56 protein-coding genes (2 of these 56 only partly in view) are annotated in these 55,241 nt (G+C 67.0%); 32 read left to right on the forward strand and 24 right to left on the reverse strand.

Annotated elements, in window-relative coordinates; genetic code table 11:
- The 8 genes from pyk to E5P3_RS02955 form a co-directional block, all read right to left on the reverse strand.
- Nucleotides 1–683, reverse strand: the beginning of a protein-coding gene (gene pyk / locus E5P3_RS02920) for a pyruvate kinase (protein WP_162584605.1). Its footprint begins 739 nt before the window's first position; 683 of the gene's 1,422 nt are visible here — the first part of the coding sequence; the start codon lies at nucleotides 681–683; its stop codon lies beyond the left edge, outside the window.
- A gap of 1 nt (nucleotide 684) precedes the next feature.
- Nucleotides 685–1,983: a glycerate kinase type-2 family protein gene (locus E5P3_RS02925; RefSeq protein ID WP_162584606.1), complete on the reverse strand. Its 1,299-nt coding sequence runs from the start codon at nucleotides 1,981–1,983 to the stop codon at nucleotides 685–687.
- A complete protein-coding gene (locus E5P3_RS02930; RefSeq protein ID WP_162584607.1) occupies nucleotides 1,983–2,525 on the reverse strand; it encodes an NAD(P)-dependent oxidoreductase in 543 nt (180 codons plus the stop codon). Before E5P3_RS02930 ends, E5P3_RS02925 begins: the two co-directional genes overlap by 1 nt.
- Before the next feature lie 261 nt (nucleotides 2,526–2,786).
- Nucleotides 2,787–4,208: an MFS transporter gene (locus tag E5P3_RS02935; protein WP_162589504.1), complete on the reverse strand. Its 1,422-nt coding sequence runs from the start codon at nucleotides 4,206–4,208 to the stop codon at nucleotides 2,787–2,789.
- 370 nt (nucleotides 4,209–4,578) lie between these two features.
- On the reverse strand, nucleotides 4,579–5,202 hold the full coding sequence (locus tag E5P3_RS02940) for a pyridoxamine 5'-phosphate oxidase family protein (RefSeq protein ID WP_174263031.1): 624 nt from the start codon (nucleotides 5,200–5,202) through the stop codon (nucleotides 4,579–4,581).
- Nucleotides 5,199–6,560 carry an adenylosuccinate synthetase gene (locus tag E5P3_RS02945; RefSeq protein WP_162584608.1) on the reverse strand — a complete coding sequence of 454 codons (1,362 nt, stop codon included), beginning with the start codon at nucleotides 6,558–6,560 and terminating at the stop codon, nucleotides 5,199–5,201. The genes E5P3_RS02940 and E5P3_RS02945 overlap by 4 nt, the downstream gene beginning before the upstream one ends.
- Nucleotide 6,561: 1 nt before the next feature.
- Nucleotides 6,562–7,026, reverse strand: coding sequence for a RidA family protein (locus E5P3_RS02950; protein WP_162584609.1), 465 nt, complete (start codon nucleotides 7,024–7,026; stop codon nucleotides 6,562–6,564).
- Between the two features lie 158 nt (nucleotides 7,027–7,184).
- Nucleotides 7,185–7,964 carry an AraC family transcriptional regulator gene (locus E5P3_RS02955; protein ID WP_162584610.1) on the reverse strand — a complete coding sequence of 260 codons (780 nt, stop codon included), beginning with the start codon at nucleotides 7,962–7,964 and terminating at the stop codon, nucleotides 7,185–7,187.
- Nucleotides 7,965–8,074: 110 nt separating this feature from the next.
- Here E5P3_RS02955 and E5P3_RS02960 point away from each other — a divergent pair, with 110 nt between their 5' ends.
- The 9 genes from E5P3_RS02960 (at nucleotide 8,075) to E5P3_RS03000 (ending at nucleotide 15,617) form a co-directional block, all read left to right on the forward strand.
- Entirely contained in the window at nucleotides 8,075–8,932 is an 858-nt protein-coding gene (locus E5P3_RS02960) for an alpha/beta hydrolase (RefSeq protein WP_162584611.1), read from the forward strand.
- A 324-nt stretch (nucleotides 8,933–9,256) separates the two neighbouring features.
- On the forward strand, nucleotides 9,257–9,946 hold the full coding sequence (locus E5P3_RS02965) for a helix-turn-helix domain-containing protein (protein WP_162584612.1): 690 nt from the start codon (nucleotides 9,257–9,259) through the stop codon (nucleotides 9,944–9,946).
- Nucleotides 9,943–10,512, forward strand: a complete 570-nt coding sequence (locus E5P3_RS02970) for a DUF6036 family nucleotidyltransferase (RefSeq protein WP_162584613.1) — start codon at nucleotides 9,943–9,945, stop codon at nucleotides 10,510–10,512. The genes E5P3_RS02965 and E5P3_RS02970 overlap by 4 nt, the downstream gene beginning before the upstream one ends.
- A gap of 534 nt (nucleotides 10,513–11,046) precedes the next feature.
- Nucleotides 11,047–11,664 (forward strand): DJ-1/PfpI family protein, encoded by a 618-nt coding sequence (locus E5P3_RS02975; RefSeq protein WP_162584614.1) that lies wholly within the window; start codon nucleotides 11,047–11,049, stop codon nucleotides 11,662–11,664.
- A gap of 134 nt (nucleotides 11,665–11,798) precedes the next feature.
- Nucleotides 11,799–13,121 (forward strand): MFS transporter, encoded by a 1,323-nt coding sequence (locus E5P3_RS02980; RefSeq protein ID WP_162584615.1) that lies wholly within the window; start codon nucleotides 11,799–11,801, stop codon nucleotides 13,119–13,121.
- 42 nt (nucleotides 13,122–13,163) lie between these two features.
- On the forward strand, nucleotides 13,164–13,568 hold the full coding sequence (locus tag E5P3_RS02985; RefSeq protein ID WP_162584616.1) for a cupin domain-containing protein: 405 nt from the start codon (nucleotides 13,164–13,166) through the stop codon (nucleotides 13,566–13,568).
- 10 nt (nucleotides 13,569–13,578) lie between these two features.
- The gene (locus E5P3_RS02990) at nucleotides 13,579–13,920 is read left to right on the forward strand and encodes a ferredoxin family protein (protein WP_162584617.1); all 342 of its coding nucleotides are present in this window, start codon (nucleotides 13,579–13,581) and stop codon (nucleotides 13,918–13,920) included.
- 11 nt (nucleotides 13,921–13,931) lie between these two features.
- Entirely contained in the window at nucleotides 13,932–14,582 is a 651-nt protein-coding gene (locus E5P3_RS02995) for a helix-turn-helix domain-containing protein (protein ID WP_162584618.1), read from the forward strand.
- Nucleotides 14,583–14,924: 342 nt separating this feature from the next.
- Nucleotides 14,925–15,617 carry a class I SAM-dependent methyltransferase gene (locus E5P3_RS03000; protein WP_162584619.1) on the forward strand — a complete coding sequence of 231 codons (693 nt, stop codon included), beginning with the start codon at nucleotides 14,925–14,927 and terminating at the stop codon, nucleotides 15,615–15,617.
- 236 nt (nucleotides 15,618–15,853) lie between these two features.
- Here E5P3_RS03000 and E5P3_RS03005 read toward each other — a convergent pair whose 3' ends face one another.
- Both E5P3_RS03005 and E5P3_RS03010 read right to left on the reverse strand, forming a co-directional pair.
- Nucleotides 15,854–16,804 carry an aldose 1-epimerase gene (locus E5P3_RS03005; RefSeq protein WP_162584620.1) on the reverse strand — a complete coding sequence of 317 codons (951 nt, stop codon included), beginning with the start codon at nucleotides 16,802–16,804 and terminating at the stop codon, nucleotides 15,854–15,856.
- Between the two features lie 4 nt (nucleotides 16,805–16,808).
- A complete protein-coding gene (locus E5P3_RS03010; RefSeq protein WP_232072962.1) occupies nucleotides 16,809–17,729 on the reverse strand; it encodes an SMP-30/gluconolactonase/LRE family protein in 921 nt (306 codons plus the stop codon).
- 141 nt (nucleotides 17,730–17,870) lie between these two features.
- Here E5P3_RS03010 and E5P3_RS03015 point away from each other — a divergent pair, with 141 nt between their 5' ends.
- On the forward strand, nucleotides 17,871–18,665 hold the full coding sequence (locus E5P3_RS03015; protein ID WP_162584621.1) for an SDR family NAD(P)-dependent oxidoreductase: 795 nt from the start codon (nucleotides 17,871–17,873) through the stop codon (nucleotides 18,663–18,665).
- A 31-nt stretch (nucleotides 18,666–18,696) separates the two neighbouring features.
- Here the strand turns inward: E5P3_RS03015 and E5P3_RS03020 are convergent, their stop codons facing one another.
- Nucleotides 18,697–19,659: a LysR family transcriptional regulator gene (locus tag E5P3_RS03020; RefSeq protein WP_162584622.1), complete on the reverse strand. Its 963-nt coding sequence runs from the start codon at nucleotides 19,657–19,659 to the stop codon at nucleotides 18,697–18,699.
- A gap of 110 nt (nucleotides 19,660–19,769) precedes the next feature.
- Here E5P3_RS03020 and E5P3_RS03025 point away from each other — a divergent pair, with 110 nt between their 5' ends.
- From E5P3_RS03025 to E5P3_RS03075, 11 genes are all read left to right on the forward strand, one after another.
- The gene (locus tag E5P3_RS03025; RefSeq protein WP_197893932.1) at nucleotides 19,770–21,224 is read left to right on the forward strand and encodes an aldehyde dehydrogenase family protein; all 1,455 of its coding nucleotides are present in this window, start codon (nucleotides 19,770–19,772) and stop codon (nucleotides 21,222–21,224) included.
- Between the two features lie 37 nt (nucleotides 21,225–21,261).
- On the forward strand, nucleotides 21,262–22,227 hold the full coding sequence (locus E5P3_RS03030) for an ABC transporter substrate-binding protein (protein WP_162584623.1): 966 nt from the start codon (nucleotides 21,262–21,264) through the stop codon (nucleotides 22,225–22,227).
- A gap of 58 nt (nucleotides 22,228–22,285) precedes the next feature.
- The gene (gene chvE, locus E5P3_RS03035) at nucleotides 22,286–23,365 is read left to right on the forward strand and encodes a multiple monosaccharide ABC transporter substrate-binding protein (protein WP_162584624.1); all 1,080 of its coding nucleotides are present in this window, start codon (nucleotides 22,286–22,288) and stop codon (nucleotides 23,363–23,365) included.
- Nucleotides 23,366–23,486: 121 nt separating this feature from the next.
- Nucleotides 23,487–25,010, forward strand: a complete 1,524-nt coding sequence (mmsA, locus tag E5P3_RS03040) for a multiple monosaccharide ABC transporter ATP-binding protein (protein WP_162589508.1) — start codon at nucleotides 23,487–23,489, stop codon at nucleotides 25,008–25,010.
- A gap of 28 nt (nucleotides 25,011–25,038) precedes the next feature.
- Nucleotides 25,039–26,217, forward strand: coding sequence for a multiple monosaccharide ABC transporter permease (gene mmsB, locus E5P3_RS03045; protein WP_197894003.1), 1,179 nt, complete (start codon nucleotides 25,039–25,041; stop codon nucleotides 26,215–26,217).
- A gap of 7 nt (nucleotides 26,218–26,224) precedes the next feature.
- The gene (locus tag E5P3_RS03050) at nucleotides 26,225–27,745 is read left to right on the forward strand and encodes a sugar ABC transporter ATP-binding protein (RefSeq protein WP_162584626.1); all 1,521 of its coding nucleotides are present in this window, start codon (nucleotides 26,225–26,227) and stop codon (nucleotides 27,743–27,745) included.
- Nucleotides 27,742–28,794, forward strand: a complete 1,053-nt coding sequence (locus E5P3_RS03055; RefSeq protein WP_162584627.1) for an ABC transporter permease — start codon at nucleotides 27,742–27,744, stop codon at nucleotides 28,792–28,794. Before E5P3_RS03050 ends, E5P3_RS03055 begins: the two co-directional genes overlap by 4 nt.
- On the forward strand, nucleotides 28,791–29,819 hold the full coding sequence (gene yjfF / locus E5P3_RS03060) for a galactofuranose ABC transporter, permease protein YjfF (RefSeq protein ID WP_162584628.1): 1,029 nt from the start codon (nucleotides 28,791–28,793) through the stop codon (nucleotides 29,817–29,819). Before E5P3_RS03055 ends, yjfF begins: the two co-directional genes overlap by 4 nt.
- 35 nt (nucleotides 29,820–29,854) lie before the next feature.
- Nucleotides 29,855–31,603, forward strand: coding sequence for an IlvD/Edd family dehydratase (locus E5P3_RS03065; protein WP_162584629.1), 1,749 nt, complete (start codon nucleotides 29,855–29,857; stop codon nucleotides 31,601–31,603).
- 43 nt (nucleotides 31,604–31,646) lie between these two features.
- On the forward strand, nucleotides 31,647–32,573 hold the full coding sequence (locus E5P3_RS03070; protein WP_162584630.1) for a dihydrodipicolinate synthase family protein: 927 nt from the start codon (nucleotides 31,647–31,649) through the stop codon (nucleotides 32,571–32,573).
- 43 nt (nucleotides 32,574–32,616) lie between these two features.
- A complete protein-coding gene (locus E5P3_RS03075; protein WP_162589509.1) occupies nucleotides 32,617–33,345 on the forward strand; it encodes a glutathione S-transferase in 729 nt (242 codons plus the stop codon).
- A gap of 43 nt (nucleotides 33,346–33,388) precedes the next feature.
- On the opposite strand, the gene rsmI is transcribed toward E5P3_RS03075, so the two are convergent.
- Nucleotides 33,389–34,324, reverse strand: coding sequence for a 16S rRNA (cytidine(1402)-2'-O)-methyltransferase (gene rsmI, locus E5P3_RS03080; protein ID WP_162584631.1), 936 nt, complete (start codon nucleotides 34,322–34,324; stop codon nucleotides 33,389–33,391).
- Nucleotides 34,325–34,347: 23 nt separating this feature from the next.
- Here rsmI and E5P3_RS03085 point away from each other — a divergent pair, with 23 nt between their 5' ends.
- The 3 genes from E5P3_RS03085 (at nucleotide 34,348) to E5P3_RS03095 (ending at nucleotide 36,175) form a co-directional block, all read left to right on the forward strand.
- Nucleotides 34,348–34,713 (forward strand): YraN family protein, encoded by a 366-nt coding sequence (locus tag E5P3_RS03085; protein ID WP_162589510.1) that lies wholly within the window; start codon nucleotides 34,348–34,350, stop codon nucleotides 34,711–34,713.
- Between the two features lie 92 nt (nucleotides 34,714–34,805).
- Entirely contained in the window at nucleotides 34,806–35,435 is a 630-nt protein-coding gene (locus E5P3_RS03090; RefSeq protein ID WP_162584632.1) for an SIS domain-containing protein, read from the forward strand.
- A complete protein-coding gene (locus E5P3_RS03095) occupies nucleotides 35,432–36,175 on the forward strand; it encodes a BON domain-containing protein (protein WP_162584633.1) in 744 nt (247 codons plus the stop codon). The genes E5P3_RS03090 and E5P3_RS03095 overlap by 4 nt, the downstream gene beginning before the upstream one ends.
- A 101-nt stretch (nucleotides 36,176–36,276) precedes the next feature.
- Here the strand turns inward: E5P3_RS03095 and E5P3_RS03100 are convergent, their stop codons facing one another.
- The 3 genes from E5P3_RS03100 to E5P3_RS03110 form a co-directional block, all read right to left on the reverse strand.
- Nucleotides 36,277–37,197 (reverse strand): NAD(P)-dependent oxidoreductase, encoded by a 921-nt coding sequence (locus E5P3_RS03100; RefSeq protein ID WP_162584634.1) that lies wholly within the window; start codon nucleotides 37,195–37,197, stop codon nucleotides 36,277–36,279.
- 35 nt (nucleotides 37,198–37,232) lie between these two features.
- The gene (locus E5P3_RS03105; protein WP_162584635.1) at nucleotides 37,233–38,369 is read right to left on the reverse strand and encodes a PilT/PilU family type 4a pilus ATPase; all 1,137 of its coding nucleotides are present in this window, start codon (nucleotides 38,367–38,369) and stop codon (nucleotides 37,233–37,235) included.
- A 167-nt stretch (nucleotides 38,370–38,536) separates the two neighbouring features.
- Nucleotides 38,537–39,580, reverse strand: coding sequence for a type IV pilus twitching motility protein PilT (locus tag E5P3_RS03110; protein WP_162578250.1), 1,044 nt, complete (start codon nucleotides 39,578–39,580; stop codon nucleotides 38,537–38,539).
- A 38-nt stretch (nucleotides 39,581–39,618) separates the two neighbouring features.
- On the opposite strand from E5P3_RS03110, the gene E5P3_RS03115 reads away from it, so the two are divergent.
- Complete coding sequence (locus tag E5P3_RS03115; RefSeq protein WP_162584636.1) at nucleotides 39,619–40,305, forward strand: YggS family pyridoxal phosphate-dependent enzyme; 687 nt, start codon at nucleotides 39,619–39,621, stop codon at nucleotides 40,303–40,305.
- A gap of 6 nt (nucleotides 40,306–40,311) precedes the next feature.
- Here the strand turns inward: E5P3_RS03115 and E5P3_RS03120 are convergent, their stop codons facing one another.
- Nucleotides 40,312–40,791 carry an Lrp/AsnC ligand binding domain-containing protein gene (locus E5P3_RS03120; protein WP_162584637.1) on the reverse strand — a complete coding sequence of 160 codons (480 nt, stop codon included), beginning with the start codon at nucleotides 40,789–40,791 and terminating at the stop codon, nucleotides 40,312–40,314.
- Nucleotides 40,792–40,885: 94 nt separating this feature from the next.
- Between E5P3_RS03120 and E5P3_RS03125 the strand changes: the two genes are divergently transcribed.
- From E5P3_RS03125 to E5P3_RS03135, 3 genes are all read left to right on the forward strand, one after another.
- A complete protein-coding gene (locus E5P3_RS03125) occupies nucleotides 40,886–43,849 on the forward strand; it encodes an L-glutamate gamma-semialdehyde dehydrogenase (RefSeq protein ID WP_162584638.1) in 2,964 nt (987 codons plus the stop codon).
- A gap of 84 nt (nucleotides 43,850–43,933) precedes the next feature.
- Nucleotides 43,934–45,205, forward strand: a complete 1,272-nt coding sequence (locus E5P3_RS03130; protein WP_162584639.1) for a Glu/Leu/Phe/Val family dehydrogenase — start codon at nucleotides 43,934–43,936, stop codon at nucleotides 45,203–45,205.
- A 138-nt stretch (nucleotides 45,206–45,343) separates the two neighbouring features.
- Nucleotides 45,344–45,967, forward strand: a complete 624-nt coding sequence (locus tag E5P3_RS03135; RefSeq protein WP_162584640.1) for a DUF2242 domain-containing protein — start codon at nucleotides 45,344–45,346, stop codon at nucleotides 45,965–45,967.
- 6 nt (nucleotides 45,968–45,973) lie between these two features.
- Here E5P3_RS03135 and E5P3_RS03140 read toward each other — a convergent pair whose 3' ends face one another.
- Entirely contained in the window at nucleotides 45,974–46,201 is a 228-nt protein-coding gene (locus E5P3_RS03140) for a hypothetical protein (protein WP_162584641.1), read from the reverse strand.
- 205 nt (nucleotides 46,202–46,406) lie between these two features.
- On the opposite strand from E5P3_RS03140, the gene E5P3_RS03145 reads away from it, so the two are divergent.
- Together E5P3_RS03145 and E5P3_RS03150 are read left to right on the forward strand one after the other, a co-directional pair.
- Nucleotides 46,407–46,784, forward strand: a complete 378-nt coding sequence (locus E5P3_RS03145; RefSeq protein WP_162584642.1) for a VOC family protein — start codon at nucleotides 46,407–46,409, stop codon at nucleotides 46,782–46,784.
- A gap of 143 nt (nucleotides 46,785–46,927) precedes the next feature.
- Entirely contained in the window at nucleotides 46,928–47,125 is a 198-nt protein-coding gene (locus tag E5P3_RS03150; RefSeq protein ID WP_162584643.1) for a hypothetical protein, read from the forward strand.
- A gap of 9 nt (nucleotides 47,126–47,134) precedes the next feature.
- On the opposite strand, the gene rocF is transcribed toward E5P3_RS03150, so the two are convergent.
- The 6 genes from rocF to senA form a co-directional block, all read right to left on the reverse strand.
- On the reverse strand, nucleotides 47,135–48,052 hold the full coding sequence (rocF, locus tag E5P3_RS03155; RefSeq protein ID WP_162584644.1) for an arginase: 918 nt from the start codon (nucleotides 48,050–48,052) through the stop codon (nucleotides 47,135–47,137).
- Nucleotides 48,053–48,076: 24 nt separating this feature from the next.
- Entirely contained in the window at nucleotides 48,077–48,832 is a 756-nt protein-coding gene (phnE, locus tag E5P3_RS03160; protein ID WP_162589511.1) for a phosphonate ABC transporter, permease protein PhnE, read from the reverse strand.
- 131 nt (nucleotides 48,833–48,963) lie between these two features.
- On the reverse strand, nucleotides 48,964–49,800 hold the full coding sequence (locus E5P3_RS03165) for a PhnE/PtxC family ABC transporter permease (protein WP_174263032.1): 837 nt from the start codon (nucleotides 49,798–49,800) through the stop codon (nucleotides 48,964–48,966).
- Nucleotides 49,797–50,627, reverse strand: coding sequence for a phosphonate ABC transporter ATP-binding protein (locus tag E5P3_RS03170; protein ID WP_232072964.1), 831 nt, complete (start codon nucleotides 50,625–50,627; stop codon nucleotides 49,797–49,799). The genes E5P3_RS03165 and E5P3_RS03170 overlap by 4 nt, the downstream gene beginning before the upstream one ends.
- 13 nt (nucleotides 50,628–50,640) lie before the next feature.
- Complete coding sequence (locus tag E5P3_RS03175; RefSeq protein WP_162584645.1) at nucleotides 50,641–51,507, reverse strand: putative selenate ABC transporter substrate-binding protein; 867 nt, start codon at nucleotides 51,505–51,507, stop codon at nucleotides 50,641–50,643.
- A 34-nt stretch (nucleotides 51,508–51,541) separates the two neighbouring features.
- Nucleotides 51,542–52,759: a selenoneine synthase SenA gene (gene senA, locus E5P3_RS03180; RefSeq protein WP_232072965.1), complete on the reverse strand. Its 1,218-nt coding sequence runs from the start codon at nucleotides 52,757–52,759 to the stop codon at nucleotides 51,542–51,544.
- On the opposite strand from senA, the gene senB reads away from it, so the two are divergent.
- Both senB and selD read left to right on the forward strand, forming a co-directional pair.
- On the forward strand, nucleotides 52,752–53,714 hold the full coding sequence (senB, locus tag E5P3_RS03185; protein WP_162584646.1) for a selenoneine biosynthesis selenosugar synthase SenB: 963 nt from the start codon (nucleotides 52,752–52,754) through the stop codon (nucleotides 53,712–53,714). The two genes, senA and senB, sit on opposite strands and share 8 nt — an antisense overlap.
- Nucleotides 53,715–53,744: 30 nt before the next feature.
- Nucleotides 53,745–54,806, forward strand: coding sequence for a selenide, water dikinase SelD (gene selD, locus E5P3_RS03190; protein ID WP_162584647.1), 1,062 nt, complete (start codon nucleotides 53,745–53,747; stop codon nucleotides 54,804–54,806).
- On the opposite strand, the gene E5P3_RS03195 is transcribed toward selD, so the two are convergent.
- Nucleotides 54,796–55,241, reverse strand: partial view of a WS/DGAT/MGAT family O-acyltransferase gene (locus E5P3_RS03195; protein ID WP_162584648.1) — the end only. Its footprint extends 1,153 nt past the window's final position; only the last 446 of its 1,599 coding nucleotides appear in the window; its start codon lies beyond the right edge, outside the window; it ends in the stop codon at nucleotides 54,796–54,798. The genes selD and E5P3_RS03195 overlap by 11 nt on opposite strands.

Raw genomic sequence — 55,241 nt, forward strand, 5'->3', positions numbered from 1 at the left:
TCCAGCCGTTCGATTGCCGAGGGCTTCTCGAGCTTCGATACGATCGCCGCGCGCGTGCCGATCAAGGCGCGTGCCTCCGAGACATCTTCGGGACGCTGGACGAATGACAGAGCGATCCAGTCCGCGCCGAGCTCCAGCGCGAGATCGAGGTCTCTTCGGTCCTTTGCCGTCAACGCGGTCAGCGGCAGCACCACTTCAGGCACGTTGACACCCTTGCGGTCGGACAACATGCCGCCGACCGCCACCCGGGTCTCGGCAAAGTCCTTGCCGCAGCGCTCCACCACCAATCGGCGCCGGCCGTCGTCGAGCAGGAGCTCGGCCCCGGGCACCAGTGCGGCGAAGATTTCCGGATGGGGCAACTCGGCGCGGCACACACTGCCCGGTGCCGGGTCAAGATCCAGGCGAAAAGCTTGCCCCGCGACCAGCAGTACCGGACCGTCCTTGAAGGTGCCCACGCGCAACTTCGGACCTTGCAGATCCGCGAGGATGCCGATCGGCCGGCCGGTCTCCTGCTCCAGTGTGCGCACGAGCGCCATGCGGGCACGGTGGTCGGATCCACTTCCATGGCTGAAGTTGAGTCGGAACACGTCCACGCCCTCCATGAACATCTGGCGCACTGTCTCCCTGTCGGAGCTGGCGGGGCCGAGTGTGGCGACGATCTTGGCATTTCGGGTTCTGCGCATTTCAGGTTTCCTTGGGAACTTCGGCCTCGATCAAGATGGCGCGAAAGTCGTTCACGTTGGTGAGGGTCGGCCCGGTCACTACGGAGTCGCCTAGCGCCTCGAAGAAGCTGTGGCCATCGTTGTCTGCAAGCATGTCTTGAGGGCGCAGCCCGAGTAACCTGGCACGTTCCAGGGTGTCCGGTGCGACATGTGCGCCGGCAATTTCCTCCTGTCCGTCGACACCGTCGGTATCGCCCGCCAATGCGCTGATTTGCGGATGGCCCCCGAGCGAAAGCGCGAGTGACAGGAGGAACTCGACGTTGCGCCCGCCGCGCCCTCTGCCGCGTACCGTCACGGTGCCTTCACCGCCGGAAAGCAGCACGCATGGCAGGTCGAAGGGCTGGCCGTGATTCGCCTGGTGCAGGGCCATGCCTGCCAAGACCTTGCCGAGGTCACGCGCTTCGCCCTCAAGGGCATCGCCCAGGATGTGCGCGGCGACACCCGCTTCGCGGGCCACCGTCGCAGCCGCTTCCAGCGCCATCCGCGGCGTGGCGATCATCTGAAATTCCGCGCGAGCGAGTCGCGGGTCGTCCGGCTTGATCGACTCGCCAGTGCCGCTTTCCAGCACCTCGCGCACACGGAGGGGCAACTCGATACCGTATCTCCGCACGATCGCGAGCGCATCGGCGCACGTCGTGGGATCGGCGATCGTCGGGCCTGAGGCGATGTCGACCGCTCGGTCGCCAGGAGCATCCGAGACAAGCAGTGTGAGGAGACGAGCCGGATAGCAGGCGGCCGCCAATCGCCCACCCTTGATCCCCGAAAGGTGCCGCCGGACGCAATTCATCTCGCCGATGGTCGCGCCGGATCTCAACAGTCCGCGGCCGACAGTCTGCTTGTCTTCCAGCGTGAGCCCCTCGATCGGCAGCGGAAGCAGCGATGAGCCACCGCCCGAGATCAGGCACAGCACGAGATCGTCCTCGGTCAGGCCGCTGACGCGCTCTAGCATCTGCCGCGCGGCGCGCAAGCCCGCTGCGTCGGGCACAGGGTGAGCCGCCTCGATGATTTCCACCTGTCGGCATCGGACGGCATATCCGTAGCGCGTCACAACCAAGCCCGACATCGAGCCGGTCCAGTGGTCCTCCACCGCGCGCGCCATGGCGGCTGAAGCCTTGCCGGCACCGATGACGACCAACCTGCCTCGGGGAGGTGGCGGCAGATGCCTGGGCAGGCACAACGCTGGTTGCGCACTCGCGATGGCTGCGTCGAACATGCGTCGCAGCAGTGCCCGCGATTCTTCCGGTTTGGCGAGCGGGTTCATCAATGACGATCTGATTGGGGATTCTCGTGGTCAGATCGTCGCCGTTGCTGCTCAAACCTGATGTTCTTGCTGATTCGCGCCAAGAGGGGCTTGACCCGCTCGAATGCTGCTTCTGCTCCACCGATAACGATGGAGAGCGTCGCGTTCCCCACGGCGGACTCGCCGTGTGGCACCGATGCCTCGAGGTAGTTGCACCCCAATGCGTTGATCTTCTGCGCGAAGGCGTTGACAACAATGCGCGAGTTCGAACTCATGTCGACCACCACCTTGCCTCTACTCAGACCCGCGGCGACGCCGTCGATGCCGAACAGGGCGGATTGGGCGTCCAGCGGCTCCGGCACCATCGTGATGATGACCTCGGCACGTTCCGCCACGCCGCGAGCAGTCACGCACTTGGTCGCGCTGCTCTCGGCAATTGCAATCGGAATCTTGCCAAGTGTGTAGACGAAGAGCTGATGTCCGCTGGCGAGGAGATAGGTTGTTATGGGCGCCCCGAGGATGCCGGGGCCGACAAAGCCGACTTTCAATGGTTCTCTGGTCATTCGTTTCCGGTTCGCTGTCTTGGGTGGTCGCGGCGCTCAATGGCTGTGCGGCGTCATCGGGAGACGGGATCGGCCGTGTCGGACGCCTTGAACAAAAGGGGACTCGGCCCGCAGGGCTGGATGAACTGCATGCGAGTGAGGTACGGGCGCCGAACACCATCAACCGGGCAGGCGCGTTGGCTGCGCCCGCTCCGATCACATGCAGTGGCGCGCGTCCGGGACACGTCGGCATGACATCTGCTGCACAACTGCCGAACGTCATCAAAGCTGCCGAGCTGCGACCCCCGGCGCGGGACGCTCGCTTTCGTACAGCGGATCATGGTCCGGATTCTCAGAGAGCTGCTCGAGCGACGAACCTCTTGTCTCGATCCCAAACTGATAGACGATGAAGGCAGCGACTACGAAACAAAGCGATCCGAGACCGAACACTCCGATCTGCCCAGTAGCCGGCAGGATCACACCCACTGCGGCCGGCCCGATGAGCGACCCGACCCGACCGGTGGTTGACGCGAGACCGCAACCCGTGGCGCGAGCGCGCGCCGGGAACAGCTCCGGCGTGTAGGTGTAGAGCACAGCCCACATGCCAAACAGGAAGAACTGCATCAGAGCGCCCGACGAGATCAGCCAAGGCAGCGACGCTCCTGTGGAGGCCATCTGACCGTAGATGAACACCATGACCCCGCCGCCGACCAAGGTTGCGACGCAAGCCGGCTTTCGTCCGAACCGCTCGACCATCCATGCAGCCCAAAGAAACCCTGGGATGCCACCGCATGCGATGTAGACGGTGTAGAGGACCGACTTCGATACAGCGAGTCCGGACTGCTGCATGAGCGCGCCGATCCAGGTATTCAGCCCGTAAAAACCAAGCAGGGCGAAGAACCACAGTCCACAGACCGTCAGAGTCCGCCGTCTGTACACCTTGGACCACAGGACCGTCATGCCAGATTCAGACGAGTGCTCGACCCCAGGGCCCGCCGCTGGAATCGGCAGGGAAGAGACCTTCAGCCTCCTCATCACGGAAGCTTCTATCCTGTCCACCACGTCGGATGCTTCCTTGAAGCGGCTGCGCGATTCGAGCCAACGGGGCGATTCAGGAACATAACGCCGAACAACAAACAAGAATGCCGCCGGCAAGCTCCCCAGAAAAAACATCGTGCGCCAGTCATACGAGGCCAACACGTAATAAGACATCAGCCCAGCGCAGATAAATGCGATTGGCCAATTGCCATCCATGAGCGCGAGGTACTTTCCGCGGCGCTTGGCGGGAATGAATTCCGACAGAATGGTCTGCGCCAATGGCAATTCCATGCCCATGCCGAGCCCTAGAACAACCCGGTAAATGCCAAGTGTGGTCGCATCCTGTGCCGTGGAGCAAAGGTAACTCGCGATGCCCCAGACCAGCATGCTGACCTGGAAGATCGGCTTCCTGCCGAACCGGTCGGCCAACATTCCTGACATCAACGCGCCGATTCCCATTCCCAAGAAGCTGGCGCTTCCCAACAACCCGGCTTCGGCAGTTGTAAGACCGAACTCGGTCTTGATGGAACCGAGCAGGTAGCTCATCATTGCGAGGTCCAGATTGTCAAAGAAAAAGGCCAGGGCAATGACAATGAAAAGGCTGTGGTGGTACCCGCATAGCGGAAGCCGTTCTAGACGGTCCGCAGCGGTGGGTAGGCTAGACATGATTTGACCTCGGTTGGGTTTGAGCGATGAGCGTTGAGTGTCAATTTGCTTAAAACTGGATGACACGGCGCAAAGATATTCCTTTCGATCAACCACCGGATTCGACAAAGTGACGTCGACTGTTTCGAGACTGCCAACTTGTTTTGGCGCGAGCGACGAGGCTTGTTCACAACGGATTGACGTCGCCACTCGGCCCGCATCATCCGTAAAAACCCTGAGCTTTGCCTGCGCCTTGGCGCTGGATGCGCCAGCGCATCGATAGTGGTAACCGACAGCGTTTTGCTGAGCCGCGAATGGCGGTGAGGCGTCTCTCAGTCGAAAAAAAAACCTCAGCGATTAGTCTGAGGTCTCTGTGGGAGCAAAATGCCTGCTACCGAAAACGCATGCTGTCGAAAGCTTCCGGCCCTAGGCCAGAAATCGTCGCACCGGGCGAAAAGGGATACCGGAGATAGGGCGCCTGAGGTTGACCCGGCGGCGAATATTGGCCATCGGCCAGTATTCTCTTCTTTGCAGTCATTTCCAGAACCTCGCACCGATAGGCCACGATTTGCTCGGCAGCACCTTGCTCTATAGGCAGATAATCATTCTCTGGCCGGAATTTGCCTAACGCCCGCATCTGGTGTTCGATGACATCGGCCACTACCTTGCGAAAGTTCGTTCTGCACTTGGCGATGACGCTGTAGTACTCCAGGCTGGTGTTCTGACCCTTCGGTGCTTTCAGCAACGCGATGGGCCTGTCAACTTCGATGGTTATGAGTGGATCGCTTTGGAGCAAGCCTGCCAAGCGACCATGTCTTGAAGAATGCAAGAGAAACTCGCTTCCGATGAAGGTAAAGCTCTGCGCCGCCACGTAGGGCGACTCGCCGTCATTGACGGCAATTCTGCAGATCATCTCGTCCTTGAGGAATGCTTGTATCGCCTCCCAGTCGGTCCAGGCAAGGTCTGCTCTTCGCATGGAAGCATTGTTGAGAAATGCGGGCGTGGCAGTTTTCATTTTTCCCTTTGGAAGTAAATAAGCTGTGAACGCATGGGCCCGGTGCCGAGCGCTCGGACCTCGCAGCCCAAGGAGGCCTGCAAGAGGCGAACGAATGCAAGAACTGGATCTGCAATCGAAGCCGGCGTTGATGCTCTCAAGGCGGCATCGTCAAAGACGGCCAATTCTTCAAGAACAGGAACCTGATCGGTCCCGAGGTATTTCACAACCACCGGGATCTTGCCTGCAGGGGTTTCTCCAAAGAGGCGGAGGCAATCAACCTTGTTGACGAATATTTCGTCGACTCCGAATCGCTCAATGGTCTGCCTTAGCTGCGGAATATCGATGAGCCCGATGCGCCGCGGGCGACCAGTCCCCGTGCCATACTCGCCAGTCAGCATTCGCAGGGCCACCCCGAGCTCGAAGCCATCGCCCGTTTTGAGCAGCTCGAATGGAAGATATTTCCCTGCTTCGTACTCTGCTCCGCGCCGCAGTTCCGCCGCGGCGGCGCAGTAGTCCGCCGACTTTTCCCCGCCAAGTTCCGAGGGAAAGCTGCCCATCCCAACGCGAGAGACAATCGCCTTGACGACACCTATGGTCTTCCGGTGAAACCTGCAATTCAGATCGCCGCCGACGTATGCGAAACTTGGATCCGTGTGGCTTGCCGTCACGTAGGGCTGGTCGCCATATCCCACGTCCAAAAGAACCGACTGCGCTCCTTCGAAAAGGACCCGCGCACCGGCGCGCACCTTTTTCGTCAGGAAGAGTGGGTCGTCTATTACAAGCGATTTGACTTGCTGCCAGGCGACGTCCAGTTCCTCCAGGCTCGCCGCAAGTTCCGAGGAATCAAGGGCAGCATTCCCCAGTCGTCTTGCATTTCCGTCGATGGTGGAATACACGGCACCGACATCGGAGGCCAAGTCCTTCAATTGCAGGCCCACGCGCAATCCTGCGCGCATCCGCATCGCGCGATCTGCATAGCAGGGTCCGATCCCGTTCCCGGTCGTTCCGATCTGCCTCCCTTCCTGCCTGTCGACTTCGAGGTGATGGGGTTGGATGAGTGCTGCCCGGCTGCTGATGAAAAGACGACCCTCCATCGAGACTCCCAGTTCACGCAGTTGCGCGATTTCGGCTGCGAGCTTCACTACGTTGACTGCGCAGCCCGAGCCTATGTAAAGGGTTTTTTGCTCGTGAAACGCCGCCGATGGCACTTGCATCAGCTTCGCGGTGCCACGCTCGGTTGCAACCGTGTGCCCCGCGTTGGCACCGCCGTTGAACCTTCCAACGATGTCGTATTCGGGCGCCAGAATGTCAATGACCTTGGCCTTGCCTTCGTCTCCGTATTGGAGCCCGACGAGTACGTCTGCGTACCCGGACACGTTAGGCCTTCAAGGCAAAGGTGGCCTCCACTTCCACGGCGGCACCGAGTGGCAGGCTGGCCACGCCAATGGCGACCCGTGCATGACGGCCTTTCTCGCCGAATACGCTGAGCATGAGCTCGGAGGCCGCGTTGATGACCGCAGGCGCGTCGAAGAAATCGCGCGAGGTGACGACGAAACCGCCCAGCCTCACCAACGAGGAGACGCGCTCCCAATCCCCTGCTGTGGCGTCTCTTACGCTCGCCAGAATGTTCAGCACGCACAGCTTCGCTGCTTCGCGCGCAGCTTCCAAGGGCACCTCATTCGGAACACTGCCGATGGCGGAGACCTTGCCGTTCAGGATCGGCAGTTGTCCTGAGACGGTAAGAATCGTTCCCTCGAGAGCATAGGGCTGGAACAATGCACTGGATTTGGCAAGAACAGGAATTTCCAAGCCAAGCTGAACGATATTTTCGGAGATCGACATATTGAATCGTGAATGAAGAAGGTCGTACGTAGAACTACATGCAACTGTAGTGCGTAGCCTTGCGTTTCATTCGCTTCAATGTGCCAGCTGCTATCGCCGAAGTGCCAACTCGTCGGAGCATTGGATCGATTCAGATCGTGGCGCCTCACGGCGTGGTGTCACTGGCTATTCACGAAATATTCGCTGGGTGTCACGCCCAGGAGTCTTTTGAACATCGCGCTGAATGCGCTTGGGCTTTCGTAGCCTGAGAGAGACGCTGCGTCTGCAACATTCTTTCCCTCTGCAAGCATTTGAATTGCCGACATCAATCTTGCTTGCTGTTTCCATCTGCGGAAGGACAGTCCGGTCTCGGATTGAAATTGCCGGATGATCGTTCGGCCGCTGGCCCCGACCTTGTCTCCCCATCCGTCAATCGACGTTTCGTCGTTCGGATTTTTGACGATCTCCTGGCATATTTTCAGTATTCGACTGTCAAGCGGAAAAGGCAAATGCAGGGGAATAATCTGCACGGGCCTCAGTTCCCACAGAAGCAACTTGATGGCCAAACCGTCCCGGCCCGCTTCATCGTAATCGACAGGCATCGCGGCAGCTTCCGCGATGAGTTCCCTCAACAGGGGGGAGACCGCGATGACACAGCATTTGGTGATTTCTTCCGGAATCACATCTGCTCGTAGATACAAGGTGCGCAGGGCGGTGGGCCCGCACGTCTGCATGGAGTGCTGGGTTTGGGGCGGGACCCAGACTGCTCGCTGCGGCGGCACGATCCAGGAGCCTACTTGCGTATGCACCAATATTGCCCCCGACGTGGCGTAGATCAATTGTCCGCGCGGGTGCTCGTGATATGGAATAAAAAACCGGGCAGGGAGATCACGTGCCATGCCGCCGACAGGCCTAGGTATTCCTTGATAGTCTTCTCTATTCTCGCTTTTCCCGAACATGTCACTTCCTCGATAGGTGTTGTCATCTGCAGGCGAGCGCTACGGGCTTGGGCTTCGTATAGTCTCATAGCGATGAAATCTTCGCAATCCTTACGACTCATTATTACGCCATGGCTATTTACAGAAATTTTAACCAAGAACAGCTCGACGCGCAGTACAACGTACGCGCCGGAATTCCGAACTACTTGGAAATCTTTGCTCGCTGGAAATCGGATGGGGCTGCCTTCAGGTCTGCGCATGTCGTGCAAGAAAACCTGGCCTATGGTGAAGACGAGAAGCAGCAGCTGGACTTTTTTCCTGCTACCGATCCGGATCAGCCCTTACTCATTTTCATTCACGGCGGATATTGGCAATCGCTGGACAAGTCTGATTTCAGCTCAATTGCAGGCCCTTATCTTGAGAAAAACATCAATGTTGCGGTCGTGAATTACCGGTTGGCTCCCAGTGCAACGATGTCCGAAATCGTGAGCGACAACCAGAAAGCGTTGACGTGGCTCTTCGACAACGCTTCAAGGCTGAACTTCAGTCGCGACAGGATTTTTGTTTCCGGACATTCCGCGGGTGGACATCTGACAGCCGTACTCGCTGGCACCGATTGGAAAGCGCTCGGATATCCGGCCGATCTCATCAAGGGTGGTTGTGCAATCAGCGGCTTGTATGACCTGGAGCCAATTCGTCTCTGCTATCTCAACAAGGTCGTAGGCCTTACTGCGCACGATGTCGCAGTTTTCAGTCCCCTACGGACCCCACGCCCATTTAAGGTGCCGATGATCCTGACCGTGGGCGGCGCTGAGTCGCCTGAGTATTTCCGTCTTCAAGCGGAATACGAGCAGCTCCTGAAGCAGGAAGGCTCACTGCTTAGGGTCGTCGACTTGAAGACCGGCCATCACTTCGATGCGGTCGATGCACTCGGCGTTGGCAGCGGTGAACTTTCGCAAACCGTAGTCCGGATGATTTGCAGCAGCTGATTGCGCGCACAAAGCCGTCGGGTACACGCCCCTAGCAGGCTGCTGAAGTACCTAACTCGAAGGTTCCCCGTCAGCGGGCTTGGCGCGTTGTCCTTGCAGACCTACTAAACCACCCCCGATGCGCGGCCCTGACACATTCACCGAAGGCTTGTTTCACGATGAGACGGCTGGACGATTCGTTCCGCCGACCACCCTTTGCGCCGCATCAGGGTGATGGGGTCGATCTGCATCGCAGTCCAAAGGCGTGGGCAAGACCTCGTCCTTCGGAAGGTTGACCAGTAAAGTAGTCAAATCCAGGGGGAAATTGACTAGAATTCTGGACAAATGACAGCCCAAACGGATGTGACCTCGGTTCTGGATCGCCAGTTGCTTCTGCAGCTGGGGGAGAGGCTCAAGCGCGTTCGCCGCCAAAAAGGCTTCTCGAGCACAGCCTTGGCTGAGCTAGTTGGCATCTCGCGCACCACACTAGCAGCCATCGAGTCTGGGGACTCATCACCCTCCATGGGGAACTACGTGCGCGTGATGTCGGCCCTAGGAGTCTCAGCAGACCTTGCCTTGTTGGCAAGCGATGCCCTGCAAATCACCCCCGGTGTTGAGGGTGGGCCGCGCAAACGGCCAGCGCCTGCCGGTTCCGTGTTGGTCAGGGCTGACGGCAGTCATGATGCGCAAGATCTGCAAAGCCTGATGTTGCATGAGGAGGCGATCAAGCTGATGCGCAGCGATCCGAAATTGATCGACCAGGCTCTCGCAACCCTGGAGGAATGGCGCAGCTCGGGCAGCAGTCATTCGCGATTCCTGTGGGACGAATGGTCAGTCATCCTGCACCGGCGCGATTGGCGTCGCGCCCTGAGCACGTCGCGCCGCGGCAGGGAACTGCGGCAGGCGTCGCCCCTGCCAACCATCTTGCCGGCGTCCCTCCGTGCGGCCGTCCTTGAACAAGTAAGCGCCCTGAAAAAGGGAGTCCTGCTAGGGTCGAAGTCGCGCACGTCCGCTTCCGAAGAGGGGTCTAGATGAACCGCGAGGACCTCGAGCACATCATTCGTGCCGCTGGCGACGTAACCGACGAATATGAGTTCATCATCGTTGGCAGCCAGTCCATCCTCGGGCCGATCCCATACCCTCCGGACGTTTTCAGGCTGTCGGCGGAAGCGGACATCTATCCGAGGGATGCCGAGGAGAAATCAGAGCTGATCGAAGGAGCCTTGGGCGAGGGTTCGCAGTTCCATACGACGTATGGATACTATGCACAGGGCGTCGATTCGACGACTGCCAAACTGCCGCTGGGTTGGGAGGGGCGCCTGCATCGCGTTCAGAGCGAGAAGGGGACCAACGGCCGTCTCGGTCTTTGCCTGGATGTCATCGATTTGTTCATGTCCAAGGCTGCGGCCAACCGAGAAAAGGACCGTGAGTTCAACATGGCCTTGTTGCAGCACGGCTTCGTGAAGGCGCCCGATGCCATCAAGATGGTCGACCAGATGCACCTTCTTGGCGACGCGGACAAGCGCAGCATGCGGGCACGCATTCGACGCTGGGTGAAGCTTCTAGACAGGCGTGGCTACGACGTTCCGTCAGGCGATTGATCCGCGGTCAAACGCACTGTCCGGATTGAGCGCCTGTGGTCCGTCACTGCCTTGTGCCTGCGTTGCGTGGATGCAACGACTAGAGTTTCGTCGGTATTTCTGTCGGTATTTGTGAAGGCTGAAGTCGTCTGATCCAGCATCCGTGCGGGGTTCCAAAGGATTTGTGATTCCTGGCGGCGGACCAGAACATCGTTTCGCACGATCTCAAAACAGCTCAGAACCCGCATGCTTGCTTAGCATCGCGGGTTTATTTTTTGGGTCTGTGCCTGCATGACGCACGCCCCCCGTGACAACAGTCGCGCGCCCGCGTCTGAGCCGCCAACACTTCCTTTCCCACAGACTGAACGTCGACGGGTCAGTGCGCTTGAGGAACCGCCCGATGTCCGATAGCTGCTGGCAGCACAGGGCCCACGGACGGGTTGTCGCTTGCAGGAGGTCAGGATCTGCGCGACTACTCCCTGAGTTGCTCATTGGTAAACTTTTCCGTAAAGTGTTGCTTGGCGGCCTGTGTTGCCGCCTCCCACGGAGCATTGGATGAAGTTTGCCTTCCTGCTGTACGAGGGCGTTGAGCCCATCGACCTGGCCGCCATCGGCGTGATCTCGATGGCGAAGCGCGTGATCCCAGAACTCAGCTACCTGACGGTGGCGGCCGATGGAGGCCTGCAGCGGCTCTCGAACGGGCTCAGGGTTGCACCGGACTTCACCCTCGGCGATTGCCCTGATGTCGATGCGATCATCGTCCCCGGCGGACCCGGCTGGCCGGCGGCATCGGAAGACGCCGCCATCCGCTCCTTTCTTCAGCGCCGCAGCGGCAGCGCAACACTGGTCTCCGTCTGTACGGGCGCCATGATCCTCGCTACGGCGGGCCTGCTCGACGGGCGAGTGGCGACGACCAAGTGCGAGGTCCGCGCGCCCGAGCTTTCTCCTTTGGCCGTGCTGGCGCGCGAACATCCGGATGTCGATGCGCGCAAGGCGCTCGTCGTCGATTCCGGGACGATCATCACCGGTGGCGGCGTGTCGCTGTGCATCGACGCCATCCTGCACGTGCTCGCCACGCGCATCGGCGCCGATGAAGCGGCCGAAGTCGCCCGCATCATCGAGTACGCGCATGCATGGCAAGCCAACAAAGCGCGCCTGCCGACCCTCGCCTGAACCGCGGGTTTGTCCCATCTCCGGATTGTTTGACACCTCGAATTGGGAAACCTATAGTTTCCCAACAGACAACAACTCGTTGCCTGAATCACCGCTAGCTCAGCGGCTCGTGTTTGTCGAAACTGGAGAAGGCGATGGAAATTACGGATGCAGGTGCCTATGGCGCCGTCCCTGCGACCAAGTCGGACCACCGGGTCAAGCGGGTCGTCTTTGCGAGCGCGCTTGGAACGATCATCGAGTGGTACGACTTCCTGATCTACGGCGCGGCCGCGGCGCTCGTGTTCAACAAGCTGTTCTTTCCCGCTGACGATCCCTTCGTCGGCACACTCGCCGCGCTGGGAAGCGCCGCGGTCGGATTCTTCGCGCGGCCTTTCGGCGGCGCGGTGTTCGGCTACTTCGGCGACCGGCTCGGGCGCAAGTCGATGCTCTTGCTGACGCTGGTGATCATGGGGCTGGGCACCTTTGCGATCGGCCTGCTGCCCACCTATGCGCAGATCGGCATCTGGGCACCGATCCTGCTGGTGCTCTTGCGGATCATCCAGGGCATCGGTCTTGGCGGCGAATGGGGTGGGGCCGCGCTGATGGTGCTGGAGCATGCGCCCGCCCGCCGGCGGGGCCTGTGCGGCAGTCTCGTGCAGGTCGGCTTTCCGATAGGCCTCATCCTCTCGGCGGGCGTGTTCGCGCTCGTGTCCAAGCTGCCCGAGGAAGAGTTCCTGTCCTGGGGGTGGCGCGTGCCCTTTCTCTCGAGCCTGGTGCTGGTGATCCTCGGCGCCTTCATACGGATGAGGGTGGAGGAGTCGCCCGTCTTCGAGGCCATGAAGGCGAAGAAGGAGATCGCGCGCAATCCGCTGGCAGAGGCGCTTTTCAAGCATCCCAAGAGCTTCTTCATCGCCATCGGCTTGAAGATCTCCGAGGTCTCGTGGGTCTACATGCTCACCGTGTTCGTGGTGGTGTATGCGACGACCAAGCTTGGCTTGCCGAAGTCGCAGATCCTGGACGCGATCATGATCGCCGCCGCTATCGAGATCGTGACCATTCCGCTGTTTGGCTACCTGTCGGATGTGTTTGGCCGGAGGCCGTTCTACTTCGCGGGATCGTTGTTCACCATCGCGTTCGCGTTTCCCATGTTCTGGCTGCTGGGGACGAAGGACCCGCTCGTGATCGTCGCCGCAGTCGCCGTGGCGCTCAGCTTCGGCCACGGGCTCATGTTCGCGCCAGAAGCCACCTACTTTCCGGAGCTCTTCGGCGCCAGGTCGCGCTACAGCGGCGCATCCTTTGGCTTCCAGGTCGCGGCGGCCATCGGCGGCGGCTTGACACCGGTGCTCGCCACCGTGCTGAGCGAGAAGATGGGTGGCACCGCAGGCATCTCGATCATGCTCATCGTACTGGCGCTCATCACGCTGACGGCCGCGCTCTTCGCGCACGAGACACGCAACAAGTCGGTGTCTGCCTTGTAGGCGGATTCCATCCCTTCGCTTATTCGTTCCAAAGGAGTTTCCATGTCCAACACCCATACCGCACAACGCCTGTCCGGAAAGCTCGAGCCCACCAAAGGCGGCTCGATCTACGTCGATCCGGAAAAGCTCGAATGGCAGAAGTCGCAGTTCGACAAGATCTGGATGAAGGTGCTCTACCGCAACGACGAGGCGGGCGAGATGACGGTGCTGCTCAAGTGGGAGCCCGGCGCCGTGCTGCCTTTCCACAAGCATCCGGAGATCGAGCAGAGCTGGGTGCTCGAAGGTTCTTTCTACGACCACGACGGCATCTGCCGCGCCGGCCAGTACGTCTGGCGCACACCTGGCTCGCTGCACGAGACACGCTCCGACGAAGGCTGCCTGCTCCTGGCTGTGTATCGCAAGCCCAACGTGTTCTTCAACACCGCCGGGTTCCAGGCCGCGGCCTGAGGGCGAAAGCGTGGCGTACGTCGTCACCGACGCCTGCATCCGCTGCCGCTATGGCGAATGCATCGAGGTCTGCCCGCAGGACGCGTTCCGCGAAGGGCCGAACTTCGTCGTGATCGATCCGCATGCCTGCGCCAACTGCGCCTTGTGCGAGATGGTCTGCCCGGTGCAGGCCATCTTCCCCGAGCAAGGCCTCGGCGATGCGCTGCGCCCCTTCGTCGCCTTGAACGCCTCGCTTGCCCGGACCTGGCCGCGCGCCGTCTTCCGCGGGCCGCTGCCCGATGCCGACGAATGGGCTCCCAAGAAGTCCAAGCTCGCGCAGCTCGACGCCGGCACGCCGGAGGTGCGTCCGTAAAATCGGGCGACATGCCAACGACCAAACGCCCTGAGACAAGAGCAAATGGCGAAACGAACGCCACACCGCAGGACGACGCGCCCCTGCCTGTCGATCTGGGCGCGCGGATCAAGCAGCAGCGGCTCGCTGCCGGCCTGACCCTGGCTGAGCTCGCTGAGCGCGCAGGCTTCGGCAAGGCCTACCTCTCGCGTATCGAGAACGGCAAGAAGGTGCCGCCCATCGGCACGCTCTCCCGCATCGCCGACGTGCTCGGCATCGAAGCCGCGGCGTTGCTGCAGACTGCGGGCGTGCGCAGCCGATGGCGCGGCGCCAGCGTCGTGCGCAAAAGCGAGAAGCGCGCGACCGTGCTCGGCGGCAGTGCCTTCGGCTACGACTACTTCGCGCTCACCGACGCGACCGAGGGGCGGGCGCTCCAGCCCTTCCTGTTCTCCTTTCCTGCCGAGGTCGACAAGTTCGTCTTCTTCGAGCATGACGGCGAGGAGCTGCTCCACGTGCTGACGGGGCGCATCGAATGGCAGGTGGGCATGGACAAGTACATCCTCGAGGCCGGCGACACGATCCATTTCGATTCGCGCATGCCGCACCGTGGCCACAGTCTTTCGGGTGCGGCCACTGCACTCGTGGTCATGTACTCGCCTGGGAAGGCCGCGAACCTGGCTTGAGGCGCGTAGCCCGCCGAGACGAACGAATGGATCGTCCAATCCCCGGCCGTTCGCCTGCACTCATCGGTGCCGCGGCGCCGGACCATGCGAGACACAACGCCCTGCACTACGTCCGGCTCCTCGGCGGATGCCTGTAGGAGCGAGCCGCGCCAGAATCACCGCATGAAGGCACTTGCGCCACGCCCCATTTTGCGGAACTGTTCTTCGATGGCCTTCGCGTTGTGATTGTTGGAACAAAGCTGATTCGCGCCTCGGGCTGTGCGTCACTGCGCCCGGCAAACCGAAGGTCCCCACGATCCGCGCGCAGGCGCAGCAACGCCGCACAGCCTGGAGGCCAGAACGATGAAGGAAAGCAGAGCACGATCCGAACACTTCGGCCAGCCGAGTCTCCCGGTCCAGTCAAGGCCGGAGCCGGCCCTGTCGGAAGCCGGCGTTGCCCGCGCCTACAAGCGCCTCGCGCCCGTGTATGACCTGCTTTTCGGACAAGTGCTCGAGCCCGGACGAAGCCGCATGGCGGAGGTCGTTCGCACGCTGCAGCCCGCGTCGCTCCTCGAGGTCGGTGTCGGGACCGGGCTCGCCCTGGGGCGCTACCCAACCGCTTCGAGGATCGTGGGCATCGACCTGTCCCACGAGATGCTCGAGCGGGCGCGTGAACGGGCGCGCGGTCTGCCCGATCACCAGATCACCATCGAGTCCATGAACGCGGAGCGCATGAGCTTTGCGGATGGAACGTTCGACTGCGTGACCCTGCCTTACGTGCTGTCCGTCACGCCCCGGCCGGCCGAACTGGTGCGCGAGATCCGCCGCGTGTGCAAGCCCGAAGGGACCATCGTCGTGCTCAACCACTTCAGTGGAAGCGGCTTCTGGTGGCTCATGGAACGGGCCTTTCGTTCTGCGGCCGAGCACATCGGCTTTCGTTCCGACTTCCGCTACGAGGAGCAGATCCTCTCCCACGACTGGGAAGTGGTCGGCATCGAGTCGGTCAATCTGCTCGGCCTCTCCAAGCTTGTCGTGCTGAAGAACCGCAGGTCCTAGCTAGAAGTCGTGGAAGCGCGGAAGCTGGCTGGCCCTGCAGCCCTGCAGCCCTGCTGGACGCAGGTGCGCCGGATCCGCTGATCAACCCGCTCGGCATCCAGGGCCTGGGCGAGGTCGCGATGGTGGGCGTAGCCCCGGCCATCGCGAACGCGGTGTTCCATGCCACCGGCCGACGCTTGCGCAGCCTGCCGATGCGGGCGGAGCATCTGCTGGCCTCTGCCGCGTGAGCGATGTGGTCAGGGGCTGCCGTCACCCGCCGCAGGCTGGCCACCGAAGGGCTCGATGCGCCATTGGATGCGCATCTTCAGCGTCTCTCCCGAACCGAGTGTGCGCAAGCCCGGCCGGCCTTCCAGGTGAAAAGCATCGATGGGCTGGGTGATCGGCTCGAAGCAGAAAGCCGGCCCTTTGGGCGGCCGATACATCAGGCAGTAGTGGCGCGCCGCGCCGCCGCCCTCGACGAAGTCCGGCATCGTCAGGCTGAGCTGCAGGCGATGCTCCGGCCACTCGATGCGCGCGTGGCCGCCCCAGCCGGTGTAGGCGTTGTCGACAAAGCTCCCGAAGGCGGGTGCGCCCCGTCCCAGGTCCCAATCCTCCGGGATCTCGCCCGTGTGCCGCGTCGGCAGCGGATCGCTGCCGCAGAGCCAGACACCTTGCACCGGCGCGACGATGCGCGTGCCGGCCGTTCGCATGAACCAGGGATGCACGCCCAGGCCGTAGGGCAGCGGCGTGTGGCCCAGGTGCCGGACCTCGAGCGTCTGGTCCAGGCCCTCGTCGACCAGGCGAAAGTGCTGGCTCGCCTGGTATTCGTAGGGGTTGCCTTCGAAGCGCCGTGAATGCAGCGTCATCGTCGCGGCATCGTCCACCGGGCTGTCGAGCTGCCAGCCCTGCAGCCAGCCGTCTCCGTGGATCGGGCAGGGCTCGCCCGCGCGGTTGGGACGCACCGGATGGAACTGGCCGCCTTCCTCGAAGCCGCCGCCGCTGATGCGGTTGGACCACGGCACCATCGGGAAGGAGGCCATGCGGTAGAGGTCGAGCGTGATGCCATCCCAGGGCCGCCACAGGTCGAAGAGGCCGTCCGCGCGCTCGATCTGCCATGCAGCGACGCTGCCGCCGAGCGAAGGCACGAGGCCCAGGCGCTGGCGGCCGTGGCGCAGCCAGACGACAGGGTGCGCAAGGTCCGCGGTCATGGGCTCAGCCACCGAAGCGGAAGGCGGGCAGCCCGGGGCTGTCCACCTCGATCGCGAACAGCCCGCCGGCCAGCGGCTCGGCCGCGCGGCGGGCTTCGTCCAGGCCGGCCTTGGCCGACGTGATGTACAGCGTGCGCAACTCGGGTCCTCCGAAGGTGCAGTTGGTGACCTGGCTCACCGGCAGCGCGATGCGCCCCAGTTCCTCGCCGCTCAGCGGGTGGTGGCAGCTCACGCAGCCGCCCGCCCAATGGGCGATCCAGAGCCGGCCGGCCGCGTCGGTGGTCATGCCGTCGGGCAGGCCGTCGCGGCGCGCGAAGCGCAGCCAGAGCCGGCGGTGGGCGAGAGTGCCATGCTCGGGATCGAAGTCATAGGCGTGGATACCGCCCTGGACCGTGTCGTTGAAGTACATCGTGCGCCCGTCCAGCGACCAGGTCGGCCCGTTGGTGACCGCGAAGCCGCTGTCATGCTGGGTGCACTGCCCGTCGGGGTCGAAACGGTACAGCGCGCCGCTCGGGGCCACGCAGTCGAAGTCCATGGTGCCGCCCCAGAACCGGCCGCGGGCATCGCACTTGCCATCGTTGAAGCGGTTGGTGAGGAGCGCCCGCTCGGGCCGGTGCAGCCACCGGGGCCCTGCGCCGGCTTTCGCCGGATCGAAGAAGGCGAAGCCGCGCCTCAGCGTGACGATCAGGCCCGGCGCGTTCTCGCGTTCCGCCAGTGCCGAGATCTCCTCGTCGAAGCCCCACTGGTCCTGCTCGCCGCTCGCAGGATCGAGCCGCCACAGCCGCTTCTCGAGGATGTCCACCCAGTACAGCGCGTGTTCGCGTACCGACCACATCAGCCCTTCGCCGAGGCTCGCCCCCGCGGCCTGGATGCAGCGCAGCGCGCCTTCGAAGCGCGGGGCGGGAAAGGTCGGGGAAGTGCTCACGGGTTGTCTCCGATGCAGGGCTCGCGGGCCACGCAGTGCCCTTGACGCGCCGCATCGTAGCAAGGCATATTGATAAGAGAAAGTAGGCAAACGCGTATTGATTGATACGCGATTTGCAATGTCAATCCACAGGAGACCTTCTTGACCGCTACCGCCTCGCGCGCGCCCGCATCCCCCTTTTCCACCTACCCCAGCCTGCGCGACAAGACCGTCTTCGTGACCGGCGGCGGCAGCGGCATCGGCGCCGCGATGGTCGCCGCCTTCGCCGAACAGGGCGCGCGGGTCGCCTTCGTCGACATCGCGCAAGAGGCCAGCGCGGCGCTCGCGGCGCAGATCGCCGAAGCAGGCCATCGCGCGCCGTGGTGGCGCAGCTGCGACGTCCGCGACATCGCCGCATTGCAGGCGGCGATCGCCGATGCCGCGCGCGAGCTCGGCGACTTCGCCGTGCTCGTCAACAACGTCGCAAGCGACGACCGCCACACGCTCGAGTCCGTCACACTCGACTATTACGACGAGCGCATGGCGATCAACGAGCGCCCGGCCTTCTTCGCCATCCAGTCCGTCGTGCCCGGCATGAAGCGCCTGGGCGGCGGTGCGATCGTCAACCTCGGCTCCACCGGCTGGCAAGGCAAGGGCGGGGCCTACCCGTGCTACGCGATCGCCAAGTCCTCGGTCAACGGCCTCACGCGCGGCCTGGCAGTGAACCTCGGCCGCGACCGTATTCGCATCAACACCGTCTCGCCCGGCTGGGTCATGACCGAGCGCCAGGTGCGCCTGTGGCTCGATGCCGAAGGCGAGCAGGCCCTCGCGCGCAACCAGTGCCTGCCCGATCGCCTGCAGCCACGCGACATTGCCCGCATGGTGCTGTTCCTGGCCTCGGACGACGGCGCGATGTGCACCGCGCAGGAGTTCAAGGTCGACGCGGGCTGGGTTTGAGGGCGGTCGGCAAGTCAGGCACCCCGCACCTTCAGCCTTCGACCTCCAGCTGTCGCCCATAGACCGCCAGGCTGGCGGCCTTGAGCGCGCGCATCATCACCTTCGCGGCCGGTGAGAGCAGGCGGTCGGTGTGGGTGATGATGCCGAAGGCGTCCATGTGGCAGGGCACCGCCACCGGCAAGATCGCGCCCAGGCCGTGCGCCGCGTAGTAGCGCGCCACGTCGGTCGCCAGCACCGCGAGCATGTCCGACTGCTGCAGCATGCGGGTGATGAAGAGCAGCGCCGAGCTCTCGATCACGTTCATCGGCGGCGCGAGCCCTTCCTCCCTGAACATCAGCTCGAAGCGGTGCCGCAGCACGCTGCCCGCCGGCGGCACGATCCAGCCGGCGCTCACCAGGTCGCGCAGCGTGAGGCCGGTCATCCCCAGCAGCGGATGGCCGGTCCGCACCAGCGCCGACACCGGCTCTTCGGTCAGCGGCTCGTAGTGCAGCTTGGCCTTGTCGTGCTCGGCCGACAGCCGCGCCACCAGGATGTCGAGCTTGCCCTGCTCGAAGCGCTCCATCAGCACCCGGCTGGTCTCGATCTCGAGGGCGACGCGCAAGTTGGGCTGGTCGCGCTTCACCAGCGCGATCGCCGGCGGCATCAGGGTCAGGCCCGGCGCGGTGATCGTGCCCACGCTCACCTGGCCGAAGCGCCCGGCCTTGAGCGCCACGAGCTCGTCGTGCGCCTCGTTGAGGCTGGCCAGCGCCATGCGGGCGTGGCGGATCATGCTCTCGCCGTACCAGGTGGGCCGCATGCCGCGCGGCAGCCGCTCGAAAAGCGGCACCTCCAGCACGTCCTCCAGGTCCTTGAGCAGCTTCGACGCGGCTGGCTGCGTCATGTTCAGCACCTGCGCGGCGCGGTGAATGTTGCCTTCCTCGGCCAGCGCGACCAGCAGCAGCAGCTGTCGCGTCTTGAGGCGCGCGCGGATGAACCAGTGCGTGTAGTTCGTCATCGGGTTTTCCTGAATCCTGTTTCGGGTATCAATTCGATCCAAATCTCTATTGGAAAGATATCGGTGCGATTCCTACACTCCGCCGCACTCATCCAGCAGGAGTTCCGACGTTGAAGCGCAGCCCCGAGGTCCAGCTCAGTGCCCGCCATTACATCAATGGCCGCTGGGAGACTGGCGTGACCAGCGGGCAGAGCACCAACCCCTCGGACCTGCGCGAGACGGTGGCCGAGTACGCGCGCGCCGACCGCAGCCAGACCGAGCTGGCCGTGCGGGCCGCGGCCGACGCCTCCCGCGCCTGGGGCATGACCACGCCGCAGCGCCGCGCCGACGCGCTCGACCAGATCGGCAGCGAGATCCTTGCGCGCAGGGACGAGCTGGGCCTGCTGCTGGCACGCGAGGAAGGCAAGACGCTGCCGGAGGCTGTGGCCGAGGCCGCGCGCGCCGGGCAGATCTTCAAGTTCTTCGCGGGCGAGGCCCTGCGCGTGAGCGGCGAGAGCGTCGCCTCGCTGCGGCCCGGCGTGCACGTCGACGTCACGCGCGAGCCGGTGGGCGTGGCGGGCCTGATCACGCCCTGGAATTTCCCGCTCGCCATTCCCGCCTGGAAGATCGCGCCGGCGCTGGCTTGCGGCAATGCGGTGGTGTTCAAGCCTTCCGAGCTGGTGCCCGCCTGCGGCTGGGCGCTGGCCGAGATCATCAGCCGCGCCGCGCTGCCGGCGGGCACCTTCAACCTGGTGATGGGCAGCGGCCGCGAGGTCGGCCAGGCGCTGGTCGAGCATCCGCTGGTCGATGCGATCAGCTTCACCGGCTCGGCCGCCACCGGCGAGCGCGTGCTGCAGGCTGCCGCCGCGCGGCGCGCCAAGGTGCAGCTCGAGATGGGCGGCAAGAACCCGCTGGTGGTGCTGGCCGATGCCGACCTGGAACTGGCCGTCGACTGCGCGGTGCAGGGTGCGTACTTCTCCACCGGCCAGCGCTGCACGGCCTCGAGCCGCCTCATCGTCGAGGCGCCGGTGCACGACGCCTTCGTTGCACGGCTCAAGCAGCGCATCGTCGCGTTGAAGGTCGGCCATGCGCTGGAGCCGGGCGTGGACATCGGCCCGGTGGCCGATCGCGCGCAGCTCGAGCAGAACATGGCTGCCATCGCGAGCGCGCGCGAGGAGGGGGCCGAGCACGTCTGGGGCGGCGAGCTGCTGCAGCGGCCGAGCGAAGGCCACTACATGAGCCCCGCGCTGTTCCTCGCCCGGCCCACGCACCGGATCGCGCGCGAGGAGGTCTTCGGCCCGGTGGCCTGCGTGCTGCGGGCCGACGATGCCGAGCATGCCCTCGTGCTGGCCAACGACACGCCCTTCGGCCTGTGCGCCGGCATCTGCACCAACTCGCTGCGCCATGCGATGCACTTCCGCCGCCATGCGCGCGTCGGCATGACCATGGTCAACCTGCCGACGGCCGGCGTCGACTACCACGTGCCCTTCGGCGGGCGCAAGGCGTCGAGCTACGGCGCAAGGGAGCAGGGGCGCCACGCCGCCGAGTTCTACACCACGGTGAAGACCGGCTACATGCACGCTTGACGGATCTTTCAGCCCATACCAACCAGGAGACGACAGCATGAAACTGACCCGCCGTACATTGACCTCCGCCATCGCCGCCGCCTCCCTGGCCGCGCTCCTGCCGGCCACCGCGCTGGCGCAGAAGAAGATCGTCCTGGGTTTCAGCCAGGTCGGCGCCGAAAGCGAATGGCGCACCGCCAACACCGAGTCGATCAAGTCGGCCGCGAAGGAGGCCGGCATCGAGCTCAAGTTCTCCGATGCGCAGCAGAAGCAGGAGAACCAGATCAAGGCCATCCGCTCCTTCATCGCGCAGAAGGTGGACGTGATCGCGTTCTCGCCGGTGGTCGAATCGGGCTGGGAAACGGTGCTGCGCGAGGCCAAGGCCGCCAACATCCCGGTGGTGCTGACCGACCGCTCCGTCAACTCCAAGGACGACTCGCTCTATGTGAGCTTCATGGGTTCCGACTTCGTCGAGGAAGGGCGCAAGGCCGGGCGCTGGCTGGTGGAGAAGATGAAGGACCAGAAGGGCGAGGTCAACATCGTCGAGCTGCAGGGCACCGTGGGCTCTGCGCCGGCGATCGACCGCAAGAAGGGCTTCGAGGAAATCATCAAGGCCGACCCGAAGTTCAAGATCATCCGCTCGCAGACCGGCGACTTCACGCGCGCCAAGGGCAAGGAGGTGATGGAGGCCTTCCTCAAGGCCGACGGCAAGAAGATCAATGTGCTCTACGCGCACAACGACGACATGGCCATCGGCGCGATCCAGGCGATCGAGGAGGCGGGGCTGAAGCCGGCCAAGGACATCACCATCATCTCCATCGACGCGGTGAAGGGCGCCTTCGAGGCCATGATGGCCGGCAAGCTAAATGTCTCGGTCGAGTGCAGCCCGCTCCTGGGCCCGCAACTGATGGCCGCCGTGAAGGACATCAAGGCCGGCAAGCCGCTGCCCAAGCGGATCGTGACGGAGGAGACGATCTTCCCGATGGAAGTCGCCGCGAAGGAATTCCCGAAGCGCAAGTATTGAAAGAGCGGCGCGCCGCGACGCCCGCTCGCCTCGCCAACGACCCCAGGAGACACAGTCCATGAAACGCAGCTTCCTCAAGTCCGCGCTCGCCGCGGCCGCCCTCGCCATCGCCGGCTCGGCCGGCATTCCCTCGCTCGCCCAGGCCCAGGACAAGGGCCCGATCGCGATCTCGATGCCGACCAAGTCCTCGGCCCGCTGGATCTCCGACGGGTCGAACATGGTCAAGTACTTCAAGGAGAAGGGCTACAAGACCGACCTGCAATATGCCGACGACGACATCCCGAACCAGCTCGCGCAGATCGAGAACATGGTGACCAAGGGGTCGAAGGTGCTCGTGATCGCGGCCATCGACGGCAGCACGCTTTCGGACGTGCTGCAGAAGGCGGCCGACAAGGGCGTGAAGGTCATCGCCTACGACCGGCTCATCAAGGGCTCGAAGAACGTCGACTACTACGCGACCTTCGACAACTTCCAGGTCGGCGTGCTGCAGGCGCAGTCGATCGAGAAGGCGCTCGACCTGAAGTCCGGCAAGGGGCCCTTCAACATCGAGCTCTTCGGCGGCTCGCCCGACGACAACAACGCCTTCTTCTTCTACAACGGCGCCATGTCGGTGCTGGACCCGTACATCAAGAGCGGCAAGCTGGTGGTGCGCAGCAAGCAGATGGGGATGGACAAGGTCGGCACGCTGCGCTGGGACGGCGCGGTCGCGCAGTCGCGCATGGACAACCTGCTGTCGGCCTACTACACCAAGGAGCGCGTGGACGCGGTGCTCTCGCCTTATGACGGGCTGTCGATCGGCATCCTCTCGTCGCTCAAGGGCGTAGGCTACGGCACGCCGCAGCAGCCGATGCCGGTGGTGTCGGGGCAGGATGCGGAAGTGCCTTCGGTCAAGTCGATCCTGCGCAAGGAGCAGACCTCGACCGTGTTCAAGGACACGCGCGAGCTGGCCAAGGTCACGGTCGCGATGGTCGACGCCATGCTGGCCGGCAAGACCCCGGAAGTGAACGACACCAAGACCTACAACAACGGCGTGAAGGTGGTGCCTTCCTACCTGCTGAAGCCGGTGAGCGTGGACGCCTCGAACTGGAAGCCGGTGCTGGTCGACAGCGGCTACTACAAGGAAAGCCAGGTCAAGTGAGCGTGCGGCACGGCGAGCGGGCGGTGCGTCCCGCGGCTGCGAAGGAGGCCCCTTGAGCGATGTCGGCGATGTGATCGATGTGAGCAATGCGAGCCTCGTGAGGAACGCCGTTCTTCTCGAGATGCGCGGCATCACCAAGACCTTCCCCGGCGTGAACGCGCTGGACAAGGTCAACCTCGCCGTGCGCCCGGCCGAGATCCACGCGGTCGTGGGCGAGAACGGCGCCGGCAAGTCCACGCTGATGAAGGTGCTCAGCGGCGTCTACCCCTGCGACTCCTACAGCGGCGATATCCACTTCGACGGCCAGCCGCGCCGCTTCCGCGGCATCGCCGACAGCGAGGCACTCGGCATCATCATCATCCACCAGGAGCTCGCGCTGGTGCCGCTGTTGTCGATCGCCGAGAACATCTTCCTCGGCAACGAGACCGCGCGGGGCGGCATCATCGACTGGAGCGAGGCCTGGCGCCGCACGCGCGAGCTGCTGGCCAAGGTGGGCCTGAACGAGCGGCCGACCACGCTGGTCTCGGACCTGGGCGTGGGCAAGCAGCAGCTGGTCGAGATCGCGAAGGCGCTGTCCAAGCGGGTGCGGCTGCTGATCCTCGACGAGCCGACCGCCAGCCTGAACGAGAGCGACAGCGAAGCGCTGCTGGCCCTGTTGCTGGAGCTCAAGGCGCAGGGCATTGCCTCGATCCTGATCTCGCACAAGCTTAACGAGATCGCCAAGGTGGCCGATGCAATCACCGTGCTGCGCGACGGCAGCACGGTCGAGACCATCGACTGCCGGCGCGAGCCGATCAGCGAGGACCGCATCATCCGGGGCATGGTCGGGCGCGACATGGCGCACCGCTATCCGCAGCGCACGCCGCGCGTCGGCGAGCGCATGTTCGAGGTGCGCGACTGGCGGGTGCACCACGCGCTGCACGCCGACCGCGAGCAGATCAAGGGCGTGAACCTGCACGTGTGCCGCGGCGAGATCGTCGGCATCGCGGGCCTGATGGGCGCCGGGCGCACCGAATTCGCGATGAGCGTGTTCGGCCGCTCCTACGGCCAGCGCATCAGCGGCACGGTGCGCATGCACGGCGAGGAGGTCGACGTCGACACCGTCCGCAAGGCCATCGACCACGGCATCGCCTACGTGACCGAGGACCGCAAGGGCGCCGGCCTGGTGCTGGAGGAAGACATCCGCACCAACATCAGCCTCGCGAACCTCGAGGCCGTGTCGAGCGCCATGGTGATCGACGAAGGGCGCGAGTACAAGGTGGCGAACGACTACCGCAAGGCGCTGCGCATCCGCAGCGCCGATGTCTACCAGCAGGTGGTGAACCTCTCGGGCGGCAACCAGCAGAAGGTGGTGCTGGGCAAGTGGCTCTTCGCCAAGCCGCAGCTGCTGATCCTCGACGAGCCGACGCGCGGCATCGACGTAGGCGCCAAGTACGAGATCTACAGCCTCATCGACCAGCTCGCGAGCGAGGGCAAGGGCATCCTGATGATCTCCTCGGAAATGCCGGAGCTACTCGGGATGTGCGACCGGATCTATGTGATGAACGAAGGACGCTTCGTCGCCGAATATCCGGTGGCCGAGGCGTCGCAGGAGCGCATCATGCGCGCGATCGTGAACTCGGGAGGTGGCGTCCATGGCCAATGAGGCACAGGCGGCGAAGGCCGCAACAGGCATGGAGGGCGTGGCCGGGAAGGCCGCCATGCACCCCGGTTTCCTGAAGAGCAACCTGCGCGAGTACGGCATGCTGATCTCGCTGGTCGCGATCATGGTGCTGTTCCAGGTGCTGACCGACGGCACCCTGCTGCAGCCGCTCAACCTCACCAACCTGGTGCTGCAGAACAGCTACATCGTCATCATGGCGCTGGGCATGCTGCTGGTGATCGTCGCCGGCCACATCGACCTGTCGGTGGGCTCGGTGTGCGGCTTCGTCGGCGCGCTGGCCGCGGTGCTGATGGTGGAGTACGAGTGGCATTTCGTACCCACCTTCCTCGCCTGCCTGATCGCCGGCGGCGCGATCGGCGCCGCGCAAGGCTGGTTCGTGGCGTACTTCCGCATCCCTTCCTTCATCGTCACGCTGGCGGGCATGCTGGTGTTCAAGGGGCTGACGCTGGCGCTGCTGGCGGGGCAGTCGGTCGGGCCCTTTCCGGTCGCCTTCCAGCGCCTGAGCTCGGGCTTCATTCCCGAGGCCCTGGCCACCGACGGCCTGCGCCTGACCTCGCTGCTTCTCGGCGCGCTGGCTGCAGTGGCGCTGGTGTTCTTCAAGCTGCGCGCACGCGCCCGGCTGGCGCGCCAAGGCATGGAGGCGGAGCCCTTCGCCTTCTTCCTGCTGAAGAACGCGCTGTTCGCGGCCATCATCCTGTTCTTCAGCTGGCTGCTTGCCTCGTACAAGGGGCTGCCCAACGTGCTGATCGTGATGGCGGTGCTGATCGTGGCCTACGACTTCGTGACCACGCGGACCACCGTCGGGCGGCGCATCTATGCGCTGGGCGGCAACGAGAAGGCGGCGCGGCTCTCGGGCATCAAGACGCAGCGGCTGGCCTTCCTGGCCTTCGTCAACATGGGCGTGCTGGCCGCGCTGGCGGGGCTGGTGTTCGCGGCGCGCCTGAACACCGCCACACCCAAGGCCGGGCTGGGCTTCGAGCTGGACGTGATCGCGGCCTGCTTCATCGGCGGCGCATCGGCATCCGGCGGCGTGGGCAAGGTGATGGGCGCGGTGATCGGCGCCTTCGTGATGGGCGTGATGAACAACGGCATGTCGATCCTCGGCATCGGCATCGACTACCAGCAGGTCATCAAGGGCCTGGTGCTGCTGGCGGCGGTGTTCGTCGACGTGTACAACAAGAACAAGTGAGGCCGTGATGAGCGCAGAGATGCAGCCGGTCCTGGAGCTCTCGGGCATCCACAAGCAGTTCGCCGGCGTCAGCGCGCTGCGCGACGTGCAGCTGCGGCTGTATGCGGGCGAGATCCATGCGTTGATGGGCCAGAACGGCGCGGGCAAGTCCACGCTGATCAAGGTGCTCACCGGCGCGCTTCCCTCGGGCGGCGGCACCATGCGGCTGGACGGCCAGCCGATCCGGCCCGCCTCGCCGCTCGAGGCGCAGAAGCTGGGCATCAGCACCGTCTACCAGGAGGTCAATCTCTGTCCCAACCTCTCGGTGGCCGAGAACGTGTTCGCAGGCCGCTACCCGCGGCGCGGCGCGATCGAGGGCTTTCGCATCGACTGGTCGGCCGTGCATCGGCGTGCGCGCGAGCTGCTGGCCCGCATCGGGTTGGAGATCGACGTCGGGCGGCTGCTGTCGAGCTACCCGGTCGCTGTGCAGCAGATGGTCGCGATCGCACGCGCACTCGGCCTGTCCTCCAAGGTGCTGATCCTGGACGAGCCGACCTCCAGCCTGGACGAGGACGAGGTTCGCAAGCTTTTCGACGTGTTGCGCCGGCTGCGCGGCGAGGGCTTGTGCGTCGTGTTCGTCACTCACTTCCTGAACCAGGTGTACGAGGTGTCGGACCGCATCACCGTCCTGCGCAACGGCGCATGGGTGGGCGAATGGCGTGCGAGCGAGCTGGGGCCGCAGGCGCTGATTGCCGCGATGCTCGGGCGCGAGCTGGCCGCGCAGTCGGCGCGGGCGGCCGCGCTGCCCGTGGTCGCCGTCGACACACCCGCGATGCTGGAAGCGCAGGGGCTTGGCCAGTCGGGGCTGCTGCAGCCGGTGGACCTGCGCATTCGCGCCGGCGAGATCGTCGGGCTCGCCGGCCTGCTGGGCGCCGGGCGAACGGAGCTGGCGCGCCTGCTCTTCGGCCTGGAGGCGCCCGATCGCGGGCAGCTTCGCATCGACGGCGAGGTGGTGCGCTTCGCCAGTCCGGCCGACGCGGTCCGCCGCGGCCTTGCGCTTTGCCCCGAGGAGCGCAAGACCGACGGCATCGTGGCCGAGCTGTCCGTGCGCGAGAACATCGCGCTGGCGCTGCAGGCGAGGATGGGCACGCGCCGCTTCCTCTCGCGCGCGGAGCAGACCGCGCTGGCCGAGCGCTACGTAGCCGCGCTCGACATCAAGACGGCGAGCGTGGAGACGCCGATCGGCCTGCTCTCCGGCGGCAACCAGCAGAAGGCCATGATCGCGCGCTGGCTCGCCACCGAGCCGCGGCTGCTGATCCTCGACGAACCGACGCGCGGCATCGACGTCGGCGCCAAGCAGGAAATCATGGACCAGATCCTGCGGCTCGCGCAGGCCGGCATGGCGGTGCTCTTCATCTCGTCGGAGATGAGCGAGGTGGTGCGCGTGGCGCACCGCATCGTGGTGCTGCGGGACCGCCGGAAGGTGGGCGAGCTGCCGGCCGGCAGCAGTGAAGACGAAGTATGCGAACTGATCGCGGCCACATCATGAGCACCGCTCCCTCCTCCGGCTTTGTCGCCACCGCCTTGCGCCACCGGCTTGCCTGGCCGCTGCTCGCGCTGGTGCTGCTGCTCGCCCTCAACGCGGCATTCAACCCCGGCTTCCTGCATCTCGAGTGGCGCGACGGGCATCTCTACGGCAGCCTGATCGACATCCTGAACCGCGCGGCGCCGCTGGTGCTCGTCTCGCTGGGCATGACGCTGGTGATCGCGACGCGCGGCATCGACATCTCGGTGGGCGCGGTGGTCGCCATCGCGGCGGCGCTCGCGGCCTGGATGATCGGCGGCTCGGTCTCGGGCAACGTCAGCCGCTTCCCGATGCCGGTGGCCATCGCCTCGGCCATCGGCGTTGCCCTGGTCTGCGGGCTGTGGAACGGCCTGCTGGTCGCACGCGTGGGCATGCAGCCCATCATCGCCACGTTGATCCTGATGGTGGCGGGCCGCGGCATCGCGCAGCTCATCACCGGCGGGCAGATCATCACCATCTACTACCAGCCCTTCTTCTTCCTGGGCAGTGGCTACCTGCTGGGCCTGCCGTTCGCGCTCTTCGTCGTGGCGCTCGTCTTCATCGCGCTCTACCTTGCGCTCACGCGCACCGCGCTTGGACTGTTCATCCAGGCGGTGGGCATCAACCCGACGGCGGCACGCGTGGCCGGCGTGCAGGCGCGCCGGCTGGTGGTGGGCGCCTACGCTTTCTGCGGCGCCTGCGCCGGCGTGGCGGGGCTGCTGATCAGCTCGAACGTGAAGAGCGCGGACGGCAACAACGCCGGCCAGCTGCTCGAGCTCGACGCCATCCTGGCCGTCACGCTCGGCGGTACCGCGCTCACCGGCGGGCGCTTCAGCCTGGTGGGCAGCGTGATCGGCGCGCTCATCATCCAGACATTGACCTACGCCATCTACTCGCTGGGCGTGCCGCCCGAGATCAACCTGGTGGTGAAGGCGGTGGTGGTGTTCGCGGTGATGCTGCTGCAGTCTCCGGAGTTCCGTGCCGCCGTCGGCAGCCTGGCGCGGCGGCCGTCACTCGAAGGAGCGGATCGATGAGCGCGGTGATGCAGGAGCAGGAGACGGCCGCGCTAGGCGCCGCGACCGGCACGGCGCGGCGCCCGCGCTTCAACCCCAAGTACCTGCCGCTGGCTGCCACCATCTCGCTCTTCGTCGCGATGGCTGCACTCGGCTCGGTGCTCTACGACAGCTTCTTCTCGGCGCAGGTCTTCCTCAACCTGCTGATCGACAACGCTTTCCTGATCGTGGTGGCGGTCGGCATGAGCTTCGTGATCCTGTCGGGCGGCATCGACCTGTCAGTGGGCTCGGTGATCGCGCTCACCACCATGGTCTCGGCCTCGCTGGTGGAGAAGCATGGGTGGAACCCCGCGGCCGTCATCCCGCTGGTGCTGCTGATGGGGACGGCCTTCGGCGGGGTGATGGGCGTGCTGATCGAGCGCTTCCGGCTGCAGCCCTTCATCGTCACCCTCGCGGGCATGTTCCTGGCGCGCGGGCTCTGCTACCTGATCAGCATCGATTCGATCAGCATCACCAACGAGTTCTACGCATCGGTCTCGCAGCTGCGCATCCCGGTGGGCTTCGGGGCCTCGCTGTCGGTCAGCGCCGTGATCGCCCTCGCCGTGCTGGTGCTCGCCGTCTTCGTCGCGCACTGGACGCCTTTCGGCCGCACCGTCTACGCGATCGGCGGGAGCGAGCACTCGGCCATGCTGATGGGCTTGCCGGTGCGCTCGACGCTCGTGGGCGTGTATGCGCTCTCGGGCTTCTGCTCGGCGCTGGCGGGCGTGATCTTCACCTTCTACATGCTCTCGGGCTACGGCCTGCACGCGATGGGGCTGGAGCTCGACGCGATCGCGGCCGTGGTGATCGGCGGCACGCTGCTGACCGGCGGCGTGGGCTATGTGGCCGGCACGCTGTTCGGCGTGCTCACCCTCGGAATCATCCAGACACTGATCGCCTTCGACGGCACGCTGAGCTCCTGGTGGACGCGCATCGTCGTGGGCGCCTTGCTCTTCTTCTTCTGCCTGCTGCAGCGCTTCTTCACCGCGCGCGCGCCGCGGCGCTGAGTCCTCCAAACACTGTTCCCGAGAAAGCCCGCCTCATGCCGGATGCCCCCAAGAAACTACGTTCCGCCCAATGGTTCGGCCCGGCCGACAAGAATGGCTTCATGTACCGCAGCTGGATGAAGAACCAGGGCATCCCCGACCACGAGTTCGACGGCCGCCCGATCGTGGGCATCTGCAACACCTGGTCGGAGCTCACGCCATGCAATGCGCACTTCCGCAAGATCGCCGAGCATGTGAAGCGCGGCATCTCGGAGGCCGGCGGCTTTCCGGTGGAGTTCCCGGTGTTCTCCAACGGCGAGTCGAACCTGCGGCCGACCGCGATGTTCACGCGCAACCTCGCGAGCATGGACGTGGAGGAGGCGATCCGCGGCAACCCGATCGATGCGGTGGTGCTGCTCACCGGCTGCGACAAGACCACCCCTGCGCTGCTGATGGGCGCGGCAAGCTGCGACGTCCCCGCCATCGTGGTGACCGGTGGGCCGATGCTCAACGGCAAGCTCGAGGGGCGCAACATCGGCTCGGGGACGGCGGTGTGGCAGCTGCACGAGTCGTTCAAGGCGGGCGAGATCGACCTGCACCACTTCCTCGCGGCCGAAGGCGGCATGTCGCGTTCAGCCGGCACCTGCAACACCATGGGAACAGCCTCGACCATGGCCTGCATGGCGGAGGCGCTCGGTACCTCGCTGCCGCACAACGCGGCGATCCCGGCGGTCGACGCGCGCCGCTACGTGCTGGCGCAGATGTCGGGCGCGCGCGCGGTCGCGATGGCACGCGAGGGCTTGACGCTGTCGAAGATCCTCACGCGCGAGGCGTTCGAGAACGCCATCCGCGTGAATGCGGCGATCGGCGGCTCGACCAACGCGGTGATCCATCTGAAGGCCATCGCCGGGCGCATCGGCGTCGACCTGGCGCTGGAAGACTGGACCCGCATCGGCCGCGGTACGCCTACCATCGTCGACCTGATGCCCTCGGGTCGCTTCCTCATGGAGGAGTTCTATTACGCGGGCGGTCTTCCCGCCGTGTTGCGCCGGCTGGGCGAGGCGGGGCTGCTGCCGCATCCCGGCGCGCTCACCGTCAACGGCCGCACGCTGTGGGACAACGTGCGTGAAGCGCCCAGCTACGACGACGAGGTGATCCGCCCGCTGGACCGGCCGCTGATGGACGATGGCAGCATCCGCATCCTGCGCGGCAACCTGTCGCCGCGCGGCGCGGTGCTCAAGCCTTCGGCTGCCACGCCCGAGCTGCTCCAGCACCGTGGCCGCGCGGTAGTGTTCGAGGACTTCGACCACTACAAGCGCCGAATCGTCGACGAATCGCTGGAGGTCGACGCGAGCTCGGTGCTGGTGCTGAAGAACTGCGGCCCGCGCGGCTATCCCGGCATGGCCGAGGTCGGCAACATGGGCCTGCCGCCGAAGCTCCTGCGCCAGGGCGTCAAGGACATGGTGCGCATCTCCGACGCGCGCATGAGCGGCACGGCCTACGGCACGGTGGTGCTGCACGTCGCGCCCGAGGCGGCCGCCGGCGGCCCGCTGGCGGCGGTGCGCGACGGCGACTGGATCGAGCTGGACTGCGAAGGGGGCCGCCTGCACCTGGACATCAGCAACGAGGAACTGGCCGCCCGCCTGGCTGCACTGGCCGCGCCCGCCGAGGAACTGCCCGCAGCAAAGGCACGGGGCGGCTACCGGCGCCTGTACATCGACCATGTGCTGCAAGCCGACGAGGGCTGCGACTTCGACTTCCTGGTGGGCTGCCGCGGTGCCGAGGTGCCGCGCCATTCCCATTGATGCCACTGATCCCACTGATCCGCACTTTCTCCGTGGAGCCTGCATGACCCTGGACAACCCCCGCCATCGAGGCATCTATCCCGTCGCGCCCACCACCTTCACCGAATCGGGCGAGCTCGACCTCGACAGCCAGAAGCGCTGCATCGATTTCATGATCGACGCCGGCTCGGACGGTATCTGCATCCTGGCGAACTTCTCCGAGCAGTTCCTGCTGTCGGACGAAGAACGCGAGGTGCTGACGCGCACCGTGCTCGCGCATGTCGCGGGCCGCGTGCCGGTGATCGTCACCACCACGCACACCAGCACCCGCGTCTGCGCCGAGCGCAGCCGCCGCGCGCAGGACCTGGGGGCCGCCATGGTGATGGTGATGCCGCCGTACCACGGCGCCACCTTCCGCTGCATCGAGCCGCAGATCCACGCGTTCTATGCGCGCCTGTCGGACGCCATCGACATCCCCATCATGATCCAGGACGCGCCGGCCAGCGGCACGCCGCTGTCCGCGTCGTTCCTCGCGCGCCTGGCCATGGAGATCGAGCACGTGGCCTACTTCAAGATCGAGACCGCGGGCGCCGCATCGAAGCTGCGGGAGCTGATCCGCCTGGGCGGCGAGGCGATCGAAGGGCCGTGGGACGGTGAAGAGGCGATCACGCTGCTGCCCGACCTGGACGCCGGCGCCACCGGGTCGATGACGGGCGGCGGCTATCCGGACGGCATACGGCCCATCATCGAGGCGCATCGCAACGGCGATCGCGAGCGGGCCTATGCGCTCTACGAGCGTTGGCTGCCGCTGATCAACTACGAGAACCGGCAGGCCGGCTTCCTGGCCGCCAAGGCGCTGATGAAGGAGGGTGGGGTGATCGCCTGCGAGGCGCCGCGCCACCCGTGGCCGGCGCTGCATCCGGAGACGCGCAAGGGGCTGATCGAGACGGCCAGGCGGCTCGATCCGATGGTGCTGCGCTGGGGTCGTTGACGGGAGAGCTTGGCGCGATAGCATGCGCGCGAAAGGACTCGGCGTGACCTACCAGCTCCACTACTGGCCCACCATCCAGGGCCGCGGCGAATTCGTGCGGCTCGCACTCGAGGCGGCCGGTGCCGACTATGTCGACGTGGCGCGCGAGCCGGCGGGCCGGGGCGGGGGCGAGGCGGCGCTGGGGCGGCGGCTGAGCGATCCGGGCAATCCGCGCGCTTCCTTCGCGCCGCCCTTTTTGGTCGACGGCGACATCGTGGTCGGCCAGACCGCGGCGATCCTGCTGTACCTGGGCCCGCGCCTGGGCCTGGCAGGCGTCGGCGAGCGCGATGCGCTCTGGACGCACCAGTTGCAGCTCACCATCGCCGATGTGGTGGCGGAGGCCCACGACACGCACCACCCGATCTCCAGCGGCGCCTACTACGAGGAGCAGCGCGAGGCGGCGCAGGCGCGCGCCAAGTGCTTCCGCGAGGAGCGCATCCCGAAGTTCCTGGACTGGTTCGAGCGCGTGCTGCAGCGCAACCCGGCGGGCGACCTGCACCTCGTGGGCGACAGCCTGACCTATGCCGACCTCTCGCTGTTCCAGCTGGTGGCGGGACTGCGCTATGCCTTCCCGAAGGCGACGGCACGTGCGCTGGCCCGCACCCCTGCCGTGGTCAAGCTGCATGCCAACATCGCGCGCCGGCAGCGCGTGCACGAGTACCTGCAGAGCCCGCGGCGCATTCCGTTCAACGAGGAAGGCATCTTCAGGCACTACCCCGAGCTCGACGGCTGATCGACCTCGGGGCCGCTGAAGGCAGGCACCCGGATGCCCGCTTTCAGTCGCCGGGCGATTCGCGCAGGCGCAGCGCCAGCTCGTAGAGCGCATTGCGCGGCGCGCCGCTGATCTCGGCCGCGAGACGCACCGCGCTCTTGAGCGGCAGCTCGGCCAGCAGCAGCTGCAGGACGCGCCGGGCTTCGGCGTCGTCGTCCCCCGCCGCCGGCGCAGGATGCAGCGCCAGCGCGAACTCGCCGCGCGTACGGTCGCGGCTGGCCGCGAGCCAGGCAGGCAGTTCGGCGGCGGGCAGCGTGGCGATCTCCTCGAACTGCTTGGTGAGCTCGCGCCCCACCGTCACGCGCCGGTCGCCCAGCACGACCAGGGAACGCGCCAGGGCCTCGATGCGATGCGGCGCCTCCAGCAGCACCACGCTGCGCGGCTCGGCGGCGAGCGCCTGCACGGCGGCATCGCGCTCGCCGGGCTTGGCGGGCAGGAAGCCGGCGAAGACGAAGGCACTCCCGGCGTCGCCGTCCGCGACCAGCCCTGCGGCGGACACCAGCGTGGTCACGCTGCTCGCGCCCGGCAGCGGCAGCACGCGCAGGCCTGCAGCGCGCACCGCAGTGGCCAGGCGCGCGCCGGGGTCGCTGACGCCGGGCGTGCCGGCATCGCTGACATAGGCGATGCGCTCGCCGGCCATGAGGCGCGCGATCACGGCCTGCGCCGCCGCGGCCTCGTTGTGCTGGTGCAGCGCCAGCAGGTGGGACGCGGGCCGCTCGATGCCGTAGGCGCGCAGCAGGCCCTGCGTGTGGCGCGTGTCCTCGCAGGCCACGGCATCGACCAGCTGCAGCACGTGGAGGGCGCGCAGCGTGATGTCCGCCAGGTTGCCGATCGGGGTGGCGACCACGTACAGCGCGCCTTCGGGATAATGCTGCGCGCCCGCGGCATCGCGCGCGGCCGGCAGGGCTGCGCCGAAGGAGGCGGGGGCGAGGGAGCTCAAACGTGTTTCTCCAGAACAAGAAGGTGGCCGAGGCCACCACCAAGCAGCGCGGGGATGCGGCCGAGGCGGCCGCGCTCGCGCATCTGCAGTCGGCCGGCCTGGTGCTGGTCGCGCGCAATTATCGAACCCCGGGCCGCGGTGGCGGAGAGATCGACCTGATCATGCGCGATCCGCGCGACGGCACGCTGGTCTTCGTCGAGGTGCGCCATCGCGCCGGTGCGAGCCATGGCGGCGCGGCCTCCAGCATCACCGGCGTGAAGCGGCGGCGCATCGTCTTCGCGGCGCGGCACTACCTGAGCCGCCTGCGCACGCTGCCGCCCTGCCGCTTCGACGTGGTGCTGGTGGAGGGGCGCATCGAATGGATCCGCGCCGCCTTCGATGCCGATTGATATTCTTCCAGGGCGGGGAACCCTGGCCGCCCGCCGCACTCAAGCGGGGCAATAACCTTTTGTTGCGCGGCCCGCAGTTATCATCCCGCCCCATGCTCGAGCAACGGATCCAGCAGCACTTCATCGACAGCGCAGACCTCAAGTACCAGGCCGGCCCGCTTCTCAGCAAACCGATCTCCCAGGCCATGCAGGCGCTGCTCGCCTGCATGACCAGCGGCGGCAAGATCCTGGCGTGCGGCGCGGGAGTTTCGGGCCTGCTGGCGGCGCAGTTCGCCGCGCAGTTCGTCGGCCGCTTCGAACGCGATCGCCCTGGGCTCGGTGCCATCGCGCTGCCGTTCGACGCCATCGACCCGGCCGCGGACACGCCCGAGGTGGGCGACCCGGACCGCTTCGCGCGCCATGTGCGCGCACTCGGGCAGGGCGGTGACGTGCTGCTGGCCCTCAGCGCCAGCGGCCAGTCCGCCGCCGTGCTGGCCGCGCTCGAGGCGGCGCATGCGCGCGACATGACCGTGGTGGCCCTGCTGGGCAACGCCGCGGGCGGCGGCGGCGGCAGCAGCAATCCCGGGGGCGCCGTCGGGCGCGCCTTGCGCGAAACCGATGTCCAGATCTGCGTGCCGCACGAGCGCGCGGCGCGCATCCACGAAGTCCACCTGCTCGTGCTGCACTGCCTGTGCGACGGCGTGGATGCCCAGTTACTCGGAGAACAGGAAGTTTCCATATGACGACGACATCCCTCCAGCGCCTCGCGTTGGCCTTGACCGCGGGCGCTGCGCTGGCTGCCAGCCTTTCCGCCTGTGTGCCGCTGGTGGTCGGTGGCGCGGCCGTGGTCGGCGCGGGCATGGTGGCGACCGACCGCCGCAGCTCGGGCGCGCAGCTCGACGACCAGGGCATCGAGCTGCGCGCGAGCGCGCGGGTGCGCGAGATCGCGAACGACCAGATGTACGTCAGCGTCACCAGCTACAACCGCCAGGTCCTGCTGACCGGCGCGGTGGGCAACGAGGCCGACCGCCGCCGCGTCGAGGACGTGGTGCGCCGCGTCGACAACGTGCGCTCGGTGGTCAACGAGCTCACGATCGGCGCGCCGAGCACCTTTCAGGAGCGCTCCAGCGACACCCTGATCGCCGGCAAGATCAAGGCTTCCCTGCTCGACGCCAAGGACGTCTTCGCCAACTCCTTCAAGGTCGTGGTGGAGCGTGGCACGGTCTACCTGATGGGCCTGGCCACGCGGCGCGAGACCGATCGCGCCACCGACATCGCGCGCGGCGTCTCCGGCGTGCAGAAGGTGGTGCGCGTGGTCGAGATCGTCAGCGAGGCAGAGCTGGCCGGCCAGCCGCAGCAGGGCGGCACCGGTGCCGCGCCGGGCGGCTCGCGCTCCAACGTGCCGCTGCCACCCATGGAGCCGCTGCCGCCGGCCGGGCCTTCGCAGCCCTCCGGCGGTGCCATCGCCACCCCCGTCCGATAGGAAATTCCAGGAACACCGCGGAACCGGCTTTGCCGGGCCGCTGGTGTTGCCCCCGGTGAGGGGGTGGGCGGCTACACGGAGTGAGCCAACCTGGGGGAGAGCTATTTCAATCGGGTGATCAGGCTCGACGTATCCCAGCGCCGCCCGCCGGCCTGCTGCACGTCGGCATAGAACTGGTCCACCAGCGCGGTCACCGGCAGCCGTGCGCCGTTGCGCTTGGCCTCGTCGAGCACCAGGCCGAGGTCCTTGCGCATCCAGTCGACGGCGAAGCCGAAGTCGAACTTGCCTTCGACCATGGTCTTGCCGCGGTTGTCCATCTGCCAGCTCTGCGCGGCGCCCTTGCCGATCACGGCCAGCACCTCGTTCATGTCGAGCCCGGCGCGCTGGCCGAAGGCAATGGCTTCCGACAGGCCCTGCACCAGGCCGGCAATCGCGATCTGGTTGACCATCTTCGCGAGCTGGCCCGCGCCGCTCTCGCCGAGTCGCGTAACGGCGCGCGCGAAGGCGGCGATCACCGGCTTCACGCGCTCGAAGGCCGTCGCGTCGCCGCCGCACATCACCGTCAGCGCGCCGTTCTGCGCGCCGGCCTGGCCGCCGGAGACGGGGGCGTCGATGAACTGCACGCCGCGCTCCAGCGCGGCCTTCGACAGCTCGCGCGCCACGTCGGCCGAGGCGGTGGTGTGGTCGACGAAGACGGCGCCCTTGGCCATGCCGGCGAGGGCGCCATCCTCGCCCAGCACCACCGAGCGCAGGTCGTCGTCGTTGCCGACGCAGCAGAACACGATGTCGGCGCCGGTTGCGGCTTCGCGCGGGGTGGGTGCATGGCGCAGGGTGCCCTTGGCCTGGGAGCCGAACTCCTCCTGCCAGGCGGCTGACTTGGCGGCGGTGCGGTTGTAGACCGCGACGCTGTGGCCGGCCAAGGCGAGGTGCCCGGCCATGGGGTAGCCCATCACGCCGAGGCCGAGGAAGGCGGTCTTGTGCGCCGGAATGGGGTCGTAGGTTTTGGGGTTGAGGCTGCTCATGAGGCGAGCTTATCGCCCTTGCCGCCCCCGTGTGCTCAGACGATCGCGAAGTGCTCGGTGCCGGCGGACAGGTCGGTCGTGCGCGCGCGCTGGCTGTTGAGCTTGATCTGCAGCCGCAGGTCATTGGCCGAGTCGGCGTTGCGCAGCGCGTCCTCGAAGGAAATCATGTTGGTCTCGAACAGGTCGAACAGCGCCTGGTCGAAGGTCTGCATGCCGAGGTTGCGGCTCTTCTTCATGATCTCCTTGATCTCGCCCACCTCGCCCTTGAAGATCAGGTCGGTGATCAGCGGCGTGTTCAGCAGGATCTCCACCGCGGCGATGCGGCCGCGGCCGTCCTCGGTCGGGATCAGGCGCTGCGAGATCAGCGAGCGCAGGTTGAGCGACAGGTCCATCAGCAGCTGGGAGCGGCGCTCCTCGGGGAAGAAGTTGATGATCCGGTCCAGTGCCTGGTTGGCGCTGTTGGCGTGCAGGGTGGCCATGCACAGGTGGCCGGTCTCGGCGAAGGCCACCGCATGCTCCATGGTCTCTCGGTCGCGGATCTCGCCCATCAGGATCACGTCGGGCGCCTGGCGCAGCGTGTTCTTGAGCGCGGCCTCCCAGCTGTCGGTGTCGATGCCCACCTCGCGCTGCGTCACCACGCAGTTCTTGTGCGGGTGCACGAACTCTACCGGGTCCTCCACCGTCACGATGTGGCCGAAGGAATTCTCGTTGCGCCAGTCGATCATCGCGGCCAGCGTGGTCGACTTGCCCGAGCCCGTGGCGCCCACCAGGATGCACAGGCCGCGCTTGGTCATCGTCACGTCCTTCAGCACCTGCGGCATCCCCAGCCCGTCGATGGTGGGGAGCTTGGCCGGGATGGTCCGCAGCACCATGCCGACCTTGCCCTGCTGCACGAAGGCATTGACGCGGAAGCGGCCGATGCCGGTGGGCGAGATCGCGAAGTTGCACTCCTTGGTGCGCTCGAACTCGGCCGTCTGGCGGTCGTTCATGATCGAGCGCGTGAGCGCCAGCGTGTGCTGCGCGCCCAATGCCTGCTGCGACACCTTGGTGACCTTGCCGTCGATCTTGATCGCGGGCGGGAAGTCGGCGGTGATGAACAGGTCGCTGCCGTTGCGGCTCACCATGAGCTTGAGCAGTTCGTTGATGAACTGGCTGGCTTGATCGCGTTCCATCTGACGACTCCTAGGTCAATTTGGCCGGCGTCGCTGGACGAGCACGGCATTCAAGGTTATCCCCATTCCGGGAACATCGCGGAACCGGCTTTGCCGGGCCGCTGGTGTTGCCCCCGGTAGGGGGTGGGCGGCTACACGAAGTGAGCCAACCTGGGGGTGAGCCATATTCAGCCGGGGAAATTCTCGGGGATCTTTGCCTTGCCGCGGGCTTCTGCCGCGGAAATGACATTGCGCCGCACGAGGTCCGTCAGGCACTGGTCCAGCGTCTGCATGCCCTGGCCGCTGCCGGTCTGGATCGAGGAATACATCTGCGCCACCTTGCCCTCGCGGATCAGGTTGCGGATGGCCGAGGTGCCCAGCATGATCTCGTGCGCCGCCACCCGGCCCTGGCCGTCCTTGGTCTTGCACAGGGTCTGCGAGACCACGGCCTGCAGCGACTCCGAGAGCATGGCGCGGATCATTTCCTTCTCCTCGCCCGGGAACACGTCGATGATCCGGTCGATCGTCTTGGCGGCCGAGGAGGTGTGCAGGGTGCCGAACACCAGGTGGCCCGTCTCGGCCGCGGTCATCGCCAGGCGGATGGTCTCCAGGTCGCGCATTTCGCCGACCAGGATCGCGTCGGGATCCTCTCGCAGCGCCGAGCGCAGGGCGTTGGCGAAGGAGAGCGTCATCGGCCCGACCTCGCGCTGGTTGATCAGGCACTTCTTCGACTCGTGCACGAACTCGATCGGGTCCTCCACCGTCAGGATGTGGCCGTATTCGGTCTCGTTGAGGTAGTTGATCATCGCGGCCAGCGTGGTGGACTTGCCCGAACCCGTCGGGCCGGTCACCAGCACCAGGCCACGAGGCTTGAGCGCGAGGTCGCCGAAAATCTTGGGCGCGTTGAGCTGCTCCAGCGTGAGGATCTTCGAGGGAATGGTCCGGAACACCGCCGCCGCGCCGCGGGCCTGGTTGAAGGCGTTCACGCGGAAGCGCGCGAGGCCGTCGATCTCGAACGAGAAGTCGACCTCGAGGAATTCTTCGTAGTGCTTGCGGTGCGTGTCGCTCATGATGTCGTACACCATGGCGTGCACGGCCTTGTGGTCGAGCGCGTCGACGTTGATGCGCCGCACGTCGCCGTGCACGCGGATCATGGGTGGCAGCCCGGACGATAGATGCAGGTCCGAGGCCTTGTTCTTCACGCTGAAGGCCAGCAGTTGGGTGATGTCCACGAAGCTCCTCGGTGACGTTTTGATACGTTTTGACGATTATGACGATGATTGGTGACAAGCTCCAGCAAGTTCGGGCCCGGATCGTGACCGCATGCACGGCGGCCGGCCGCGATCCGGCGAGCGTGCGCTTGCTTGCGGTGTCCAAGACCTTCCCGGCCGAGGCGGTGCGCGAGGCTCGCACCGCCGGCCAGATTGCCTTCGGCGAGAACTACGTGCAAGAGGGCGTGGCGAAGATCGAGGCCTTGTCCGACCTGCGTACCGAGCTCGAATGGCATTGCATCGGCCCTCTGCAGAGCAACAAGACGCGGCCGGTGGCGGCGCATTTCGATTGGGTGCACAGCATCGACCGGCTCAAGATTGCCGAGCGACTGGCCGAGCAGCGGCCGGCCGAGCTGCCGCCGCTGCAGGTCTGCCTGCAGGTCAATGTGGATGCCGGCGCCAACAAGTCCGGCGTCGTGCCGCAAGACGCGCTGGCCTTGGCGCGTGCTGTTGCGGCCTTGCCACGTTTGCGCCTGCGCGGGCTGATGGCGATCCCCGAGCCGGCGCCGGACTTCGAAGCGCAACGTGCCCCGTTCCTGCGCGCTGCGGCCGTCTTCGAGGAGATGCGCGGCGCGGGCCTCGAGGTCGACACGCTGTCGCTGGGGATGTCTGCGGATCTCGAGGCGGCAATCGCCGCCGGCAGCACCCTGGTGCGCATCGGCACCGCGATCTTTGGCGCGCGCTGAGCGCGTTCAAGCGCCCAGCGGAATGCGCGCGCTGCTCTTGACCTCCTCCATCACCGCATACGTGCGTGTCTCGCGCACGCCCGGCAGCTGCCACAGCACCGTGCCGGCGAACTCGCGGTAGGCCGCCATGTCGGCCATGCGGGTCTTGAGCAGGTAGTCGAAGCCGCCCGCCACCATGTGGCATTCCATGATCTCGTCGCGCACATGCACCGCGGCCTTGAACTGATCGAAGACATTGGCCGTGGTGCGGTCCAGCAGCACCTCGACGAACACCGTGAAGCCGCGGCCCAGCTTGTGCGGGTCCAGCCGCGCCTCGTAGCCCTGGATGAAGCCTTCGCGCGTGAGCCGCTGCACGCGTGCCAGCACGGCGGTGGGCGAGAGCGACACCGCCTCCGCCAGCTTGAGGTTGGAGATCCGGCCGTCCTGCTGAAGAATCTTCAGGAGTTTGAGGTCGATGCGGTCGAGGTTGATGGATTCGGCGTTCATGCTTGGCGAATTATCCAGTCAAGGGCGGATTTTTAGTGATTAACTCGGCAGCGAAAGGCGGACCATCGGCGAACCGCCCACCGGAGTCTTCGCCATGCGCCTGCCCACCCCCTACCGGCCCGAAGCCGAGATCGTTTCCCACCGCCTGGCTTCATTGAAAGGCACGCTCGACTGGCCCTCGGCCGCCTCTGCGGCGGCGCCCTGGGTGAGGGCCGTGCGCGAGCATCCGCCGCATTTCTGGGCCATGGAAAGCCTGCTGCGCGAGTACCCGATCTCCAGCGCCGAGGGCCTCGCGCTGATGCGCCTGGCCGAGGCGCTGCTGCGCGTGCCCGATGCCGAGACCGCCATCGCGCTGACCGCCGACCAATTGGGCCGCGCCGACTTCGAGGGCGCCGCCGACTCCACGCTGGCGCGCCTGTCCGGCTCCGCCATCGCGCTGTCGAAGAAGTTCCTGCCGACGCCCGGCGAGACCGGCGCCGAGCCCGGCTTGGTGGCCCGCGTCGGCGCCCGCACCGTCGTGGCCGCCACCTTGCGCGCGGTGCAGCTGCTGGGCCGCCAGTTCGTGCTGGGCCAGACCATCGAAGAGGCGATGGGCGAGGCGCGCTCGGCGCACCAGAAGCACCAGGCCCTGCGCTTCAGCTACGACATGCTGGGCGAAGGCGCGCGCACCGACGCCGATGCGCGGCGCTACCTCGAGAGCTACGCCAACGCCATCCGCTCGATCGCCGCCCGCGCCGACCGCGAGGGCGCGCCCGAGCACAACGACGGCATCTCCATCAAGCTCAGCGCCCTTCATCCGCGCTACGAGGACGCACAGCGCGAGCGCGTGCTGCGCGAGCTGGTGCCGCGCGTGTGGCAGCTGTGCGAGCTGGCCGCAGACGCGCGCCTCAACCTCACCATCGACGCGGAGGAGGTCGACCGGCTCGAGCTCTCGCTGGAGGTCTTCGAGGCGCTGGCCGCGCGGGTGGCGGCGGAACGACCGCAGTGGCGCGGCTTCGGCCTCGCGATACAGGCCTACCAGACGCGCGCGCTGGAGCTGGTCGAGCATCTTGTCGCCCTTGCGCGCCGCTACAAGCTGCGCCTGATGTGCCGGCTGGTGAAGGGCGCCTACTGGGATGCGGAGATCAAGCGCGCCCAGGAGCTGGGCCTGCCGCACTACCCGGTGTTCACGCACAAGCACCACAGCGACATCAGCTACCTCGCCTGCGCCCGCGCGCTGCTGGCCGCGCCCGACGCGGTCTATCCGCAGTTCGCGACCCACAACGCGGGCACCATCGCGGCCATCCTCCAGATGGCGGGGAGCACGCCCTTCGAGCTGCAGCGGCTGCATGGGATGGGCGAGGGCATCTACCGCGAGGTGATGAAGCGCACCAGCGCGCCGGTGCGCATCTACGCACCGGTCGGCCGCCACAAGGACCTGCTGGCCTACCTGGTGCGCCGGCTGCTGGAGAACGGCGCCAATTCCTCCTTCGTCAACCAGCTGGGCGACGAGAGCGTCGGCCTGGACGAGCTGCTGGTATTGCCCCTGTGGCTGGACAGCCGTGCCGCGTTGCCGCTGCCCGCCGACCTCTACGGCCCGCCGCCGGCGCGGCGCAACAGCCGTGGCCTGGACCTGGCCGATGCCTCAATGCGCGCGCCCTTGCTGGCAGCCTATGCCGATTGCGTCGTGCCCGCGGTCGCCGAATTCGATCCCGCGCAGGCGGCCCTGGCCGTGGCGAAATCGACGGCCAGCTACCCCGCCTGGCGCAAGGCGCCGGTCGCGCAGCGCACCGCCGTCCTGCGCCGCGCGGCCGACACGCTGCAGGCCCAGCTGCCGCGCTTCTGCGCGCTGCTGGTCAAGGAAGCCTTCAAGACCTGGGGCGACGCGGTGGCCGAGGTGCGCGAGGCCATCGACTTCCTGCGCTACTACGCCGACGAGGCCGAGCGCGTGATGCAGCCGGTGACGCTGCCCGGCCCCACCGGCGAGAGCAACGAACTGCGCCTGACCGGACGCGGCCCCTGGGTCTGCATCAGCCCCTGGAACTTCCCGCTCGCGATCTTCCTGGGCCAGGTGGCGGCCGCGCTCGCGACCGGCAACACGGTGCTGGCCAAGCCGGCCGAGCAAACCCCCGCCGTTGCCTCGGAAGCCATCCGCCTGCTGCACGCGGCCGGCGTGCCCGCCGATGCGCTGCAGTTGCTGCACGGCCCCGGCGAGACCGTCGGTGCCGCGCTGGTGGCGGCGCCGGGCGTCGCGGGCGTGGTGTTCACCGGCTCGACACAGGTCGCGAAGGCCATCCACCGCGCGCTGGCCGGCAAGGACGGGCCGATCGTGCCGCTGATCGCCGAGACTGGCGGCATCAACGCGATGCTGGTCGATTCCAGCGCGCTGCCCGAGCAGGTGGTCGATGCCGTGGTCCAGAGCGCCTTCCGCTCGGCCGGGCAGCGCTGCTCGGCGCTGCGCCTGCTGATCCTGCACGAGAGCATCGCCGACGAGGTGATCCGCATGCTCCAGGGGGCGGCAGCCGAGCTGGTGGTCGGCGACCCCGCCCTGCTCTCGACCGACGTCGGCCCGGTGATCGACCGCGAGGCCTTCGAAGGCATCCGGCGGCACCTGACGCGGCTGGATTCGGAAGCCCGCGCGCTGGTGGCCGGCGGCGCCCCTGCGGGCACCATCCCCCATCTGATCGCGCCGCATGCCTACGAGCTGCCTTCGATCGAGCGCGTGCACTGCGAGATCTTCGGCCCCGTGCTGCACGTGGTGCGCTGGTCGGGCGAGCCGCAGGCGGTGATCGACCGCATCAACGCGCTGGGCTTCGGTCTCACGCTGGGCATCCAGACGCGCATCGACAGCCGCGCCCAGGTGCTGGCCGCGCACGCCCATGTGGGCAACGTGTACGTCAACCGCAACATCATCGGCGCGGTGGTCGGCGTGCAGCCCTTCGGCGGCGAAGGGCTCAGCGGCACCGGCCCGAAGGCCGGCGGGCCCCACTACCTGCCGCGCTTCTGCGCCGAGCAAACGCTCACCATCAACACCACCGCCGCCGGCGGCAACGCGGCCCTGCTTGCCGCAAGCGCATAAGGCGCAACGCATCGCGCATAGACCGTGGCGCGGGGCCGCGGGCACGACTATCGTGCGCGGCTTCGCAACAATGCCTGGAGTGCCATGAGCGCCGATCTGTCCTACGTCCAACCGACCCCCAACAGCCCCTGGGGCACCTACCTCTCGCAGGTCGATCGCGTGGTGCCCTACCTGGGCGAGCTGTCCCGCTGGGCCGAGACGCTCAAGCGTCCCAAGCGCGCGCTGATCGTCGACGTGCCGATCGAGATGGACGACGGCAGCATCGCCCACTTCGAGGGCTACCGCGTGCAGCACAACATGTCGCGCGGCCCGGGCAAGGGCGGCGTGCGCTTCCACCCCGATGTGACGCTGGAAGAGGTGATGGCCCTGTCGGCCTGGATGACGGTCAAGACCGCCGCGGTGAACCTGCCCTACGGCGGCGCCAAGGGCGGCATCCGCGTCGACCCGAAGAAGCTCACGCACAAGGAACTCGAGCGGGTGACGCGCCGCTACACCAGCGAGATCGGCATCATCATCGGCCCGCAGCAGGACATTCCCGCGCCCGACGTCAACACCAATGCCCAGGTGATGGCCTGGATGATGGACACCTACTCGATGAACGTCGGCGGCACCGCCACCGGCGTCGTCACGGGCAAGCCGCTGCACCTGGGCGGCTCGCTGGGCCGGGTGAAGGCGACCGGCCGCGGCGTGTTCGTCACCGGGCGCGAGGCGGCGCGCCGCCTGGGCCTGGACCTGCGCGGCGCGCGCATCGCGGTGCAGGGCTTCGGCAACGTCGGCTCGGTGGCGGCGGAGCTGTTCGCCGAGGCCGGCGCGAAGATCGTCGCGGTGCAGGACCACACCGGCACCATCGTCAACGCCAACGGGCTCGACCTCAAGACGCTGCTGCCGCTGGCGCGCGCCGAAGGGGTGGTGGGCTTCAAGGGCGGCGACGTGATCGCCAACGAATCCTTCTGGGACGTGGCTTGCGACATCCTCATTCCCGCGGCCCTCGAGGGCCAGGTGACCGCAGAGCGCGCGCAGAAAACACAGGCCAGGCTCGTGCTCGAAGGCGCCAACGGTCCGACCGTGCCCGCGGCCGACGACATCCTGGCCGAGCGCGGCGTGCTGGTGGTGCCTGACGTGATCTGCAACGCCGGCGGCGTGACGGTCAGCTACTTCGAGTGGGTGCAGGACTTCTCGTCCTTCTTCTGGGACGAGGACGAGATCAACCAGCGGCTGGACCGCATCATGATGAACGCGCTCAACCAGATCTGGGACACCGCCGACAGGCACCGGATCACGTTGCGCACCGCGACCTTCGCGGTGGCCTGCGAGCGCATCCTGATGGCGCGGCAGGAGCGCGGCCTGTATCCGTGAGCGCTGTGAGCGCGATGCGCATTGGAGATCGAGGCCGGGAACACCGGGGGCGCGGCCGCCTCCAATCGTGGCCGAAGCCGGCCGCAGCGGCGGCCGCAGCCGGTAGCATTCCGCATCCCCGACACTGGCTTCCTTCTCATGCGTCCTCCCCTCCCGCACGCAGCCCTCGCGCTGCTGTTCACGCTCCTTCTGGCGGGCTGCGGCATCACTTCCCCTCGGCAGGTCTCCTACGACCCCGAGGAATTCGATTCGACCACCACCCATACGCGCAGCTTTCGCGCGCCCCAGGCCCAGACCTGCGAGGCTGCGCGGCGCGCGCTGCTGAGCCAGGGCTATCTGGTGACGGCGGCCAACGCCGACCTGGTGGCGGGACGCAAGAGCTTCCAGCCTGCCAGCGAGGTCCATGTGGAGGTCGAACTGCGCGTGGTCTGCGCGCGCGACAGCGGCGGCGTGAGCACCATCGCCTTTGCCAGCGCGCTGCAGGACCGCTACAGCCTCAAGAAGGTCAACAACTCGGCCAGCGTGGGCGTCGGCGCGCTCGGGTCGCTGTCCCTGCCTTTTTCATCGAGCGATGATGCGCTGGTCAAGGTGGCCAGCGAGACGCTGACCGACGAGCGCTTCTACGATCGCTTCTTCGCCCTGATCGACCGCTTCCTCGTGCCCGAGGCGGTGCAGAGCACACCGGTCGCACCGCCCGCGCTGCCGGCGCCGAGCACCGACGCGCCGCTGCGTCCGGTGCCGCTGTCGCCTTCGCGGGGCTGATCCGCGTCAGATCGACACCGAGCGTGCCGCGTAGGCCGGCAGGCCGGTCAGGCCGCAGAGGCGCTGCAGCACACCATAGCCCTGCGCGAGCGCAGCGGCGTAGGTGGCGAAGGGGCGCTCGGCGCGCTGCAGCGCCTCGAAGCGGCCGTCGTGGCGCACGTCCTCGTGGATCACCCAGTAATAGGAACCATCGAAGGGTTGTTCCACCAGCAACCCGATCTTTCTCACATCCATGTTCTTGCTCCTCGCTCAAAAGCTTCAAATGAGTACTTAAGAATGTAAAACGATGGGATTAATTCTCGCCGCTGAAAAGTTCACGGTTCGGCGCGTTTTGCGGTGTCGGCCCCGCTTGTCGCCTCCGCCGATTGATTTCGGGCTGGTGCTGTGCGACGGTGTTCCGACTGGTTTCGACGTCAACCCTCTCTGAAGGAGCAAGGCCATGCTGGGAAACAAGGAAGCGGTCGCGAACCTCGCGGTCAAGGATCTGGACCGGGCGAAGCAGTTCTACGAGGAGATATTGGGCCTGACGCCGGTCGAGGCCGAGGGCGACGACTTGATCGTCTTCCAGAGCGGTGTCTCGACGCTCAACGTCTACCGCTCGCAGTACGCCGGCACCAACAAGGCGACCGCGGTCACCTGGGCCGTCGGCGGCGAGATCGAGGCGCTGGTCAGTGCGCTGAAGGCCAAGGGCGTGCGCTTCGAGCACTACGACATGCCTGACACGCGGCTCGAAGACGACATTCACGTCATGGGCGAGATGAAAGTCGCGTGGTTCAAGGACCCCGACGGCAACATCCTCAACCTCATCAACCAATAAAAGGAACTCTAAGGTTCTAAGCGCATGCGAGAGCGTGCCGTAGCGCTTAGTGTTTTGTTTTCTTCGGTGAATTTATTCACTGCCGTTTCGGAGGGTGGCCGGTACGCTTCGCCCATCTTGTTTGTCGATGGAGATTCCCCTTGATGTCCGCCAGCCATCAAAAGCGCACTTTTGAAGAGTGGGCCCGGTCCCTGGAAGAAAGCAATGCCGGCACACTGCCGGAGACAGGCCAGCCGCTGGTCTCGTCCACCGAATGGGCGCGGCTGGAGGACGTGGCCGTGCGGCGCAGCCTGGGCATCTCGGTGCGCGTGTTCCCCAGCGTGTTCGCGCGTCTCCTCTGACGACGCACTTCAGCGCACCAGCGTCGACTTGCCGAACAGGCTCTCGATCAGCTCCACCGCCACTTCCGCCGTGCGGTTGCGCACATCCAGCGCGGGATTGAGCTCGGCGACGTCGAGCGAGGCGAGCCGGCCGGTGTCGGCGATCATCTCCATGCACAGCTGCATCTCGCGCCAGGTCGGGCCGCCGCGTACGCCGGTGCCCACCCCCGGGGCGTAGTCGGGATCCAGGCAGTCGAGGTCGAAGCTCACGTGCAGGTGGGTCTCCTCGTCGATGTCCTGCAGCGCCTCGGTCATGGTGGTGCGCATGCCGTGCTCGTCGATGTGGCGCATGTCGAAGACGTTGAGGCCGAGCGCGCGGATCGCCGCCTTCTCCTCCGCGTCGACGCTGCGGATGCCGATGAAGCGGATCGCATCGTGCTCCAGCGCCGCGGCCTCGCCGCTCCAGCCGCTCAGCGCCTGCGGCCCGTGGCCGAGCAGGCAGGCGACCGGCATGCCGTGAATGTTGCCGCTGGGGCTGGTGCGCTCGGTGTTGACGTCGGAATGCGCATCCAGCCACAGCACGCGCAGCTTCTTGCCGCGCCGGCGCGCATGCCAGGCGATGGCGCTGATCGAGCCGATCGCGAGGCAGTGGTCGCCGCCCATCAGCAGCGGCAGGTGGCCGGCGCCCAGCGCGCGGTCGACGGCATCGTAGACCGCGCGGTTCCAGCTCACCACTTCGTTCAGGTGCCGCAGCCCGTTGGCCGGATCGGCCCAGGGGGTCGCGGGCCCGGCCAGGTTGCCGCGGTCCACGATCTCGAAGCCCAGGCGCGAGAGGGTGCCGGCGATGTCCGCCACCCGCAGCGCGTCCGGCCCCATGCCGGCGCCACGCACGCTGGCGCCGATGTCGGTGGGAGCGCCGATCAGTTCGACCGTGGTGAAGGTGCTCATGGGCGAATCTCCGGAGGGGCCTTCTTACGCGTGGGCGGGTGCCAGGCCGCGCCGAAGCCGGCCGCTCGCAGTGTCCACGATGAAGACCAGCACGAACATGGCGCCGATCACCGTCGCAGACTGCGCCTGCTGGAACAGCGAGAGATGAAAGTACAGCATCTGCCCGAGCCCGCCGGCGCCGACGAAGCCGAGCACGGCGGCCATGCGGATATTCATCTCCCAACGGTACAGCGCATAGGCCAGCCATTGGGGCCATGCGAGCGGCAAGCTGCCGTAGGCGAAGGCCGCGACCGCGCCGCTGCCGGCGTCGCGCAGCGCGCGCTCGGGCGTGGGCGGCACGTTCTCCAGCGTCTCGCCGAACAGGCGGCCGAACACGCCGGTGGTGTGCAAGGCCAGCGCCAGCACCCCGGCGAAGGGGCCGAGCCCGGCCGCCAGCACCATCAGCGCGGCCCACACCAGCTCGGGCACGCTGCGCAGCAGGTTCAGCACGAAGCGCGAGGCCTGGCGCAGCGCCGGGCCGAAGCGGCCCGAGGCGGGCAGCGCCAGTGCGGCGCCGCCCAGCATCGCGAGCAGCGTGCCGACCGCCGAAACCGCCAGCGTCTGCAGCGCGCCCCAGGCCGTCTTGGCAAGGAACGCGGGCGACACGTCGGGCGGAAAGAACTCGGCCACGAACTTCGCCATCGAGGCCAGCGACTCGCGTGCCACGAGCGCGCGGAAGTCGATGCCGAGGTAGAGGAAGCTGGCGATCACCGCGACCAGGATCGCGGCCGTTGCCAACATGCAGCCGAGGCAGGGGCCGGCGGCGCGCGCGCGTTCGGTGGCCGTGGGGCGCATCGAATTCACTGGAGTACCTTCGCCTTCGCCTTCGCCTTCGGCTGCGGTGCTAGTCGCCTTCGGAACGGCCGTTCGGCTCATGCCAGCCACTTCCGCAGCGCCGCGCTCAAGGCATCGGCCATCAGCACCAGCAGCAGGAACACGATCAGGATGCTGCAGGCCTCGCCGCCGTTGAGCATCTTCATCGACTGGTCCATCAGCTGCCCCAGCCCGCCGGCGCCCACGAAGCCCATCACCACCGAGGCGCGCACCGCGCATTCCCAGCGGTAGACGGTGTAGGAGGCAAGCTCCTGCGCCGCGCCCGGCAGCAGGCCGTAGAAGAGTGCTGCGATGCGCCCGCTGCCGGCCTCGAGCAATGCGCGCGCGGGCCGCGTGTCGCCCGATTCGAGGATTTCCGCGTAGACCTTGCCGAGCATGCCGCCGTAGGTGATCGCCAGCGCCAGCACGCCGGCCGCCGGGCCCAGGCCGAAGGCCCGCACCAGCAGCAGCGCCCACACCAGTTCGGGGATCGCGCGCAGCACGGTGAGCAGGCCGCGCGCCGCGGTCCGGATCGCCGCGCCGCGCCGGCGCCCGGGACCGGGGCCGATGCGCGAGATCGACAGCGAGCGCGTCACCACGAAGGCCAGCGGCACCGCGAGCACGAAGGCGAGTGCCACGCCGGCGGTGGCCATTGCGAGGGTTTCCAGCGTCGCACGCGCCAGCAGGCCGAGAAAATCCGCATTCAGGACCGGCGGCAGGAAGCCCGCCAGGAAGCCGCCCATCACGCGCAGGCTGCCGGGCGCCAGCAGCGCCTGGGGCTTGAACTCGGCGATCACCAGCATCGGCCACAGCACCACCAGCGCGAGCAGCAGCGCGCCCAGCCGACGGCGCGCGAGTGGGTCGCGCAAGGGCGGCGGGTGCTGCAGCGCGTTCATCGGCAGGCGATCGGCAGCACAGTCGCGCGACGCTCTTCGAGCACGAAGTCCGGCGCCTGGGTCGGCAGCGCGCTGCCCTCGGTCGCATAGAGCTCCTGCAGCATCGTGCGGCTGACGGCGGCGGCCGGCGCATCGAAGACCACCACGCCGGCACGCAGGCCGACGATGCGGTCGAACCACTTCAGCGCCAGGTCCACCGCGTGCAGGGAGGCGACCAGCGTGGCGCCGGTGGACCGGCTCTGCGCGATCAGCTCGCCCACCGCCAGGTCGGCCAGCGCGGGGTCGAGCGCCGACACCGGCTCGTCGGCCAGCAGCAGCTCGGGCGCCTGGTAGAGCACGCGCGCCATGCCGACGCGCTGCAGCTGGCCGCCCGAGAGGCGGTCGCAGCGGTCGAACAGCCGGTCCGCCAGGTCCAGGCGGGCCAGCGCGGCGTGCGCGCCGGCGATGTCGGCCGGCACCAGCAGCGAGGCCAGGGCGTGCGCGCCCGACCAGGCGCCCAGCCGGCCGGCCAGCACCGCCGTGATCACGCGCAGCCGCGGCGGGATCGGCGGCGCCTGGTGGATCAGGCCCACGCGCGCGCGCAGCGCCTTCAGCGGCCGGGCGCGCAGCTGCCAGGGTCGCGCGCCCAGCAACTCGACGCGCCCTTCGCTGGCGCGCAGCGCGGTCGCGGCGATGCGCAGCAGGCTCGTCTTGCCGGCCCCGGAGGGGCCGATGATGGCCACGCGCGCACCCGGCGCCATGCGCAGCGTGACCGATTGCAGCGCGCGCTGGCCGTTGGCATGGACCAGGCCGACATCCTCCAGCGCCAGCGCGGCTTCGGCAGTCAACGGCGCGGCCCGCCTACTTGATGAGCCCGGCCGAGCGCGCGGCCGCCTCGATGCTGTCGTAGTTCGAGGCCTTGGTCGGGATGAACTTCGAGGCGCGCTGCAGCGACAGGATCTCTTGATGCGCCGGGTTGGCCGCGTCCAGCTTGAGGAAGGCGTCGGTGAGTTTCTTCTGGAGCGCGGGATCGAGTCCGGGCCGCGCGGTCCAGTTGTAGTCGTAGTAGGGCGCGGTGGTGGCCAGCACGCGCACCTTGGCGGCGTTGGGATTCTTCGCCTCGACCAGCTTGTCCCAGACCGACGCGTTGAGCACGCCGGCCTCGGCCCGGCCCGCCGCGACGAAGGCCACGGTGGCGTCGTGCGCGCCCGAATAGGCGACGGTCTTGAAATCCTTGTCCGGGTCGATGCCGGCCTGCAGCAGGAAATGGCGCGGCATCAGGCTGCCCGAGGTGGAAGAGGGTGCACCGAATGCGAAGGTGGCGCCCTTGAGATCGGCCAGGGCCTTGGCCTTGCTGTCGGCGGGCACGATGAATTTGCTGGTGAAGACCTCGTCCTCGGCGCGCTGCACCAGCGGCACCACGCCGCCCTGGGTGCGCAACCTGGCCTGCACGAAGGTGAAGCCCCCGAGCCAGGCCAGGTCGATCTTGTTGCCGGCCAGGCCCTCGACCACGGCCGCGTAGTCGGTGACCGGCGTGAACTGCACGTCGAGCCCGGTCTCCTTCTTCAGGTACTCGCCCAGCGGCTTGAACTTGCGCTGCAGCTCGGTCGGTGCCTCGTCGGGGATGGCCGAGACGCGCAGCGTGGTGGCCGTTTGCGCATGGATCGGCAGGCCGGCGGCCAGCCCGAGCAGGCAGAAGAGGGTGGTCTGGAGGAACTGTCGTTTCATGATGGCCTTGCCGAGGAGGGAAGAGGTCCGCAGTTTAAGGAGCAGCGGTCCTGAAGCCGGCGAACACATCGTTGCGGCCGGGCCGGAAGAAGTTGCGATAGTGCAGGTCGTGCAGCCGCGGGTGCGTGGCGAAGGCGCCGCCGCGCAGTTCCCGGTGGTCGCCGAACCAGGGGGCCGAGTAGTCGCGGTACGGGCCGGGCGCGAAGCCGGGGTAGGGCGTGAAGGTGCTGGCGGTCCATTCCCACACGCTGCGGCCCCAGGAGAAGGCGGGCTGCGTGGCGGCCGCATGCTCCCATTCGCCGGCCGTGGGCAGGCGGCGGCCGGCCCAGCGCGCAAAGGCCTCGGCCTCCCATGCGCTGAGATGGATCACGGGCTGCTCGGGGTCGAGCGGCAGCCAGCGATCGAACCAGCGCGCCTCCCAGTGCCGCGACACGCGCTGCCAGCGCGCGGGGTGGCTGCGCGGCTGGGTCGCGCGCCAGCGTCCGGCCTCGCCGGGCCAGAAGGCCGGATCGTCGTAGCCGCCGGATTCCACGAAGCGCAGGTAGCGGCCCGCCGTGACCGGCGTGGCGTCGATCTCGTAGCCGGCCAGGGTGACTGGATGTTCGCCGAGCTCGTTGTCGAAGGCGAAGCCGCCGCGCGCCGCCGGCCAGCCGATGCGGGCCTGCGCGGCCGGCACGCTGACGGCGGGCGTTTCGGCCAGCCGCGGCAGCGCAGCCAGCCCGTTGGGCGCGGGGTAGCCGAGCGTCGCGCGCAGCCACGCGAAGGCCTCGCCGTGCATGTCTTCGTGGAACAGTGTCAGCCGATGGAAGTACAGGGCCTCGTCGCTGCCGTCGCAGGGCGCGAGCGTGGCCAGGCAGGCCTCGAGCTGGGCATCGAACCGCGCGTCGATCTCGTCCCGCGTCGGCAGCGCCACGGACCAGCGCGCGATGTGGGCCAGCCGGGACGAGTCGAACAGGGCGTCGGGGCCTGCGATCCGCGCCGGCGCGCCGGCCTGCACATGGCCATGCGCATCGACCGCGTGCGGACCGCGCAGCACCCAGAATTCGCCGAACCACGCGAGGTGCGACAGCTCCCAGGCGACCAGGTTCACGCCGGCCTGGCGCGGCACTCGCCACTGCGCGTCGCTCAGGTCGAAGGTCCAGGCCCGCGTGCGTGCGCGGCATTCGCGCAGCGCGGCTGCGAGCGGCTCGCCGGCGAGCGTGCGCGCGTCAGGCATGCCGGTGCCGCCCTGCCAGAATGGGCCAATGAGCAAGAGGCCGCGCGTCCTGATCGTCTCGCCCGCGCTGGCGGATGCGAACAACGGCAACTGGCGCACCGCTTCGCGATGGGGCCGGTTCCTCGCGGGGGTGGCCGAGGTCGAGATCGCGCGCGGCTGGGACGGCGCGGCCTGCGACGCGATGATCGCGCTGCACGCGCGCCGCTCGGCCGAGGCGATCGCACAGCTGCGCGCGGCCCGACCGGCCTGTCCCATCGCGCTGGTCCTGACCGGCACCGACGTTTACCGCGACATCGAAGAGAACGAGGCTGCTCGGCATTCGCTCCAGTGTGCCAGCCAACTGGTGGTGCTGCAGCGCGATGCGCTCGATCGCCTCGGCGCGGACGAGCGCGCGAAGACCCGGGTCATCCTCCAGTCCGCGACTCGCCTGCGCCGCCATGCGGCATCGCGCACCGTGGACCTGGTCGCCGTCGGCCACCTGCGCGAGGAGAAGGATCCGCTCACGCTGATGGCCGCGGCGCGGCGCCTGCCGGCGGACACGCCGATCCGCATCGTGCACATCGGCGAGGCGCTGGCGCCCGAGCTGGCCGAGGCGGCGCGGCGCACCATGGCCGAATGCCCGCTCTACCGCTGGCTCGGCGGCCTGCCGCGCGACGCAGCGCGGCGCTGGATCGCGCGCGCCCGCGCACTGGTGCACATGAGCCGGATGGAGGGCGGCGCGCAGGTGGTGATCGAGGCCGTGCGCTCGCGTGTGCCGGTGCTGGCCAGCCGCATCGGCGGCAACCTGGGGCTGCTGGGCGCGGAGTACGAGGGCTACTTTCCCGCCGGCGACGCCGCGGCGCTGGCGGCGCTGATGGAACGCTTTGCGGCCGAGCCCGCCTTCGCGGCGCGACTGGCGGCGCAGTGCGCCCTGCGCGAGCCGCTTTTCACCCCGGAGGCCGAACGTGAATGCGTGCGGCGCCTGCTGCGCGATCTGCTCGCGCCACCATAATCGGCAAGACCTCGAAAGCGAGACACCACCATGAACGATCGAATCGCCGCCCCGGCCATCCGTCTCACCAGCTTCTCCCACGGCGGCGGCTGCGGCTGCAAGATCGCGCCGGGCGTGTTGTCGGAGATCCTGCGAAACAGCGGCAGCGGCATCATCCCGCCCGAGCTGCTGGTCGGCATCGAGACCGCCGACGACGCCGCGGTCTACCAGCTCAACGACGAGCAGGCGCTGATCGCCACCACCGACTTCTTCATGCCGATCGTCGACGACCCCTTCGACTTCGGCCGCATCGCCGCCACCAATGCCATCAGCGACGTCTACGCCATGGGCGGCACGCCGATCATGGCCCTGGCGCTGGTGGCGATGCCGGTCAACCAGCTGCCGCTGGAGGTGATCGGCGAGGTGGTGCGCGGCGGCCAGGCGGTGTGCCGCGAAGCCGGCATCCCGATCGCGGGCGGCCACACCATCGACTCGGTCGAGCCGATCTACGGGCTGGTGGTCATGGGGCTGGTGCACCCGAAACGTCTGAAGCGCAATGCCGATGCGAAGGCCGGCGACGTGCTCGTGCTCGGAAAGCCGCTGGGCGTGGGCGTGCTGTCAGCGGCGCTCAAGAAGGAGAAGCTCGATGCCGAAGGCTATGCGCAGCTGGTCGCCAACACCACGCGGCTCAACAAGCCCGGCATTGCGCTGGCCGCGCTCGAAGGCGTGCATGCGCTGACCGATGTGACAGGCTTCGGCCTGGCCGGCCACACGCTGGAGATGGCGCGCGGCGCCGGGCTGCAGGCGGTGATCGACTGGCCGCAGGTGCCGTTGCTGCCCCGTGTCGCCGAGATGGCGGCCGAGGGCTTCGTCACCGGCGCCTCGGGCCGCAACTGGGCCGGCTATGGCGCCGAGGTGCGGCTCGATGCCGCGCTGCCGCCGGTGGCGCAGGATCTGCTGAGCGACCCGCAGACCTCGGGTGGGCTGCTGGTGAGCTGTGCGCCGGACAGCGTGCCGCAGGTGCTGGCGCTGTTCCACGAACAGGGCTTCGAGACCGCCCGCGCGATCGGCCGCATGGAGGCCGGGCCGGCCGGCCTGCGCGTCAACGCGTAGCGGCTGCGGCCGCGCCACGGCGGGCCGGGGTCTTGCGCGTGGCGGCGGCTTTGGCGGGCGCGGCCTTTCGCGCCGGCGTCTTGCGCGGCTTGGGCTTCTCGGGCGCCGCCGCTTCGACGGCCGGGGCCTGGGATGCCTTGGCCGCCGGCGCGGCTTGCGCGGATGCTTCGAGCGCCTTGACCCGCGCCTGGATCTCGCGATGCTCGACGAGCAGGTAGTCCGCGATCACGTCCACGTCCGGCACCGCGCGGCGGCAGGCGATCAGCCCGAAGTCCAGGCTGCCGTTGTAGCTCTGCACCGTCATGTTGAGCGCCATGCCATGGGCCGGGATCGACACCGGGTAGTAGGTCAGGAGCTTCGCGCCCGCGAAGTAGAGCGCGGCCTGCGCGCCCGGCACGTTCGAGATCACCACGTTGGCCACCGGCGGCAGCCGGT

This window comes from Variovorax sp. RA8 (assembly GCF_901827175.1).
GTDB lineage: Bacteria > Pseudomonadota > Gammaproteobacteria > Burkholderiales > Burkholderiaceae_C > Variovorax.

Excerpts from the sequence above, each read along its gene's own strand:
- E5P3_RS03135 (WP_162584640.1), top strand. The coding sequence starts at position 45,344 with ATGCGTCCTCCCCTCCCGCACGCAGCCCTCGCGCTGCTGTTCACGCTC.
- E5P3_RS03140 (WP_162584641.1), bottom strand. The coding sequence starts at position 46,201 with ATGGATGTGAGAAAGATCGGGTTGCTGGTGGAACAACCCTTCGATGGT.
- E5P3_RS03055 (WP_162584627.1), top strand. The coding sequence starts at position 27,742 with ATGAGCACCGCTCCCTCCTCCGGCTTTGTCGCCACCGCCTTGCGCCAC.
- phnE (WP_162589511.1), bottom strand. The coding sequence starts at position 48,832 with ATGTTGGCAACGGCCGCGATCCTGGTCGCGGTGATCGCCAGCTTCCTC.
- E5P3_RS03115 (WP_162584636.1), top strand. The coding sequence starts at position 39,619 with ATGACGATGATTGGTGACAAGCTCCAGCAAGTTCGGGCCCGGATCGTG.
- E5P3_RS03130 (WP_162584639.1), top strand. The coding sequence starts at position 43,934 with ATGAGCGCCGATCTGTCCTACGTCCAACCGACCCCCAACAGCCCCTGG.
- E5P3_RS02925 (WP_162584606.1), bottom strand. The coding sequence starts at position 1,983 with ATGAACCCGCTCGCCAAACCGGAAGAATCGCGGGCACTGCTGCGACGC.
- E5P3_RS02995 (WP_162584618.1), top strand. The coding sequence starts at position 13,932 with ATGCCAACGACCAAACGCCCTGAGACAAGAGCAAATGGCGAAACGAAC.
- E5P3_RS03065 (WP_162584629.1), top strand. The coding sequence starts at position 29,855 with ATGCCGGATGCCCCCAAGAAACTACGTTCCGCCCAATGGTTCGGCCCG.
- E5P3_RS02955 (WP_162584610.1), bottom strand. The coding sequence starts at position 7,964 with ATGTTCGGGAAAAGCGAGAATAGAGAAGACTATCAAGGAATACCTAGG.
- E5P3_RS03145 (WP_162584642.1), top strand. The coding sequence starts at position 46,407 with ATGCTGGGAAACAAGGAAGCGGTCGCGAACCTCGCGGTCAAGGATCTG.
- E5P3_RS02965 (WP_162584612.1), top strand. The coding sequence starts at position 9,257 with ATGACAGCCCAAACGGATGTGACCTCGGTTCTGGATCGCCAGTTGCTT.
- rocF (WP_162584644.1), bottom strand. The coding sequence starts at position 48,052 with ATGAGCACCTTCACCACGGTCGAACTGATCGGCGCTCCCACCGACATC.
- E5P3_RS02970 (WP_162584613.1), top strand. The coding sequence starts at position 9,943 with ATGAACCGCGAGGACCTCGAGCACATCATTCGTGCCGCTGGCGACGTA.
- mmsA (WP_162589508.1), top strand. The coding sequence starts at position 23,487 with ATGCGCGGCATCACCAAGACCTTCCCCGGCGTGAACGCGCTGGACAAG.
- selD (WP_162584647.1), top strand. The coding sequence starts at position 53,745 with ATGAACGATCGAATCGCCGCCCCGGCCATCCGTCTCACCAGCTTCTCC.
- senB (WP_162584646.1), top strand. The coding sequence starts at position 52,752 with ATGAGCAAGAGGCCGCGCGTCCTGATCGTCTCGCCCGCGCTGGCGGAT.
- E5P3_RS03175 (WP_162584645.1), bottom strand. The coding sequence starts at position 51,507 with ATGAAACGACAGTTCCTCCAGACCACCCTCTTCTGCCTGCTCGGGCTG.
- E5P3_RS03020 (WP_162584622.1), bottom strand. The coding sequence starts at position 19,659 with ATGACGAACTACACGCACTGGTTCATCCGCGCGCGCCTCAAGACGCGA.
- E5P3_RS03005 (WP_162584620.1), bottom strand. The coding sequence starts at position 16,804 with ATGACCGCGGACCTTGCGCACCCTGTCGTCTGGCTGCGCCACGGCCGC.
- E5P3_RS02980 (WP_162584615.1), top strand. The coding sequence starts at position 11,799 with ATGGAAATTACGGATGCAGGTGCCTATGGCGCCGTCCCTGCGACCAAG.
- E5P3_RS02985 (WP_162584616.1), top strand. The coding sequence starts at position 13,164 with ATGTCCAACACCCATACCGCACAACGCCTGTCCGGAAAGCTCGAGCCC.
- E5P3_RS02935 (WP_162589504.1), bottom strand. The coding sequence starts at position 4,208 with ATGTCTAGCCTACCCACCGCTGCGGACCGTCTAGAACGGCTTCCGCTA.
- yjfF (WP_162584628.1), top strand. The coding sequence starts at position 28,791 with ATGAGCGCGGTGATGCAGGAGCAGGAGACGGCCGCGCTAGGCGCCGCG.
- E5P3_RS02940 (WP_174263031.1), bottom strand. The coding sequence starts at position 5,202 with ATGAAAACTGCCACGCCCGCATTTCTCAACAATGCTTCCATGCGAAGA.
- E5P3_RS02930 (WP_162584607.1), bottom strand. The coding sequence starts at position 2,525 with ATGACCAGAGAACCATTGAAAGTCGGCTTTGTCGGCCCCGGCATCCTC.
- E5P3_RS03050 (WP_162584626.1), top strand. The coding sequence starts at position 26,225 with ATGAGCGCAGAGATGCAGCCGGTCCTGGAGCTCTCGGGCATCCACAAG.
- E5P3_RS03000 (WP_162584619.1), top strand. The coding sequence starts at position 14,925 with ATGAAGGAAAGCAGAGCACGATCCGAACACTTCGGCCAGCCGAGTCTC.
- E5P3_RS03125 (WP_162584638.1), top strand. The coding sequence starts at position 40,886 with ATGCGCCTGCCCACCCCCTACCGGCCCGAAGCCGAGATCGTTTCCCAC.
- E5P3_RS03070 (WP_162584630.1), top strand. The coding sequence starts at position 31,647 with ATGACCCTGGACAACCCCCGCCATCGAGGCATCTATCCCGTCGCGCCC.
- E5P3_RS03165 (WP_174263032.1), bottom strand. The coding sequence starts at position 49,800 with ATGAACGCGCTGCAGCACCCGCCGCCCTTGCGCGACCCACTCGCGCGC.
- chvE (WP_162584624.1), top strand. The coding sequence starts at position 22,286 with ATGAAACGCAGCTTCCTCAAGTCCGCGCTCGCCGCGGCCGCCCTCGCC.
- E5P3_RS02960 (WP_162584611.1), top strand. The coding sequence starts at position 8,075 with ATGGCTATTTACAGAAATTTTAACCAAGAACAGCTCGACGCGCAGTAC.
- E5P3_RS03030 (WP_162584623.1), top strand. The coding sequence starts at position 21,262 with ATGAAACTGACCCGCCGTACATTGACCTCCGCCATCGCCGCCGCCTCC.
- mmsB (WP_197894003.1), top strand. The coding sequence starts at position 25,039 with ATGGAGGGCGTGGCCGGGAAGGCCGCCATGCACCCCGGTTTCCTGAAG.
- E5P3_RS03095 (WP_162584633.1), top strand. The coding sequence starts at position 35,432 with ATGACGACGACATCCCTCCAGCGCCTCGCGTTGGCCTTGACCGCGGGC.
- E5P3_RS02975 (WP_162584614.1), top strand. The coding sequence starts at position 11,047 with ATGAAGTTTGCCTTCCTGCTGTACGAGGGCGTTGAGCCCATCGACCTG.
- E5P3_RS03105 (WP_162584635.1), bottom strand. The coding sequence starts at position 38,369 with ATGGAACGCGATCAAGCCAGCCAGTTCATCAACGAACTGCTCAAGCTC.
- E5P3_RS02950 (WP_162584609.1), bottom strand. The coding sequence starts at position 7,026 with ATGTCGATCTCCGAAAATATCGTTCAGCTTGGCTTGGAAATTCCTGTT.
- E5P3_RS03090 (WP_162584632.1), top strand. The coding sequence starts at position 34,806 with ATGCTCGAGCAACGGATCCAGCAGCACTTCATCGACAGCGCAGACCTC.
- E5P3_RS03150 (WP_162584643.1), top strand. The coding sequence starts at position 46,928 with ATGTCCGCCAGCCATCAAAAGCGCACTTTTGAAGAGTGGGCCCGGTCC.
- E5P3_RS03100 (WP_162584634.1), bottom strand. The coding sequence starts at position 37,197 with ATGAGCAGCCTCAACCCCAAAACCTACGACCCCATTCCGGCGCACAAG.
- E5P3_RS03120 (WP_162584637.1), bottom strand. The coding sequence starts at position 40,791 with ATGAACGCCGAATCCATCAACCTCGACCGCATCGACCTCAAACTCCTG.